42 protein-coding genes are annotated in these 43876 nt (G+C 62.0%); 35 read left to right on the forward strand and 7 right to left on the reverse strand.

All coding sequences use genetic code 11. From position 1 onward, the window contains the following. Positions 1–627, forward strand: a 627-nt coding sequence (locus tag VNJ47_10060; GenBank protein ID HXG29172.1) for a Sir2 family NAD-dependent protein deacetylase, incomplete at its 5' end; no start/stop codon positions are given. Positions 628–646: 19 nt separating this feature from the next. Next, on the forward strand, positions 647–1510 hold the full coding sequence (gene purU / locus VNJ47_10065) for a formyltetrahydrofolate deformylase (protein ID HXG29173.1): 864 nt from the start codon (positions 647–649) through the stop codon (positions 1508–1510). 143 nt (positions 1511–1653) lie between these two features. Here purU and arfB read toward each other — a convergent pair whose 3' ends face one another. After that, positions 1654–2067: an alternative ribosome rescue aminoacyl-tRNA hydrolase ArfB gene (gene arfB / locus VNJ47_10070; GenBank protein HXG29174.1), complete on the reverse strand. Its 414-nt coding sequence runs from the start codon at positions 2065–2067 to the stop codon at positions 1654–1656. After that, a complete protein-coding gene (locus tag VNJ47_10075) occupies positions 2064–2648 on the reverse strand; it encodes an ACP phosphodiesterase (GenBank protein ID HXG29175.1) in 585 nt (194 codons plus the stop codon). The genes arfB and VNJ47_10075 overlap by 4 nt, the downstream gene beginning before the upstream one ends. 116 nt (positions 2649–2764) lie before the next feature. On the opposite strand from VNJ47_10075, the gene VNJ47_10080 reads away from it, so the two are divergent. The 15 genes from VNJ47_10080 to VNJ47_10150 all read left to right on the forward strand — a co-directional run bounded on the left by VNJ47_10080 (position 2765) and on the right by VNJ47_10150 (position 19364). After that, a complete protein-coding gene (locus VNJ47_10080) occupies positions 2765–3736 on the forward strand; it encodes a beta-ketoacyl-ACP synthase III (GenBank protein HXG29176.1) in 972 nt (323 codons plus the stop codon). A gap of 25 nt (positions 3737–3761) precedes the next feature. Further along, positions 3762–4661, forward strand: a complete 900-nt coding sequence (gene prpB / locus VNJ47_10085; protein HXG29177.1) for a methylisocitrate lyase — start codon at positions 3762–3764, stop codon at positions 4659–4661. 63 nt (positions 4662–4724) lie between these two features. Further along, a complete protein-coding gene (gene prpC / locus VNJ47_10090) occupies positions 4725–5888 on the forward strand; it encodes a 2-methylcitrate synthase (GenBank protein HXG29178.1) in 1164 nt (387 codons plus the stop codon). A gap of 19 nt (positions 5889–5907) precedes the next feature. Next, positions 5908–8517 carry a Fe/S-dependent 2-methylisocitrate dehydratase AcnD gene (acnD, locus tag VNJ47_10095; protein HXG29179.1) on the forward strand — a complete coding sequence of 870 codons (2610 nt, stop codon included), beginning with the start codon at positions 5908–5910 and terminating at the stop codon, positions 8515–8517. A 123-nt stretch (positions 8518–8640) separates the two neighbouring features. Continuing rightward, the gene (prpF, locus tag VNJ47_10100; GenBank protein HXG29180.1) at positions 8641–9831 is read left to right on the forward strand and encodes a 2-methylaconitate cis-trans isomerase PrpF; all 1191 of its coding nucleotides are present in this window, start codon (positions 8641–8643) and stop codon (positions 9829–9831) included. 70 nt (positions 9832–9901) lie between these two features. Beyond that, positions 9902–10864 (forward strand): UDP-glucuronic acid decarboxylase family protein, encoded by a 963-nt coding sequence (locus VNJ47_10105; GenBank protein ID HXG29181.1) that lies wholly within the window; start codon positions 9902–9904, stop codon positions 10862–10864. Between the two features lie 60 nt (positions 10865–10924). Further along, complete coding sequence (locus VNJ47_10110) at positions 10925–12055, forward strand: TylF/MycF/NovP-related O-methyltransferase (GenBank protein HXG29182.1); 1131 nt, start codon at positions 10925–10927, stop codon at positions 12053–12055. A gap of 9 nt (positions 12056–12064) precedes the next feature. Then, complete coding sequence (locus VNJ47_10115; protein ID HXG29183.1) at positions 12065–13216, forward strand: hypothetical protein; 1152 nt, start codon at positions 12065–12067, stop codon at positions 13214–13216. 12 nt (positions 13217–13228) lie between these two features. Beyond that, positions 13229–14050 carry an ABC transporter permease gene (locus VNJ47_10120; GenBank protein HXG29184.1) on the forward strand — a complete coding sequence of 274 codons (822 nt, stop codon included), beginning with the start codon at positions 13229–13231 and terminating at the stop codon, positions 14048–14050. Positions 14051–14063: 13 nt separating this feature from the next. After that, complete coding sequence (locus VNJ47_10125) at positions 14064–15329, forward strand: ABC transporter ATP-binding protein (protein ID HXG29185.1); 1266 nt, start codon at positions 14064–14066, stop codon at positions 15327–15329. 18 nt (positions 15330–15347) lie between these two features. After that, on the forward strand, positions 15348–16088 hold the full coding sequence (locus VNJ47_10130) for a class I SAM-dependent methyltransferase (protein HXG29186.1): 741 nt from the start codon (positions 15348–15350) through the stop codon (positions 16086–16088). Further along, positions 16085–16828 carry an FkbM family methyltransferase gene (locus VNJ47_10135; GenBank protein ID HXG29187.1) on the forward strand — a complete coding sequence of 248 codons (744 nt, stop codon included), beginning with the start codon at positions 16085–16087 and terminating at the stop codon, positions 16826–16828. Before VNJ47_10130 ends, VNJ47_10135 begins: the two co-directional genes overlap by 4 nt. Further along, complete coding sequence (locus VNJ47_10140) at positions 16825–17541, forward strand: class I SAM-dependent methyltransferase (protein HXG29188.1); 717 nt, start codon at positions 16825–16827, stop codon at positions 17539–17541. The genes VNJ47_10135 and VNJ47_10140 overlap by 4 nt, the downstream gene beginning before the upstream one ends. 15 nt (positions 17542–17556) lie before the next feature. Then, entirely contained in the window at positions 17557–18492 is a 936-nt protein-coding gene (locus tag VNJ47_10145) for a hypothetical protein (protein HXG29189.1), read from the forward strand. A gap of 92 nt (positions 18493–18584) precedes the next feature. Further along, positions 18585–19364 carry a class I SAM-dependent methyltransferase gene (locus tag VNJ47_10150; GenBank protein HXG29190.1) on the forward strand — a complete coding sequence of 260 codons (780 nt, stop codon included), beginning with the start codon at positions 18585–18587 and terminating at the stop codon, positions 19362–19364. A gap of 28 nt (positions 19365–19392) precedes the next feature. Here the strand turns inward: VNJ47_10150 and VNJ47_10155 are convergent, their stop codons facing one another. Next, complete coding sequence (locus VNJ47_10155) at positions 19393–20139, reverse strand: class I SAM-dependent methyltransferase (GenBank protein ID HXG29191.1); 747 nt, start codon at positions 20137–20139, stop codon at positions 19393–19395. 180 nt (positions 20140–20319) lie between these two features. Between VNJ47_10155 and VNJ47_10160 the strand changes: the two genes are divergently transcribed. The 12 genes from VNJ47_10160 to VNJ47_10215 all read left to right on the forward strand — a co-directional run bounded on the left by VNJ47_10160 (position 20320) and on the right by VNJ47_10215 (position 31432). Further along, entirely contained in the window at positions 20320–21243 is a 924-nt protein-coding gene (locus tag VNJ47_10160) for a glycosyltransferase family 2 protein (GenBank protein ID HXG29192.1), read from the forward strand. After that, the gene (locus VNJ47_10165; GenBank protein ID HXG29193.1) at positions 21228–22034 is read left to right on the forward strand and encodes an FkbM family methyltransferase; all 807 of its coding nucleotides are present in this window, start codon (positions 21228–21230) and stop codon (positions 22032–22034) included. The genes VNJ47_10160 and VNJ47_10165 overlap by 16 nt, the downstream gene beginning before the upstream one ends. Positions 22035–22046: 12 nt before the next feature. Further along, complete coding sequence (locus tag VNJ47_10170) at positions 22047–23126, forward strand: glycosyltransferase family 8 protein (protein HXG29194.1); 1080 nt, start codon at positions 22047–22049, stop codon at positions 23124–23126. Positions 23127–23207: 81 nt separating this feature from the next. Beyond that, a complete protein-coding gene (locus tag VNJ47_10175; protein HXG29195.1) occupies positions 23208–24251 on the forward strand; it encodes a putative sugar O-methyltransferase in 1044 nt (347 codons plus the stop codon). Then, positions 24248–25204, forward strand: coding sequence for a glycosyltransferase family 8 protein (locus VNJ47_10180; GenBank protein ID HXG29196.1), 957 nt, complete (start codon positions 24248–24250; stop codon positions 25202–25204). Before VNJ47_10175 ends, VNJ47_10180 begins: the two co-directional genes overlap by 4 nt. Positions 25205–25253: 49 nt before the next feature. Continuing rightward, on the forward strand, positions 25254–26036 hold the full coding sequence (locus tag VNJ47_10185; protein ID HXG29197.1) for an FkbM family methyltransferase: 783 nt from the start codon (positions 25254–25256) through the stop codon (positions 26034–26036). A gap of 13 nt (positions 26037–26049) precedes the next feature. Next, entirely contained in the window at positions 26050–26979 is a 930-nt protein-coding gene (locus VNJ47_10190; GenBank protein ID HXG29198.1) for a glycosyltransferase family A protein, read from the forward strand. Beyond that, a complete protein-coding gene (locus tag VNJ47_10195) occupies positions 26976–27911 on the forward strand; it encodes a glycosyltransferase family 2 protein (GenBank protein HXG29199.1) in 936 nt (311 codons plus the stop codon). The genes VNJ47_10190 and VNJ47_10195 overlap by 4 nt, the downstream gene beginning before the upstream one ends. Then, complete coding sequence (locus tag VNJ47_10200; GenBank protein HXG29200.1) at positions 27908–28870, forward strand: glycosyltransferase family 2 protein; 963 nt, start codon at positions 27908–27910, stop codon at positions 28868–28870. The genes VNJ47_10195 and VNJ47_10200 overlap by 4 nt, the downstream gene beginning before the upstream one ends. A 36-nt stretch (positions 28871–28906) precedes the next feature. Beyond that, positions 28907–29833: a glycosyltransferase family 2 protein gene (locus tag VNJ47_10205; GenBank protein HXG29201.1), complete on the forward strand. Its 927-nt coding sequence runs from the start codon at positions 28907–28909 to the stop codon at positions 29831–29833. A gap of 73 nt (positions 29834–29906) precedes the next feature. Then, positions 29907–30350, forward strand: a complete 444-nt coding sequence (locus VNJ47_10210) for an adenylyltransferase/cytidyltransferase family protein (protein ID HXG29202.1) — start codon at positions 29907–29909, stop codon at positions 30348–30350. After that, the gene (locus VNJ47_10215) at positions 30347–31432 is read left to right on the forward strand and encodes an iron-containing alcohol dehydrogenase (protein ID HXG29203.1); all 1086 of its coding nucleotides are present in this window, start codon (positions 30347–30349) and stop codon (positions 31430–31432) included. The genes VNJ47_10210 and VNJ47_10215 overlap by 4 nt, the downstream gene beginning before the upstream one ends. A 20-nt stretch (positions 31433–31452) precedes the next feature. Here the strand turns inward: VNJ47_10215 and VNJ47_10220 are convergent, their stop codons facing one another. Genes VNJ47_10220 through VNJ47_10235 form a run of 4 tightly spaced genes read right to left on the reverse strand, consistent with a single transcriptional unit; the run spans position 31453 to position 35934 of the window. Further along, a complete protein-coding gene (locus tag VNJ47_10220; protein HXG29204.1) occupies positions 31453–32682 on the reverse strand; it encodes a glycosyltransferase family 4 protein in 1230 nt (409 codons plus the stop codon). Beyond that, entirely contained in the window at positions 32682–33788 is a 1107-nt protein-coding gene (locus VNJ47_10225; protein HXG29205.1) for a glycosyltransferase, read from the reverse strand. Before VNJ47_10225 ends, VNJ47_10220 begins: the two co-directional genes overlap by 1 nt. Before the next feature lie 8 nt (positions 33789–33796). Continuing rightward, positions 33797–35215 carry an O-antigen polymerase gene (locus VNJ47_10230; protein ID HXG29206.1) on the reverse strand — a complete coding sequence of 473 codons (1419 nt, stop codon included), beginning with the start codon at positions 35213–35215 and terminating at the stop codon, positions 33797–33799. Positions 35216–35244: 29 nt separating this feature from the next. After that, positions 35245–35934 carry a CDP-alcohol phosphatidyltransferase family protein gene (locus tag VNJ47_10235; protein ID HXG29207.1) on the reverse strand — a complete coding sequence of 230 codons (690 nt, stop codon included), beginning with the start codon at positions 35932–35934 and terminating at the stop codon, positions 35245–35247. A gap of 144 nt (positions 35935–36078) precedes the next feature. Between VNJ47_10235 and gmd the strand changes: the two genes are divergently transcribed. From gmd to VNJ47_10265, 6 genes are all read left to right on the forward strand, one after another. Then, positions 36079–37170: a GDP-mannose 4,6-dehydratase gene (gene gmd, locus VNJ47_10240; protein HXG29208.1), complete on the forward strand. Its 1092-nt coding sequence runs from the start codon at positions 36079–36081 to the stop codon at positions 37168–37170. Further along, a complete protein-coding gene (locus VNJ47_10245; GenBank protein ID HXG29209.1) occupies positions 37163–38119 on the forward strand; it encodes a GDP-L-fucose synthase in 957 nt (318 codons plus the stop codon). The genes gmd and VNJ47_10245 overlap by 8 nt, the downstream gene beginning before the upstream one ends. Further along, positions 38116–39540: an undecaprenyl-phosphate glucose phosphotransferase gene (locus VNJ47_10250; protein ID HXG29210.1), complete on the forward strand. Its 1425-nt coding sequence runs from the start codon at positions 38116–38118 to the stop codon at positions 39538–39540. Before VNJ47_10245 ends, VNJ47_10250 begins: the two co-directional genes overlap by 4 nt. A 62-nt stretch (positions 39541–39602) precedes the next feature. Then, a complete protein-coding gene (locus tag VNJ47_10255) occupies positions 39603–40835 on the forward strand; it encodes an outer membrane beta-barrel protein (protein HXG29211.1) in 1233 nt (410 codons plus the stop codon). 67 nt (positions 40836–40902) lie between these two features. Further along, complete coding sequence (locus VNJ47_10260) at positions 40903–41448, forward strand: polysaccharide biosynthesis/export family protein (GenBank protein HXG29212.1); 546 nt, start codon at positions 40903–40905, stop codon at positions 41446–41448. A 20-nt stretch (positions 41449–41468) separates the two neighbouring features. After that, positions 41469–43658 (forward strand): polysaccharide biosynthesis tyrosine autokinase, encoded by a 2190-nt coding sequence (locus VNJ47_10265; protein ID HXG29213.1) that lies wholly within the window; start codon positions 41469–41471, stop codon positions 43656–43658. The last annotated feature ends 218 nt before the right edge of the window (positions 43659–43876 follow it).

The raw sequence follows: 43876 nt of genomic DNA on the forward strand, positions 1-43876 counted from the left end.
GAGGCACAGCTGACCGAGGAGAAGCTGCCGATCGAGGTGGCGCTGTCCGGGCAGATGCTGCGGCGCGAGCCGCAGCTGACCTGGAAATACATCCACCAGATCGAGAGCGCCTGTCGCGGCGCGCGCCACAACGTCGCGCACCAGGTGATCGCGCAGATGCAGGAGCGCTTCGAGACCGTCTGCGTGCTGACTCAGAACATCGACGGCTTCCACCGCGACGCCTGCAGCCGCGAGCTGATCGAGATCCACGGCAATATTCACGAGCTGCACTGCGTGTGCTGCGACTACGAGGCCTGGGCCGACGACTACAGCGGGATCGAGCTGCCGCCGGCCTGTCCGCGCTGCGGCGAGCTGGTGCGGCCGCGGGTGGTGCTGTTCGGCGAGATGCTGCCGGAAGCCGCGCTGGCGCGGCTCGAGCGCCAGGCTCGGCGCGGCTTCGACGCCGTGCTCAGCATCGGCACGACCAGTGTGTTCCCCTATATCGCCGGGCCGGTGCACGAGGCGCGGCGCGCCGGCATCCCGACCATCGAGATCAATCCGGGCAAGAGCGAGGTGTCGGCCATCGTGGATTGTCGATTGCGCCAGCGGGCGGCAGTGGCACTGCCCCAGCTCTGGGCGCGGCTTTAACTGCACTCGAGCTGGGGCCTTGCGCGTGAATACGACCGCCCGTTTGCTGATCGCCTGCCCGGACCGCCCCGGCATCGTCGCCGCGGTTACCGGCTTTCTGTTCCAGCACGGCGCCAACATCACCGACCTCGACCAGCACTCGACCGATCCGAGCGGCGGGACCTTCTTCATGCGCCTGGAGTTCCAGACGCCGGGCCTGGATGTCAGCGCGGCCACGCTGGAGCAGGCGTTCGCCCGCGAGGTGGCGGCGCGCTTCGGCATGACCTGGACGCTCAACCTGGCGGCGCACCGCAAGACCATGGCCTTGTTCGTCTCGCGCCACGACCACGCCCTGCTCGAGATTCTGTGGCGCGCGGCCCGTGGCGAGCTGCCGGCCGAGATCACGGCGGTCATCTCCAACCACCCCGACCTGGGGGACGCCGTGCGCGGCTTCGGCGTGCCCTTCCATCATGTCCCGGTCGAGCCCGGCCGCAAGGCCACGGCGGAGGCGCAGGCGCTGGAACTGCTTGGCAACCGCACCGAGCTGGTCGTACTGGCGCGCTACATGCAGGTGCTGTCGGCCGGGTTCGTGGCGCGCTATCCGAACCGCATCATCAATATCCACCACTCCTTCCTGCCGGCCTTCGCTGGAGCCGACCCTTACCGGCAGGCCTATGACAAGGGCGTCAAGCTGATCGGCGCCACCGCCCACTACGTGACGGCGGAGCTGGACGAGGGTCCGATCATCGAGCAGGCCATCGCGCGGGTGACGCACCGCGACAGCGTCGAGGACCTCAAGCGCATGGGCCGCGACCTCGAACGCCAGGTGCTGGCGCGCGCGGTGCTCTGGCACCTGGAGGACCGGGTGATCGTGGACGGGCGCAAGACCATCGTCTTTGCCTGACCGAGTGTTTAGAACCCCTGATTAATTCTGTCACCCCGGCGAAAGACGGGGTCCAGAGCCTTGTAAAGCCGCTGGATTCCGGTCCAGGATCGAGTCCGGGGCGGGCTCTTCGCCGGAATGACGAGAGGAGATTAGAGCTTCTCTTAATCTTCCCAGCCGCCGCGCCGCCGTTCCTTCTTCTTCGCCTGCAGGCCTTTGTCGGTCAGCCGGCGCTGGCGTTGGGCGGCGCTCGGCCGGGTTTTTTTACGGCGCTTGGGCTGGATGGCTGCCTGCCGCAGCAGTTCGGCCAGGCGGGCACGGGCCTCGGCGCGGTTGAGCGCCTGGTCGCGGTGGTTGCGCGCGGTGATGACCAGCACGCCGTCGCGGCTCGCGCGCCGGCCGGCCAGCGCCAGCAGGCGCTGCTTGGTGGCATCGTCCAGGCTGGATGAGCTGCGCACGTCGAAGCGCAGTTGCACCGCGCTGGCGACCTTGTTGACGTTCTGGCCGCCGGGCCCGCCGCTGCGGATGAAGGATTCCTCGATCTCGTGCTCGGGCAGCCGAAGCGGTGGTGTGTTCATGCCGCCGACGCCTGTTGGGCAAAACGCAGCAGTTCCGGGAAGAAGCGAGCGAAATCCTGCGCCAGTTCGTCCTGCAGCGGCGCCAGTGCCTGCCAGCCGGTGGCCAGCGGGTTGGCGCGCGACAGCCGCCTGGACAGGCCGACCAGCGCCTGCTGGATGCCGGCCGGTTCGCGGTAGGACAGCAGTAGGTTGCGCGAGCGCAGATAGCTCAGGCGCAGCAGGAAACCCGGGTGCGCCAGCCGCAGGCCCTCGCGCTGCAGCTGCCGGTAAGCGGTTTGCGCGAAATCCTCCAGCGGGTGAGCGTGGTACCGCGGCCATTGCAGTGCCAGGCAGTGGTCGAAGTAAACGTCCAGCAGGATGCCGGCGTAGCGGCGGTAGGGCGGCTGCAGCCGCGCCTTGGCGGCGCGTACCACCGGATGCGCGTCGGTAAAGCTGTCCACGCGCCGGTGCAGGCGGATGCCCTGTTCGATCGCGGGCGGATAGCGCCCCTCCAGCGGCCCGCGCACGACGTCGCCCATGAGGCTGCCGGCCAGGGAAGTCCCCGTGCGCTCGGCCAGATACAGGTGGGCAAGATAGTTCATGAGCAGCGAGCGGGGCTGTCCTGCGGCGGTGCAAGAGACGCGCAAGTGTAGGGGGCATTACCCATCCAATCAGATGATAGCTGCGATTCGTTCGCAGCCGATATAATCGACGACTTATGCAACGCCGCATGGGCTATTCCCGGATCGTCGGCACCGGCAGCTACCTGCCGGCCAAGGTGTTGACCAACCAGGAGTTGGAGAGCCGGATCGATACCTCCGACGAATGGATTTTTTCCCGCACCGGCATCCGCAGCCGGCATGTCGCCGCCGAAGGCGAGCTGACCAGCGACCTGGCGCTGCAGGCCTCGCGCCGTGCGTTGGAGGCCGCCGGCGTCGGCCCGGACCAGATCGATCTGATCATCGTCGGCACCACCACCGAGGACATGGTGTTCCCGTCCACCGCCTGCCTGCTACAGGCCAAGCTGGGCGTGACGCAGGGCGCGGCCTTCGACGTGCAGGCGGTGTGCACCGGCTTCGTCTATGCGCTGGCCATCGCCGACAAGTTCGTCGCCTCGGGCCAGTCGAAGTGCGCGCTGGTGGTCGGCGCCGAGGTGTTCTCGGGCCTGCTGGACTGGAGCGACCGGCGCACCTGCGTGCTGTTCGGCGACGGCGCCGGCGCCGTGGTGCTCAAGCCTTCCGACGAGCCCGGCATCCTGTCCACGCACCTGCACGCGGAAGGCCAGCAGAGCCACATCCTCTGCGCCAAGGGCTTCTGGCATGACGGTCGCTTCCACGAGCACGCCAACGTGCAGATGGACGGGCAGGCGGTGTACAAGTTCGCCGTACGGGTGCTGGAGCAGGTGTGCGAGGAGGCGCTGAGCGCCAATGGCTACACCGGCAAGGAGCTCGACTGGCTGGTGCCGCATCAGGCCAACATCCGCATCATCCAGTCCACGGCCAGGAAACTGGGTCTGCCGCCGGAGCGGATCATCACCACGCTCGAGCACCAGGGCAATACTTCCGCCGCCTCGGTGCCACTGGCGCTGGACGTCGCGGTGCGCGACGGCCGCATCCGGCCCGGGCACCTGGTGCTGCTGGAGGCGGTCGGCGGCGGCATGACCTGGGGTGCGGCACTGTTGCGGTGGTGACAGGCATCCAGTAAGGACAGACCGAATGACGACTCAACGATCGAATCCATCCCCTGGCACGCGCTTCCGCGCGGCCCTCACCGCCGAGCAGCCGCTGCAGGTGGTGGGTGCGATCAATGCCAATCACGCGCTGCTGGCGCAGCGCGCCGGCTTCAGGGCAATCTACCTCTCCGGCGGTGGCGTGGCCGCGGGTTCCCTGGGCCTGCCCGACCTGGGCATCACCGGCCTCGACGACGTGCTGACCGACGTGCGCCGCATCACCGACGTCTGTGACCTGCCGCTGCTGGTGGACGTGGACACGGGCTTCGGCGCCAGCGCCTTCAACGTCGCGCGCACCACGCGGTCGCTGATCAAGGCCGGTGCCGCGGCCATGCACATCGAGGACCAGGTCGGCGCCAAGCGCTGCGGGCATCGCCCCAACAAGGAAATCGTGTCGAAGGAGGAGATGGTCGACCGCATCAAGGCAGCGGTGGATGCCCGCACGGACGACAGCTTCGTCATCATGGCGCGTACCGATGCGCTGGCGGTCGAGGGTCTGGAGCCGGCCATCGAGCGCGCCGTGGCCTGCGTCGAGGCCGGCGCCGACATGATCTTCCCGGAGGCGATGACCACGCTGGACATGTACCGGCAGTTCGCCGCGGCGGTGAAGGTGCCGATCCTGGCCAATATCACCGAGTTCGGCGCAACCCCGCTGTTCACGGTCGAGGAATTGCGCGGCGCCGGGGTAGGGCTGGTGCTGTACCCGCTGTCCGCCTTCCGGGCCATGAACAAGGCCGCGGAAAACGTGTATAAAGCGATTCGCCGCGACGGCACGCAGAAGAACGTGGTGGAGACCATGCAGACCCGCATGGAGCTTTACGACGTGATCGGCTACCACAGCTACGAGCAGAAACTCGACGAGTTGTTTGCGAAAGGCAAGAAATAGATACCCCGTCATTCCGGCGAAAGCCGGTATGACGAGCAGGAGATTACGAAGGGAGTTAAAACGATGACCGAAGCAGCCCAATCTACGACGCCGGGTTTCAAGCCGAAGAAGTCCGTGGCCCTGTCCGGCGTCGCCGCCGGCAATACCGCACTGTGCACGGTGGGCCGTACCGGCAACGACCTGCACTACCGCGGCTACGACATCCTCGACATCGCCGAGCAGTGCGAGTTCGAGGAGATCGCACACCTTTTGGTGCACGGCAAGCTGCCGACGGTGGCCGAGCTGGCTGCCTACAAGGCCAAGCTCAAGGCCCTGCGCGGCCTGCCGGCTAACGTCAAGGGCGTGCTTGAATGGCTGCCGGCCTCGGCTCACCCGATGGACGTGATGCGCTCAGGCGTTTCCGCGCTCGGCTGCGTGTTGCCGGAATCGGCCGACCACAACCATGCCGGTGCGCGCGACATCGCCGACCGCCTGCTGGCCTCGCTCGGCTCGATGCTGCTGTACTGGTATCACTTCTCGCACAACGGTCGGCGCATCGAGGTCGAGACCGACGACGATTCGATCGGCGGGCACTTCCTGCACCTGCTGCACGGCCGGCGTCCCCCGGAACTGTGGGTGCGGGCCATGCACACCAGCCTGATCCTCTACGCTGAGCACGAGTTCAACGCCTCGACCTTCACCTGCCGTGTGGTGGCGGGTACGGGGTCCGATATGTACTCCGCCATCTGCGGCGGCATCGGCGCGCTGCGCGGGCCCAAGCATGGCGGCGCCAACGAGGTGGCCTTCGAGATCCAGAAGCGCTATGACACCCCGGACGAGGCGGAAGCCGACATCCGCGCGCGCGTGGCCAATAAGGAAGTCATCATCGGCTTCGGCCACCCGGTCTATACCGTGTCCGACCCGCGCAACAAGGTGATCAAAGAGGTGGCGCGGAGGCTGTCGAAGGATCAGAATAATATGAAGATGTTCGACATCGCCGAGCGCCTCGAGACGGTGATGTGGGAGATCAAGAAGATGTTCCCGAACCTGGACTGGTTCAGCGCCGTCAGCTACCACATGATGGGCGTGCCCACCGCGATGTTCACGCCGCTGTTCGTGATGGCCCGAACCTCCGGCTGGAGCGCGCACATCATCGAACAGCGCATCGACAACAAGATCATCCGCCCGAGCGCCAACTACACCGGGCCGGAGAACCTCAAGTTCGTCCCGCTCCGGGAGCGCCGCTGAACCCGCACGTGGCTGCACCATGAACACCGCCCACCGCAAGCCCCTTCCCGGCACACGGCTGGACTACTACGACGCGCGCGAGGCGGTCGAGGCGATCCGGCCCGGCGCCTGGGACCGGCTGCCCTACACCGCGCGTGTGCATGCCGAGAACATCGTGCGCCGGGCCGAGCCTTCCATGATCCCCGCCTATCTGACGCAGCTGATCGAGCGCCGGCGCGACCTGGATTTTCCGTGGTTCCCTGCGCGCGTGGTGTGCCATGACATCCTCGGCCAGACCGCGCTGGTGGACCTGGCGGGGCTGCGTGACGCCATCGCGGAGCGGGGCGGGGATCCGGCCAAGGTAAACCCGGTGGTGCCGGTGCAGCTGATCGTGGACCACTCGCTGGCGGTGGAGCATGCGGGCTTCGAGAAGGACGCCTTCGCGAAGAACCGTGCGATCGAGGATCGCCGCAACGACGATCGCTTCCACTTCATCAACTGGACCAGGCAGGCTTTCAGGAACGTCGAGGTGATCCCGCCGGGCAATGGCATCATGCACCAGATCAACCTGGAGCGGATGAGCCCGGTGATCTATGTGCAGGATGGCGTGGCCTTCCCCGATACCTGTGTCGGCACCGACAGCCATACCCCCCACGTGGATGCACTGGGCGTGATTGCCATCGGGGTGGGCGGCCTGGAGGCCGAGAACGTGATGCTGGGGCGCGCCTCCTGGATGCGCTTGCCGGACATCGTCGGTGTCGAGCTGACCGGCCGGCCGCAGCCGGGCATCACCGCGACCGACATCGTGCTGGCACTGACCGAATTCCTGCGCAAGGAGCGGGTGGTCGGCGCCTACCTGGAATTCCACGGCGAGGGCGCCGCGGCGCTGACGCTCGGCGACCGCGCCACCATCTCCAACATGGCGCCGGAGTACGGCGCCACCGCGGCGATGTTCTTCATCGACTCGCAGACCATTGACTACCTCAAGCTCACCGGCCGCGATGAACAGCAGGTCAAACTGGTCGAGACCTATGCGAAGCACACCGGCCTGTGGGCCGATGCGCTGAAAACCGCCGAATACGAGCGGGTGCTGAAGTTCGATCTGTCCACGGTCGTGCGCAACATGGCCGGCCCGTCGAATCCGCACAAGCGCCTGCCCACCGCGGCGCTGGCCGAGCGCGGCATCGCCGGCAATCTCGACAAGGTGCGCGAGGAAGAGGCCAGGGGCCTGCTGCCGGACGGCGCGGTGATCATCGCCGCCATCACCAGTTGCACCAACACCAGCAATCCGCGCAACGTCATCGCCGCGGGCCTTTTGGCGCGCAATGCGAACCGGCTGGGCCTGGTGCGCAAGCCCTGGGTCAAGACCTCGCTCGCGCCCGGCTCCAAGGCCGTGCAGCTGTACCTGGAAGAGGCCGGGCTGCTGCCCGAGCTGGAGAAGCTCGGCTTTGGCATCGTCGCCTTCGCCTGCACCACCTGCAACGGCATGTCGGGCGCACTGGACCCGAAGATCCAGCAGGAAATCATCGAGCGGGATTTGTACGCGGTGGCCGTACTGTCCGGCAACCGCAACTTCGACGGCCGCATCCATCCCTACGCCAAGCAGGCCTTTCTCGCCAGCCCGCCCCTGGTGGTGGCCTACGCGATCGCCGGCACGATCCGCTTCGACATCGAGAAGGACGCGCTCGGCGTCGGGCCAGACGGCAAGCCGGTCACGCTCAAGGACCTGTGGCCGAGCGATGCCGAGATCGACGCCATCGTCGCCAGGAGCGTCAAGCCCGAATTCTTCCGCAAGGTCTATGAGCCGATGTTCAGCCTGAAGGCGGCCGGCGAGGCGAAGGTCAGTCCCCTGTATGCCTGGCGGCCGCAGAGCACCTACATCCGTCGTCCGCCCTACTGGGAGGGCGCGCTGGCCGGCGAACGCACGCTCAAGGGTATGCGCCCGCTGGCGGTGCTCGGCGACAACATCACCACCGACCATCTCTCCCCTTCCAATGCGATCCTGCCGGACAGCGCCGCCGGCGAGTACCTCGCGAAGATGGGCCTGCCGGAGGAGGACTTCAATTCCTACGCCACGCACCGCGGTGACCATCTCACCGCGCAGCGCGCGACCTTTGCCAACCCGAAGCTGGTCAACGAGATGGTCGTGGTCGACGGCAAGGTCCAGCAGGGCTCGCTGGCGCGTGTGGAGCCGGACGGCAAGATCATGCGCATGTGGGAAGCGATCGAGACCTACATGAACCGCAAACAGCCGCTGATCATCATCGCCGGCGCCGATTACGGCCAGGGCTCCTCGCGCGACTGGGCCGCCAAGGGCGTGCGCCTGGCCGGCGTGGAGGCGATCGTCGCCGAGGGCTTCGAGCGCATCCACCGCACCAACCTGATCGGCATGGGCGTGCTGCCGCTGGAGTTCAAGCCCGGCGTGAACCGCAAGACGCTCGGCATCGACGGCACCGAGACCTTCGACGTGATCGGCGAGCGCCGGCCGCGTGCCGACCTGACCCTGGTCATCCATCGCCGCAGCGGCGAGCGCGCCGAGGTGCCGGTGACCTGCCGCCTCGACTCCGACGAGGAGGTCTCGATCTACGAGGCCGGCGGCGTGCTGCAGCGTTTTGCGCAGGATTTCCTCGAATCGGCCAAAGCGGCCTGAGGTTATGCGTTCCCTCTCCGCGCGCGGGTGAGGGGGCCAGGGAGAGGGTGCTGCAAGAACCGAAACCCTCTCCATAGCCCTTCTCCCATAACTGGGATATGGGGAGCTTATAGAGATTCGTACATGACCCACCCCCCACAAATCAAAATTCCCGCCACTTACATGCGGGGCGGCACCAGCAAGGGTGTGTTCTTCCGTCTGCAGGACCTGCCCGAGCGCTGCCGGCAGCCGGGCGAAGCGCGGGACCGCCTCCTGCTGCGCGTCATCGGCAGCCCGGATCCGTACGGCAAGCAGATCGACGGCATGGGCGGCGCGACCTCGAGCACCAGCAAGACCGTCATCCTGTCGAAAAGCAGCCGGCCCGATCACGACGTGGACTACCTGTTCGGCCAGGTGTCCATCGACAAGGCCTTCGTGGACTGGAGCGGCAACTGCGGCAATCTCTCCGCCGCGGTCGGGCCGTTCGCCATCAGCCACGGTCTGGTGGATGCCGGCCGCGTGCCGAAGGACGGCGTGGCCGTCGTGCGCATCTGGCAGGCCAACATCGGCAAGACCATCGTCGCACACGTCCCGATGACCGGCGGCGAGGTGCAGGAAACCGGCGATTTCGAGCTGGACGGCGTGACCTTTCCCGCCGCCGAGGTGCAGCTGGAATTCCTCGACCCGGCCGACGAGGGGGAGGGCGAGGGCGGTGCCATGTTTCCCACCGGCAAGCTCGTGGACGAACTCGAAGTGCCGGGCCTGGGCCGGCTCAAGGCCACGTTGATCAACGCCGGCATCCCGACCATCTTCGTCAACGCCGAGGCAGTCGGTTACACGGGCACCGAATTGCAGGATGCCATCAATGGCGATACCAGGGCCCTGGCCCTGTTCGAGGCCATCCGGGCCCAGGGCGCGCTGCGCATGGGGTTGATCAAGGACCTCGGCGAGGCGGCGAAGCGCCAGCACACGCCGAAGGTCGCCTTCGTCGCGCCGCCGAAGGACTACATCGCCTCCAGCGGCAGGAAGATCGCCGCTGCCGACATCGACCTCAACGTGCGCGCGCTGTCCATGGGCAAGCTGCACCACGCGATGATGGGCACGGCCGCCGTGGCCATCGGCACGGCCGCGGCCATCCCCGGCACGCTGGTGAACCTGGCGGCGGGCGGCGGCGAACGCAATGCCGTGCGCTTCGGCCATCCCTCCGGCACGCTGCGGGTGGGCGCGGAGGCCCGGCAGGTCAATGGCCAATGGGTCGTGACCAAGGCCATCATGTCACGCTCGGCGCGCGTGCTGATGGAGGGTTGGGTGCGGGTGCCCCAGGACGCTTTCTGAGTTTTGGAAGTCACAGTGCGCTAGGATGCGCGTTTGGCGGACTTTGCCGGCATAAACAGGGATCACGGGCATGAAGTTTCACAGCTACAAGCGCGTCATGGTGACCGGCGGCGCCGGCTTTCTGGGCTCGCATCTTTGCGACCGGCTGATCGAGCAGGGTCACGACGTGCTGTGCGTGGACAACCTGTACTGCGGCAGCAAGGACAACATTCGCCACCTGCTGAGCCATCCGCGCTTCGAGTTCCTGCGCCACGACGTCAACTTCCCGCTGTTCGTCGAGGTGGACGAGATCTACAACCTGGCCTGTCCGGCCTCGCCGATCCACTACCAGCGCGACCCGGTGCAGACCACCAAGACCAGCGTGCACGGCGCCATCAACATGCTGGGCCTGGCCAAGCGCGTGAAGGCCAAGATCCTGCAGGCCTCGACCAGCGAGGTGTACGGCGATCCCAAGGTGCACCCGCAGCCGGAAGGCTACTGGGGCAACGTGAATCCCATCGGCATCCGCGCCTGCTACGACGAGGGCAAGCGCTGCGCCGAGACGCTGTTCTTCGACTACTACCGTCAGCACCGGCTGCGTATCAAGGTCGCGCGCATCTTCAACACCTACGGGCCGCGCATGCATCCGAACGACGGCCGCGTGGTGTCGAACTTCATCATGCAGGCGCTCAAGGGCGAGCCGATCACCCTCTACGGCGACGGCAGCCAGACGCGCGCTTTCTGCTACGTGGACGACCTGGTGGACGGTCTGATGCGGCTGATGAACTCGGACGACGAGGTCATAGGGCCGGTCAACCTGGGTAACCCGGGCGAGTTCACCATCAAGGAGCTGGCCGAGCGCGTCAGCCGGCTGACACGTTCGAAGTCGGAGCTCGTCTACAAGCCCCTGCCCAGCGATGACCCCACCCAGCGCCAGCCGGACATCGCACTGGCCAGGTCCCGGCTGGGCTGGGAGCCGAAGGTCGATCTCGAAACGGGCTTGGCCAGGACCATCGAGTATTTTCGCGGCTGGTTGCGGGAACACGCGGAGTGATGCCCGTCGCACCCATGGCGGACCGATCGGCTGCCGGATCCTGGTGAAGGCGCACGTGTCGTGAGGAATGCGCTCCAGCGCCTGCGCCGGCATCTGCGCCAGGGCACGCTCGGCGATGTGCTGCTGAGCCGTGCCGGCATCATGCCGCTGCACGCCCGCGTGCGCTGGCATGGCGCAGGCGATATCGGACAGGCGGCGCGTGCGCTGGCCAAGTGGGCGCGGATCCTGTGCGCACAGGACGGCGAGGGCGCGTGGGTGCTGAGCGTCGGTGACGGGGGCGACTACCACCGGCAGCTGAATCTGCGCCTGCGGCGGCATGGGGTGCGTCACGAAGCCATCGGCCTGGAGCAGATCGAGGCCTGGACGCCGGGACCGGACGGCAAGCCCGCTGCGGTGCTTTGCGCCTACCCGGACAGCCGCCGCCTGACCCGCGCCGCGCGCACCGTGGCCGCCCATCCTGCCTTCGCCGGCGTCCCCTTCGAGTACGCCGCCGGGCTCGATCCGGAGCGCCGGCTGTTCGCGGCGCGCGATGAATATGCCGACACCTTCTTCGTGTCCCCGGTGCTGCTCGACGATCCCACCCCGTATGCGCTGTACGAAGAATCGCTGAAGCACTTCGAGCAGAAATGCGGCCTGCGCGATTTCCTCGACTTGTACCAGCTGCTCAGGACCGTGGTCGAGAACGACGTGCCCGGCGACATCGCCGAGTTCGGCTCCTACCGCGGGCATAGCGGCTGGCTGATTGCACAGACGCTGCAGGCCCTGGGTTCGCGCAAGCACCTGTACCTGTTCGACACGTTCGAGAACTTCCCGGCCGAAAACCTGGGCCTCGACTACTTCTGGAGCCGCACGCATGCGGTGGATTTCGCGGAGGTGCAGCGCAAGTTCGAGGGGCTGCGCGAGCGCGTCAGCCTGGTCAAGGGCGATTTCACCCGCACGCTGACGGAATCCGGCCTCGGCACCGTCGCGCTGGCCTATGTGGATTGCGACTCCTACCGTGCCACGCGCTTCCTCATCGAGCAGCTGCTGCCGGAGCGGCTGTCGCCGCGCGGGGTGCTGGTCTGCGAGGACTACGGCCACCCCGCGCTGCTGGGCAATCGCGCGGCCGTGCACGACAGCCTGGACGGCCAGCGCGGTTACCTGCGCTACTTCTCCCAGTTCAGCGGCCTGTACGTGGTCGTCAAGTATTGAGGCGCAGCGATGGCCCGCAGGACCGATATCGTCGTCACCACCATCTTCGAGCCGGCCTGGCTGCCGGGCTACCTGGATAACCTGCGTCGGCATGGGCATGAGGCGTCAGTGACGCTGCGCATCATCTGTGATCGCAAGACGCCGGCATCGGTGTATGCGGCGGCCGAGCAGGCGCGCGCGGCCGGTTTCCGGATCGACTGTCCGACGCTGGATGAGCAGGCGGACTACCTGCGCAAGCTGGGCCTGCCGGGGGATTTCATCCCCTGGAACACGGACAACCGGCGCAACATCGGCTTCCTGCGCGCCTGGGAGAGCGGGGCGGAGGTGCTGATCTCGATCGACGACGACAATTATTGCCGGTCGGATTCCGATTTCGTCGGTGAGCACCAGGTGGTCGGCCGCAAGGCCGGCGCGCTTGCCGGGCAGCGGCTGGCGACGGGCGAGGCCTGGTTCAACATCTGCGCGCTGCTACAAGGCGGCCATCGGGACCCGATCTACCCGCGCGGATTCCCGTATCGTGTGCGGCAACAGGCATCGACCGCTGCGCTATCCGCCAGCGCCGATGGCGTGGCGGAGCGGCGGATCGCGATCAACGCGGGCCTGTGGCTGGATGACCCGGACGTGGACGCCATCACCCGTCTTGCACAGCGGCCCCGGATCACGGCGGCCGACGCCGCCGGCGTGCTGCTGGCACCCGAGACCTGGTCGCCGATCAATACCCAGAACACGGCGCTGCTGCGCGCGGCCGTGCCCGCCTACTACTATGTGCGCATGGGCTATCCGCTGCAGGGCTTGAAGATCGACCGCTTCGGCGACATCCTGTCCGGCTACTTCGTGCAGGCCTGCGCCAAGCACCTGGGCGACCTGGTGCGCGTGGGCGGGCCGGTGGCCGATCACCGCCGTACCCCGCACAACCTGCTCAAGGACCTCTACCATGAGCTCGCCGGCATCGCGCTGATCGAGGACCTGCTGCCCTGGCTGCAGGAAGAGAAGCTCGAAGGTGACGACTACCCGGCTGTCTATGCATCGCTGGCGGACGCGCTCGACGCGCAGGCGGAGCGCTTCCGGGGCTTCGTGTGGGACGAGGGCGGCCGTGAATTCCTGCGCGAGACGGCGGGCTGCATGCGCGCCTGGCTCGGCATCATTGCCAAACTGGGTTAGTCGGATATAGGCATGGGGATCGACCAAATCGTCATCGACGCAGCACGGCCACGCAAGAGCCTGGACCTGCGCGAGCTGTGGCGCTATCGGGATTTATTGTATGTCCTGGTGCGGCGCGACGTTGCGGTTCGCTACCGGCAGACGGCACTCGGCGTGCTGTGGGCCATCCTGCAGCCGCTGGCTACCATGCTGATCTTCACCCTCATTTTCGGCCGCCTCGCACGGATGCCCTCCGACGGGCTGCCTTATTCGCTGTTCGCATTTGCAGGCTTGCTGCCCTGGATTTTCTTCGCCAGCACGCTCAACGCCGTTGGCAATTCAGTCGTCAATTCCAGCAACCTCGTGACCAAGGTTTATTTCCCGCGCCTGATCATACCGCTGGCTGCGATCGGCGCACCGTGTCTGGACTTGTTCATCTCGACCCTGTTCATGTGCGCGCTGATGGCGATCCACGGCTTTTGGCCCGCCTGGAGCGCGTTGTGGCTACCCGTGCTGTTTCTGGCGGTGGTCGTGACGGCCGTAGGCACGGGCAGCCTCATCGCGGCACTCAATGTCTCCTACCGCGATTTTCGCCACTTGCTGCAGCCGCTGATCACGCTCTGGCTGTTTGCTACGCCGGTCATCTACCCGCCTGCTATCGTGCCGGAAGACTGGCGCTGGCTGCTGTTCCTCAACCCGATGGCCGGGATCGTCACTGCCATCCGCGCGGCCTGGTTCGGGCTACCCTTCGATCTGACAGGGCTGGGACTCTCGCTGGCGGTGAGCGTATGCCTGCTGATTATCGGTCTCTCGTATTTCCGCTCGGTAGAGCGCCGCTTCGCGGACATCATCTAGGCCAGGCATGTCGATGAGCTATGCGATCGAAGCCTCGGGGATTGGCAAGCGCTATGTGGTGAGCCGGCAGCGGGTGGGGACACGCACGCTGGTAGAAGAGCTTGCCGGTTTGCCCCGCAGGCTCGTGCGGCGCGTATTCGGTGCGGGTACGGAGACTGAGCAGGTGGATTTCTGGGCCTTGCGCGGGGTCGATTTTACCGTGAGCCAGGGCGAGGCCGTAGGCATCATCGGCCGCAACGGCGCCGGCAAGAGCACGTTGCTCAAGATCCTCTCACGTGTTACGGAACCGACCGAGGGTCGGGTGGTTCTGCGCGGTCGCGTAGCCAGCCTGCTGGAGGTCGGCACGGGCTTTCATCCCGAGCTGTCCGGGCGCGAGAACATCTATTTGAATGGCGCCATCCTTGGCATGCGCCGGCACGAAATTGCCGCCCGGCTGGAGCAGATCGTAGATTTTGCCGGCGTCGCAGGCTTCATCGATGAGCCCATCAAGCATTACTCCAGCGGCATGTACACGCGCCTTGCCTTTGCCGTCGCGGCCTTCCTGGAGTCCGAGATCCTGATCGTGGACGAAGTGCTGGCGGTGGGCGACCACGCTTTCCAGGAAAAATGCCTTGGCACCATGCGCGATGCCGCGACCAGCGGCAGGACTGTTCTGTTCGTGAGCCACAATATGGCGGCCATTGCCCAGATCACCACCCGCACGCTACTGCTGGACCAGGGGCGGGTGGCATTCAACGGGCCCACGCGCGAGGCGACCGAGCACTATATCGGCGTAAAGCAGCGCGCATCCATGACTGGCCGCGTGCCGACCGACAGGATCAGCTGTGGCCGGCGCTGGCGTCGCGACGATCATCTGTATATCCGCGAGATAGGCTTTGCGGACGGACAGCTGGATGAAATCCCTGTGGGTGGCAGCGTACGGCTGCAGGTGCTGATCACCGCGGCAGGCGGCTATGAAGGGCTGCGCCTAGCGTATACGCTCAACAGCAGCGATGGCACGCCGCTATTGACTGGGCTTACCTCATACTTCTCGGTAGAAGCGGGTGAACAGTTGTACGAGCTCACCATCGACAGGATAAACCTGATCCCGGGCGAGTATGATTTCAGCCTCATTCTGGGTACCGGGGGCTGGGCCGACCCGAAGCGGGAATGCGATGTTTATATCGGCTTTGGACGGCTCAGGGTGTCGCCTTTGATGCCAGACGGCGGTTTGTTCGGAGACTGGCACAGCGCCTGGGGCATGAGCACGCATTATGATTCACGGCTGCGGCGCATCTGAGCGCATATGGGCCAGGAGATGAGCCACAGCACCATGCAATACAGCGACTACGTCAATGGCGTTTCGTTCAGGTTCTGCCAGCCGAGCAGCAACCCCTGGCTTTTCAACCAACTGTCACGAGTAGCGCGCCGGCTGGGTTACTCACTGGAGATGCTGAACACTCTTTTGCCGGAAGATCCGGATGGCATGCACGAGCGGCTGGAGGATCTGTGCCGCATTCCGCGGATGTCCACCTATGCGATCGGCGCCATGATCAACGCTGGCGTGGCCCGTATGCCAGTCGATCAGGCTTTCGTCAATGTGGGTGTCTGGAATGGGTTCACCTTTCTCGCCGGCATGATGCGGAATGCCGACAAGACCTGTATCGGCGTGGACAACTTCTCGGAGTTCGGCGGTCCACGCGAGGCGTTCCAGGCGCGATTTAGACACTACAAGAGCCCCAATCACTTTTTCTACGACATGGATTATCGCGAGTACTTCGCCAAGGTCCATAAACAGCCGATCGGCTTCTATATCTATGACGGCGAACACAGCTACGAGAACCAGCTGGAGGGCCTGAAAGTGGCAGAGCCACATTTCGCGCCGGGCTGTATCGTGCTGGTGGACGATACCAACCTGAAAGCGCCGCGCTGGGCTGTGCAGGATTTCCTCGATGCACGTCCGAATCAGTATCGGGTGCTGCTGGATCGCCGGACGCATGGCAACCTGCATCCCACGCTGTGGAACGGCGTGATTGTGCTTCAGAAGACCGGTATATGAATCTGAAGAAGGGGATCAACGCCGTTCTGGGCCGCTTCGGCTACCGCATCCAGCGTATGGGTGCCGAACCTGCGGTCTTCGGGGTGGATCCGATGCGTGACATGCGCGTGCTGAGTACTGCGGGCGACCAGCCGGTGATTTTCGACGTAGGCGCGAACGTCGGCCAGTCAATCGATAACTTCCGGCGACACTTTCGCTCGCCGGTTATCCACTCCTTCGAACCGAGCCCAAAAGCCTTCGCCGAACTGCAATCGCATGCCGCAAGTATCCCGGGAGTAACGCTCAATAACCTCGCGTTGGGTGCGCGGCCTGGCGAAGCGAGTTTTTTCGAGAGCGAGGCAGGGACGCCCATGAGTTCGCTGCTGCAACCTGGTACGGAGTGCTGGGGCGGAGGCGGTGTGCGCGAGACATTGCAGGTGCGGGTTTCAAGTGTGGACGAATATTGTCGTCAGCGCGGGATTGGACAGATTGACATCCTGAAGATCGATACCCAGGGTTACGATTTCGAGGTGATCAAGGGTGCGAAGGCGATGATCCGGAACCGCGCCATTCACCTGATTCACATGGAGATCATTTTCTGTGACATGTACAAGGGACTGCCGCGCATGGATGAGATCTACGCGTTCCTTGCCGATCGCGGCTATGAACTGGTGACGTTCTATCCATTCTGTTACTGGGGTAACAAGGCTTCGTGGACCGAAGGATTGTTCATGCATCCGGAATATCGGCGGATGGCGTGACCGTCGCAGGCAGTCCGTCGCTGCTCAGACGCGCCGGTCGCCGGTTGCGCCGGCTGCTGTTGTGGTTCGATCCTTTCCGTTATGTGCTGGGTACTCTGCGGCAGTCGATCGCCGCACAACTCGCTGGCATGGCGCTGCCGCGCAGTCCGCGCGTGCTGGATTACGGCTGTGGTGGACAGCCGTATCGCTCCTTGCTGCCCGATGGTTGCGAATACGTGGGAGCAGACATTGCTGGCAACGAAAGGGCACAGATTGTCATCAACGCAGATGGAACTCTGCCGGTCGCGGAGGCCAGCTACGATCTGGTGCTATCCACGCAGGTCCTGGAGCACGTTGACGACCCGTCCGTGTATTTGGAGGAATGCCGCCGCATCCTTAGGCCAGGCGGGCGGCTGCTACTGACCACACACGGCTTGATGTTCTACCACCCCTATCCTCAGGATCTCTGGCGCTGGACCGCTGACGGCCTGCGCCTGGCCGTCCAGCGCGCTGGTCTGCAGGTGGTTGGCGTGGAAGGTGTGGTCGGCCTGATTCCTGCGTCGGTGTGGCTGGTAATGTTCGAGTATCAGGCCTGTTTGCCTTGGGGATTGCGGCACCTGTTTGTTCTCAGCTGTAACCTCCTTATGCTGCTTTCTGACCGCATGACCTCGGACGGCTCGCGCCTGCGCAACGCCTGCGTTTACAACCTCGTTGCGCAACGGGGCGCAGACTGAAAGCGGCCCGCTTCTATGACTCGCCTCGACCTCTCCGTGTGCGATACGCCGATTGTGCTGCTGATTTTCAATCGGCCGCGCCCCACGGCGCGGGTATTCGCAGAGATTGCCAAGGTTCGCCCACGAAAGCTGCTGGTGGTAGCGGATGGCCCGCGTCCTGGGCGGTCTGGCGAAGATCGGCTCTGTGCTGAAACCCGTGCCGTCATTGAGCGCGTTGACTGGCCCTGCGACGTCCAGACCCATTATTCGGACATCAATCTCGGCTGCCGACAGAGGATCACCAGTGGGCTCGACTGGGTTTTCTCGCGCGTAGACCGGGCCATCATACTTGAGGACGACTGCCTGCCGGACCCTAGTTTCTTCCGGTTCTGCACAGAGTTGCTGGAGCGCTACCGCGACGACGAGCGTGTCCACATGATACGTGGCGGTAATTTTTTAGAAGGACGCAGGCCGGTTGATACGAGCTATTACTTTTCCCGTTGGTTCCACATCTGGGGCTGGGCAACCTGGGCGAGGGCCTGGCACCACAACGACGTCAGCATGGCCGACTGGCCGCGGCTGCGCGATAGCGGCTGGCTGGAGAGCTTCCTGCCCACCCCGGCCATGTGCGCCCGCGCGAGAGAAATTTTCGATGATTCATACGCGGGTCGCCTGGATACCTGGGAGTATTACTGGGTGTACTCGAGCTGGCTTCGCAAGGCGCTGGCGATCAGCCCAGCTACCAACCTGGTGACCAATATCGGTTTTGGTGAAGATGCTACGCATTTGCGTAACAGTCGCCATCCGCACTCCGAGCTTCCGGTGACGCCGATGGCATTCCCGCTGCGGCATCCAGAGATGGTCTGCGTCAGCAAGGAAGCAGACTTGATCGAGTGGCAGCTGTTGAACCCATCGCAGCACCGGCGCAAACTCGTGGAACGGCTGTTGCGCAGATTGCGGGTATGTCCATGAATGCACGGATTCGACGGCTCCACCACCGCGCGTGACCGCTTACCTGTTTGTACGGCCGGAATGATCTGAGTATTCGGACAGGGAGAATCGTCATGTTGCCAGGCAGTGTTGAAAAGATTCTTGGCATGTTGAAGCCCGACGACCTCGTGCTCGACGTCGGTGGCTGGGCATGCCCGTTCAACCGCGCACAGTACATCTTGGATGCGGAACCTTACGAGACTCGAGGCTGGTACAAGGTCTATGGCGGGCCGGCAAGCCAGGGCGGCGACAAAGAGTGGTTTACCAAGGAAACCTGGATCCAGCGGGATATTTGCGAGCATACCCCGTGGCCCTTCAGCAACAAGCAGTTCGACTTTGCCATCTGCTCGGGAACTCTCGAGGACATTCGAGACCCGTTGTGGGTCTGCTCCGAGCTGATACGGGTGGCCAAGCGCGGTTATATCGAGGTACCAACCCGGCAGTGGGAATCGAGCCGCGGCATTGAATATCCGAACCTGGCAGGCATGTCACATCACCGCTGGCTGATCGAGATCGAGGGTAACCAGATCCAATTTCTCCAGAAGTATCACGCGATCAACGCGCACTGGCGATTTTCTTTCCCGAGGTCGTTTGGACGCACGTTGATTGGTGAACGAGCCATGCAGTGCCTATGGTGGGAGGGCTCTTTTAGTTATGTTGAGACCTCGATAAATGGCACCGGCAATACGGAAGAGATTCTTGCAGAGTATGTTCAGCGTATACGCCCCTATCCACGATGGCTACTGGCAGCTGACCGTTACGCCAGAAAAGTCCGAAGCTTGCCGCTCAGGATCGTGCGGAAGTTGCGCGCCAAAGCCAATTACTCGAAGTATGGATTCGCCGATCCTGCCTGAGGTTCTACTGCTGAAACGTCTGGCTATATCAATGCGCTGACATGATGCGCTCTGCAACTACCACACAATTGTCGTTCGTACCGTGCCTGGCGCGATGGTAGATCGAGCTTACTTTCCAACCCGGGAAGGTTTCGATCATCGACGCGATAGCACTGCCAGAAAGTAGCCACCACCATTCGTAGTCCCACGCCGGCCTCAAACCAAAGGGTTTGTGCACCGGGCTGCCCCAGAAGGGCATCAACTTTGATCTTTCCAATTCACTAAGGCCGGGTAGAAAGATCGCGGTGTTAGAGATGCCGGGCAGGTCGGGAAGGGTCTTGCTGCCGATGATGGCGTACTTGTCCGCGATGCTCAGGAGCTTGCCGATGACGCCGAAGGGGTCCGGGGTGTGGTACAAGAGGCCCGTACACCAGACGACATCGTGTTTGCCAACTGTTGCGGCCAAGTCAATCGTGTCGATATTGCCCTGCACGAACCTGACCGAGGAATTTTTCTGTTGCCGGGTCTGCAGGAACTCTGGCGTTGGGTCCATGGCATCGAAAGCGGTGACTTTTGTTGCCCCCTTGCTTTCTGCGTAATAGGCCACGGAGCCATGCATGGTCCACATGCAGCAGATATCCGCAAAGCTGTTACCCGGTGCATAGGTTCTGATGAGGTGGCCAAACAGTGTGTCGTCAGGATTTGTCGGTGATGTCGGTGTATAGCCGTGGAAGTCGCGCCGATTGAAGCGGCGTACGAAGCGCATGATGACGTAGACGGCATTTCTGATCAGCATGGGCAGCAAACCGCGGGCGGGCTTGTTATACCGGTGGATAGCCGTTATGAAGTGCTTCATTGATCGGGTTGGGAAAGAGAGAACGATCCGCAGTATATGATAAGTTGGGACAAAAAACCCAAATATCGTTCCGACCACGAACTTGAACCTATTACCCCCTGTCCGCGACCCCCTGTCCCCATGCTGCTAAGCATCATCGTGCCGAGCTTCAACCAGGCGCGCTTCATCCCTGCGACGCTGGATTCGATTCTTGCGCAGGACTACCGTCCGGTAGAGGTCATTGTCGTCGATGGCGGTTCCACTGATGCCACGGTGGATATCCTCAGGGAGTATGCCGCCCGTTATCCCGAACTGCGCTGGCTGTCGGAACCGGATAACGGCCCGGCCGACGCGGTCAACAAAGGACTCGCGCTCGCGCGTGGCGAAATCGCCGCGATCCAGAGTTCCGATGACATCTACTACCCTGGTGCATTCTCGGCTGTGATGCGTGAGTACGCGGCGCACCCGGACTGTGGCTTTCTGATCGGCCATTACTGCGGAATAGATCTGGAGGGTCGGGTCCTTTATACCGAGCGCCTGCCGGAATTCTCCTGGGAAGCCTACTTCGGCCTGGCGCTGTGCATCCCGCAAAGTTCGATATTCTTCCGTATGTCGGTGGCACGAGAAGTCGGCGGCTGGAACAGTGCCTACTATGGTTGCGATCTGGATTACTGGCTGCGTCTGCTGCTGCGTACGCGTGCCATCCGGCTCGATCGTGTCCTGTCCGGCTGGCGCCTGTATCCGGGGGCGCGCACACACAGTGGGCAGCAGCGCAAGATATGGGATGGTTACTGGCGGATGATAGATGACAACCGAGATCTGAGGTTGGCACCGGCCCGGGTACAGCGCCTCGCGCGAGCCAGTCGCCATATCCTGGCGCTGCGTTTCCATCCGACCGGCAACCGCTGGTCGATCCGCTGGCACCTGTTGTTGGGCCTGCTGCAGCACCCAAGCTTCTGGCGCTATCACCGGCTGCCGGATCTGGCACGCTTCCTGCCAGGCTACCATCTGGCCCGCACCATCTATCACCGGCTCAGGCAGCTGTGTTCATGCTCAACTACCTGAGGCGCACACTGCCTCGTGATGCCCTGCCGCGCCTGTGGTGGCGGCGCGTACGGTACTGGTACACGACACGCAGGCTGACAGGGCCGAAGCTCCTGCGCGCTTTCGCTAACGCCTACCCGGAAGCCTTTTTCGTACAGATTGGCTCCAATGACGGTGAGCAACTCGATCCTTTACGGCGGGTGATTCTGGCTGGGCGCTGGCGTGGGCTGATGGTTGAGCCGGTGCCATATGTCTACGAGCGCTTGCTGCGCAACTGTGGGCCCTATCGAGATCGCATCCGCTGCGTGAACGCTGCGATCGCTGACCACGATGGTGAGCTGCCTTTCTTTCACCTGCGTCCAGTCGAGGATTACCGCCGCGAAGGTCTGCCATTCTGGTATGACCAGCTGGGTTCCTTCAGGAAGTCCGTAGTGCTCAAGCATGCCGACGTCATTCCCGACATCGAGCATAGGTTGGTCGAGGTCCGTGTACCTTGCCTGAGCTTCGATACACTGTGCCGACAGCATGGTGCCGACCGCGTGGATTTGCTGCATACGGACACGGAGGGTTATGACTTCGAATTGCTCAAGGGCATCGACCTGGACCGTTACCGGCCCCGCCTGCTGATCTATGAGCATTACCATTTCACGCCGGAGGACCGCGCTGCTTGCCAGGCTTACCTGGCAGGCCACGGCTACGAGGTCATAGAAGAGGGGATGGATAGCTGGTGCCTGCGGGTGAGCGACGCCGGAGTTCGCGATGCGCGATTGCTTGCGCTGTGGCGCAAGCTGCAACGGCGTGCAGTGAGCTAAGGGCAGCTGCGCGTGCTGGAAGCCGTTGCTCGCAGTCTGAGGGCGCTGGCCTGGTGGTTCGGTCCCTTTGATCCCGTTCCGCCGCCCGCACCTGTTCCAGCGGCGACCGTATCGCGCACACAGATTAGCAGCGACATCCTGCACCTGGCCTGTGCCGCCGATGCCAACTATGCACCACACTGTGCGGCGATGCTCAATTCAGTGTTGGATCATGCCGGAGGCTTGGCGGTGACCGTGCATTTCATGCATGCACGGCATCTTGACCGCGATGTGCTGGAACGTCTGGCGGTGATGATCAGCACCAAGGGCGGTTGGTTTCACCCCGTCCATGTCCCGGACGAATCGGTCGCCGGGCTTCATGCCAGTGAGCGCATCACACGCGTCGCATGGTACCGGTCATTGTTGCCGCAGCTGCTTCCGGATATCGAGCGGGTGCTTTACCTGGACTGCGATGTTCTGGCAGTGGATTGTCTGCGCCCGCTGTGGGAGACGGACCTGGAGGGCTGCTACGCGGCTGCCGTGCGCAACGTTTTCCAGCCCGCCCTGGCGAAGCGCCATCTGGCCCTCGGCCTGCCTCCGGACCAGCCCTATTTCAACAGCGGTGTGCTGCTGATGAATCTGGCACTGATGCGACGGGATCGTTGTACGGAGAAAATTTTGACGCATGCCCGCCAGCATGGCGCCAAGCTGATCTGGGTAGACCAGGATTCGGTCAACTATGTCCTGGGAACCCGGTGCCGCCTGCTGCACCCGCGCTGGAACTGCCAGAACAGCCTGTTCTACTGGCGGCATGCAGGTGAGGCTTTTGCCCCCGGCGAGGTAGAAGAAGCTACCCGAAGACCGGCCATACTTCATTTCGAGGGGCCGGGCCTGGCCAAGCCCTGGAACCCGCTATGCAAGCATCCCTGGCGCGCCCACTATCACTTCAACCTGGCGCAAACCCCCTGGGCATGCCAGGCGGAGGCCGAGATTGACTGGGGCAGCCGCCTGTTGAGACTATTGCCAATGAGAGTGGCGCCAGTGCTGCTTGACTGGGCATGGCGACTGCGCCGCCGTTTAGGCCGGGCCTTCAGGCGCCACCGATTGCGCTGACGACCACAAACTGCACTACCACAAACCCGCCCCATGGCATTTCCGGCCGCCGGTGACCGACCCGACAGGCAGTAATCCGACATGAATATCTCCGCCCTGAGTAAACAGGCCGTGCGCGTCGCCCTGGCCCGTGTCGGTCTCAGCATACGGCGCATCGCTCACGAGGAAAAACTCTACGTGCTCGCCGGCCACGATCCGGCCGTTCCCCTGCCGGCGGGTACAGAGACAGTGCTGCGTTACGACAATCCGCGGCTGCTGGAGCTCGAGCGGCGTTACCGCGCGGTGGACTCGCCGGTGTGCCAGCACACGCAGTGGCGTGCAGAGCTGCGCCCGCAGGCCATGGACTTGCGATATTTCCGTGGCGATAACGCTTACATGTGGCAATACCGCCGCACACGGGATTTCACGCGGCTCCGGTATTACCTCTATGCGCGATACATCCGCGAGCTTGATCAGCGTCAACTGCTCGGCAGGAAGCTGACCGAAGATGGCCTGTTCGGATGTTTCACCTTCAGTTTCGATGAAATGCCGACTGTAAGCCGTGACTTGCTGGATTCAATCAATGAACTCTATTTCCTGGACCGCCACTGGAACCTGTTCGGCCGTAGAGGTGCCCGGCTGCTGGACATCGGCGCCGGTTACGGGCGACTGGCCCACCGGATGCTCTCTGCAACGGACAGTGTCGAGCGCTACTGGTGTATAGACGCGATCCCGCGTTCTACCTTCCTGTGCGAATACTATCTGGGTTACCGCGGTTGCCTGACCAGCAACGGTGGCCGGGCTGTCGTCGTGCCGCTGGACGAAATGGAAACATCGCTCCAACCAGGGGGGGCTGACCTGGCAGTGAACATCCACAGCTTCAGTGAAATGAGTTATGCCGCTGTGGAGGGCTGGATCCGCTGGCTCGAGAGGCTCAAGGTGCCGTACCTGATGGTCATCCCCAACGAACCCGACATGCTGAGTAAAGAGGCCGATGACACGCGCCGGAGTTACCGCCCGATCATCGAGCGTGCGGGTTACCGCCTGATTGCGCAGGAGCCCACCATCCGGGACAGCGACGTACGCAAGCTGTTCGGGGTTGCCGACTTCATGTTCCTCTTCGCACGTGAGGCGGGCCCGGCATGATCGAGATCGCCTGTTCGGCAGACGCACCTTATCTGCCGCATGTATCGGTGATGCTGCACTCGGTGCTGACGCGCACTCCAACGCGGCCCTTGCGCGTCTGGCTGACCCATGACACGGAACTCCCGGAGGAGGGGCGGCAGCGGCTGCAGGCCGTGGTCGAAGGGCAGGGCGCTACGATCGAGTATGTGACGGTGCCGCCCGCCCTGATGGCCGGGTTCTCCACAAAAAAATTCCATGCAGCGTGCTGGCATCGCATCCTGCTGCCTGACCTGTTGCCCCAGGTCGACAGAATCCTCTATCTTGATTGCGATATCATCGTGGCCGACGATCTGACCCCGTTGTGGGAGACGCCGCTGGCGGGCGCGCTCTTCGGCGCAGTGTGCAACCCGCTGTTTCCGCTGATGCGCAACTGGCCCAAGCAGGACCTTGGGCTTGATGACCCGCTGGATTACCTGAACTCGGGCGTTCTCCTGTTGGACCTCCGCGCCTTGCGTCGCGTCGGCCTTGGTGATCAGTTGCGTGATTATTCGCTTCGTCATCCGGACCGACTGCTGCCGGAGCAGGATGCGCTATCCGATCTCATGCGCGGACGCTGGTTGAAGCTGCACCCACGCTGGAACCTGCAAACCACTTTCTACGACCTGCCAGCCTGGCTGCTGCCGTTTCCGAGGCAAATCGTGCGTGAAGCGCTGGCGCGGCCTGCGGTCATCCATTACAACGGGCCGTTCAAGCCCTGGCAGTACCTGTGTAAGCATCCTCTGCGCGGGTTGTACTTCGATCATCTCCAGCAGACGCCCTGGCCGCGACAGCCACTGGAGCGGTCGAGTCTGCCTTATCGTCTGATCAAGCCGCTGCCAGTGACCCTTCAGTACCGCGTTTTTGAGTTGCGTAAACTGTGGCGGCGCCTGCGCAGCCTGTTCGGCCGGCTGGCCAGCGCGTTTCGTCCGGCATAGTCATGGCGTGGCATGCCGGATGATGGGCGCCTGGTCTCTCCGTGAATCCTTGCGCGCCTGGATCGCTGCGCGGCCAGCACTATGGCGCTGGTACCGGCAGATACGACGCCGTCTGCTCGGCGAAGCACCCTGGCCGCCAAGTCCGATCCGACAGGTGCTGCAGAGCCTGGCTGACGAGAAGGCTGCGATTCGCTTCGTGCAGATCGGATCGAACGATGCCAGCACAGGTGACCCGATCATCGAGTTTGTGCAGTCCTATGGCTGGCAGGGCGTCCTGGTCGAGCCAGTGCCATATGTATTCGAGCGCCTGCGCCGTCGGTTCGCTGCCAATCCCCGCCTGAAGCTCGAAAACCTCGCCATCGGTAGCCATACGGGGCAAAGGCCATTCTTCTGCCTGGAGCCACTCGAGCGGCCGCCCTCGCGTTACTACGACCAGCTCGGGTCATTTTCGCGCGCCCATATCGAGAAACATGAGCGCTATCTGCCGGGAGTCAGCGCGCATATCCGCGAAATCCAGGTATCCTGCACGACGCTCACGGAGCTGTTGAAGAAACACGATTTCCGACAACTCGATCTCCTGCAGGTGGATGCCGAAGGCGCGGATTTCGAAGTGCTGTCGAGTCTGGATTTCGACTACTGCACGCCTTTGCTGGTGCTGTTCGAATACGGCCACCTGATCAGGACAGAGCGCGAGCAGTGCGTCCTGTTCCTTCAGGCGCGCGGTTATCGCTTGCTATACGAGGGGCGGGATTGTCTGGCGATGCACCGCGAGGCAGGAAAGCACTGGCCACGGACCGCCCTGGCCTTCGAATCGCTATCACCGGATGTCTGACTCGCAGCCACACATGCCTGAGCCGCTCATCAGCGTGGTTCTGCCGACACATAACCGTGCGGCGCTCTTGCGGCGGTCGCTGGCCAGTGTCCTGGCACAGACCCATCGCAACCTCGAGCTGATCGTCGTAAACGACGCTTCTACGGATGAAACAATAGCCACGCTTGACGCCGTGCGCGATCCGCGCCTGCGTGTCATCACACGCAGGCAGAGTAGCGGTGCAGCGGCGGCACGCAATGCGGGAATCGCAGTTGCCTGCGGCCAGTACGTTGCCTTTCAGGACGATGACGATATCTGGCTGGCGCAGAAGCTGGAGAGACAGCTGTATGCGCTGCGAAGTCGCCCGGATGCCGAGTGGTGCATTGGCTGCCACATCCGGCTGGAGCCGCTTGCTGTCCGTTACATCGGTGGCGAGTGGTTCATCCGGCAGTTCGATTACCGTGAAGGTGCCGGTGTAAGACGCCCGGACTGGAGCCTGATCGCGACGCCTGGCTGGCTGCTGCAACGAGCGGCGCTGGAGGCGGTTGGAGGGTTCGACGAGCGCATCCGGTCGTACGACGACTGGGAACTCGGACTGCGGCTGTTCCGGCGCGCCGCGCCGGTGATCGTGGACGAACCTTTGTGGTGGCAGGACCGATGGTCCGGTAGCGGCCTTATCCGCCAGTCGAGGTCCCGTGCACAGGACCTGCGCATCATCATGGAACGGCACGGGCAGTTCTGGGCCACGCGACCGGACGTCCGCGCACGCCACTGGCGGATGAGCGGACGAATCCTCAGTCTGGAAGACCCGGCGCCTGCCGGTCGCGCGGAGCTGAAGCAGGCATTGCGTGAGCAGCCATTCAGCGTATCGTCATGGTTGGCGCTGGCTGCGTCCTATCTGGGGCGCGAATGGAATCGCCGGCTCACATCACTGTTCCGTGCCCTGCGAGGCGCATTGCCATGAGCGACTCCAGTCCCTGGCAACCCCTGGTTAGTGTCGTGCTGGCGACACGTAACCGCGCCCGCCTGCTGCCGCGTGCAGCGAACAGCGTGCTGCGACAGTCCTATGCTCACCTCGAGTTGATCATTGTGGATGATGGTTCGAGTGACGATACGGCCGAGGTTGTGGTGACATTGCACGACCCGCGTGTGCATTACCTTCACCAAGAAGAAAGCCATGGCGTCTCTGCGGCGCGTAATGCCGGTATTCGTGCAGCACGTGGCGAGCTGGTTGCGTTCCAGGACGATGACGACGAATGGCTTGAGAAAAAACTGGAGAAGCAGGTCGCCGCCCTGGCACGGGACGGCACAGGCTTGAACCTCTGCGGGCATCTGGCCTGCTATGCAGACAGGGTGGTCTACGTCGGTGGCCCCCGCTACTTTGCCAACATTCAGCCCAAGTCTGGTTACGGAAATCTGGCGCTGATCGCCACGCCGGGCTGGCTGGTTCGCCGTGAGCTGCTGTTTGCTGCCGGCCTGTTCGATGAGCGCATCCATACCCTCGAGGACTGGGAACTCGCGCTACGGCTGTCAGAGCACTGCAGCTTCAGCCACCTGGACGAGCCGCTTTACCGCAAGGATCGCCACGGTGACGAACGTCTGTCGAAGGACCATAAGCGCATAGCGGAGGCGCTGCAACTCATCATGGAGCGACATACGAACAAATGGGCGGATCGTCCGCCGATACAGGCCCGGCATCATGTCCTGCTCGGCAGGATGCGCTTGGCCATGGGCGATGCCGCTGCAGCACGCAGTTCGTTCTGGTGTGCTCTGCGTTGTACGCCACTCTCTATCAGAGCCTGGCTGCTGCTGTCCTTAGCTTGCCTGGGCCATGTGGGTGTGCAATTGCTGCAATGGCACAGCCAGCGCCGCACGGCCAGGAGCGGAGCATCATGACCGCACAGCCACTGGTAAGCGTGATCCTGCCGACACATAACCGCGCGACAATGCTTGGGCGCGCCATCCGCAGTGTGTTGGCACAGACTTATCGCAATCTGGAGCTGCTGGTCGTGGACGATAACTCCACGGATGACACCGAGAGTGTCGTACGCCGGATTCAAGATCCCAGACTGCGGTATATGCGCCTGTCAGAAAACCGTCGCGCGGCTGCGGCCCGAAACATCGGCATCCGCGAAGCGCGAGGGGATCTGATAGCGTTCCAGGATGATGACGATGTGTGGCTCATCGAGAAGCTGGCTCGGCAAGTGCCGGCGCTGATGGATGCCGGTCCGGAAGTCGGTCTCAATCTGTGCGGCAAGATCCGTCTTTTCCCCGACCGCGCCGAATATGTTGGGGGCAGCAAAGCATTCGCACGCCTGGATTTCGAGCGTGGCGGCCCATTGGATGGCTTCATGCTGATCTCGACACCCGGGTGGCTGGTACGGCGTGAGGCGTTGCTGCAGGCAGGTCTGTTCGACGAAGACATGCGAGCATGGGATGACTGGGAGCTTGCCTTGCGGCTGACGCGGATATGCCGCTTCAATCACATCGATTACCCCTTGTATCTGCAGAACCGGATCGAGGGCAGCAGCATGTGGAAGAATGAGCGTGCCTTCTCGAACGACCTTCAGATTATCCTGCACAAGAACCCTGGATTGTGGCAGCAGCATCGGCAAGTACTCTCCCGGAACTATTACTACATGGGGCGCAGCGAGCTGACGTATCACGATTCCAGCCGTGGGCGTCGCTGGCTGTGCCAGGCCCTGCGCTATCAGCCATGGAACTTTAAGGCGGCAGTAATGCTGCTAGTCTCGCTGGGAGGTGCGCCGGCGGCGCGCCGGTTACTGCAGCATGGACGATCCCTGAAAATGCGACTGGCTATGGTCATCGCGCCCTTGCGCCGGTTAGTGACTTGAGCACTGTAATGCACCCAATATCATCCGTACCTGGTCATGCAACCCCCAACCGTTAGTGTCATCCTGCCCACTTATAATCGCGCCTCGACGCTGAGACGCGCGATCACCAGCGTGCTCTCACAGGACACTACAGCTCCACTGGAGCTCATCGTGGTGGACGACAACTCCACTGACGGAACTGCGGATGTCGTGGCAGCGATCCAGGATGAACGCCTGCACTATATCCGCCGGACGACGAATGGCGGTGCATCGGCGGCACGCAACGCAGGGATCATGGCCGCGCGTGGCCGCTATATCGCTTTTATTGATAGTGACGATGAATGGTTGCCATTCAAGCTCGAGAAACAGCTGGCGGCTCTTGATGCCGCCGGTACGGACATCGGGATGGTCGTGTGCGGCTTAATTCGCTGGGACAAGCGCCAGGCTGTTTATCTGCCGCCGCCAGACCGCCGGCGGCAGCGCGAGCGCAATCTCAAGCGGGAGATTATCCGGCAGAATTTTGCGCTAACCTCATGTTGGCTGGTACGTCGCGAGTTTTTCGATCGCGTGGGGCCTTTCGATGAGCAACTCAAATGCCTGGTTGACTGGGAATGGCTGCTGCGGTTTTGCTTGCGTTACGATCTTTGTCTGATTGAAGAACCCCTGTTGATGGTGTATGCCAGCCCTGACAGCATCTCGAGCAGGGAACTGGATTACATCGAGTCTCTTGAGAAGATGCTGTATAAGCATGCCAGTGCGCTTGTACATGACCGCCGCAGCTTGTCGAACCTGCACTATGTGCTCGGTAAGAAGTACTGCCTCTATCGCAGCATGCGCGAGGGCCGCCTGCATTTGCTGCAGGCAATACGACTTTATCCGCTGGATTTGCGGGTGATCGCTGCCTTGCTGCTCTCGTTGCTTGGCATGCGGCTATTTACCCTGGTCTGGCGCTCGGTCAGGCATTCGAAGGGGTTTGTTGCATGAAACTCGCCGGCATTCATTTGACGGCTCTCTTCAGCATATGCCCATGCCGGTAGATGCGGGAGGAGACAACTGAATGATCCCTGTGGCTGCCGATTTGCGTCCGGTGCTCGTAGTGGGTGTGTTCGACTTATTCCACCGTGGCCACGTGGAGTTGCTGCGGCGCGCCCGTGAATTGGGCAGTTGCCTGCACGTTGTTGTCAACGGCGACCACCTGACTTCGGCGTACAAGCGTAGGCCGGTCATGACGGAGGATGATCGTCTGGCCATCGTATCGGCCTGCCGCTATGTCGATCGGGCAGAAGTAAGTAACGACTACGATATCAAGCCTTATGTGGAGCGACACGGGATTCGCGTCATTGTTCATGGTGATGACTGGGAAAGAGCCAGCTATCTGCACCAGATCCGAGTAACTGAAGATTATCTGAGAGCGCGCGACATGGAGCTGGTATTTCTTCCGTACTATCGGGGCGAGAGCACCTCCGACCTTCGGCGACGGATACGGGAAGAGAGGCCATGAACAGCCCGGCTGACGACAAGCGTCGTCTGCTGCATGTGCCGGCCCGATTCGATATTTATTCGAGCCTGGATGAAACTTGCGTAGCCTTGAGCAAGGCGATCGAACGTCACTGTGCAAGGGATCCCCGCGCTGTTCTCTTCTCAGGTGACAGTCATACGGCAGATGCTGCACGCATCGTCGCTTCCGAGCTCAGTAAGACAGGGCTGAACTGCTATCAGCATCGCGTGAGCGATAGCACGCTGGCTGAAGTGCGCGAAGCTGTCAGTTCCCTGCGGGGTAACGCGGACATTCTGGTTGCGGTCGGTGGTGGATCGGTCATCGATGTGGCAAAGCTGGCCGCTCATGAGTTGGGACAACCGCTGATCATCATTCCCACTGCCTTGTCGAGTGACTGCATCGGCTCGCCGGTTGCCGTCATCAAGGATGATAATGGACACAGGCAAAGTTTACCGTCGGTCATACCCAATCAAGTTCTGGTGGATACCAGTATTACCCTTACAGCGCCGCAGGAAATGGCGCTGGCGGGCGTATGCGATGTTTTGTCGAATGCCTCCGCTGTTCTGGACGCCGGCGAGGCGCAACAACAGGTCGGGTATGTGCCCGATAATTTTTCCATCACGCTGTCTGAAAGTGCATACCGACTCGTACTGCCGGTTAACTGGGATTATTTCAACACTGCCGCAGGCCATCGTGTTCTGTGCAAGTCACTCATCCTTTCCGGACTTGCCATGGGGTTCTCGGGAGACTCGGTACCGTGCAGCGGGGCAGAGCATGCCATCAGCCATGCCTTGGACCGCTTGAATCCACGAAGGCGGCTACATGGATTACAGGTTGGCATGACGACACGCTACTGCCATCATTTGCGTCGACTGCTGAACAAAAAGGAATTGCCTTCGGCTGTGGTACAGGCATTGGACAGTCTGGACCTGTTGACACCCGAAGCCATGGGCATAACCCAAGATGTCTTTCTGCGGGCAGTCCGGTTGGGCACTGCCATACGTCCGGGGCGCTACACTGTGCTCAACCAGCTTCCTGAAGAACCCGCGCTACTCGAGGAAGCCTACCGCCTCGCCTTCACTTAAACTCCTGCAGACATTAACGTTCATTGGCCAGCCAGGCAGCCGGCATACACGGTCTCAATCTGCTGGAGGCAGTGCTCGGGCCGATACTCACTGCAGGACCAGAAGCGATGGTATGCCTCCTGGCCAAGCCGGATCGTATAGTCCTTGTCGGATTGCATTCGGCGCATGATTTCCGCCAGCTTTGCAGCATCTCCAGCCTCAACCCAAGCTCCGGTACGCTCTGGTTCGACATACCGCGCACCTGCTGAATGACTCGATACAATCGCGGGCACCCCAAGGGCAGCTGCCTCCAAGATCGTCAGTTGCTGGGTCTCGTATGCCAGCGTCGGCGCGGCCAGTGCCAATGCTCTACGCATGGCGTGATGAAGCTTGTCGCTGGGTAGCCAGCCGGACAGGCTGGCCTGCGGGTAGTGTGCACGTATCCAACTTGCCAACTCTCCGTCGCCAAGCAGGACCGGGGCGATGCCAGCAATGCGGCAGGCTTCCAGATAAGTCATTACACCTTTCTCGCGTGCCAGTCGACCGACGAAAACGATTGATTGTCTCTGGTCGGCAGACAGTGGAGGGTGCTGTTCTACTGCGATCGCGCTGGGTACAACATGAATCTGGCTGCCTTCCGGCAAATAAGGTTCGATCAACTCACGGCTGAAATCGGATACGCATATGAAATGGCGCATCCGGCGGGGCATGCCGCCAGCGTACTGCTGAACAAATTGCCGCAGAGTACGCCACAACTTGTGTGAGTAGTGTCGTGCGTCACAGTGACAGCTGATACAGGCCAGGCTGAGGGGCTTGAGCGGACATGCGCGGGACTGCTGATAGTTGAAAAATCCACCGTTGGGACACGCGACGAAGTAGTCGTGCAGTGTGCATACAGAAGCCAAGCCGCTGTCTGCGATCGCAGCGACTGTGCTGGCAGATAGCGCTTTGGTCCAGCTATGCAGATGAACGACGGTGTGCCTGGGCTGCTGGCGCAGTAGTTCAGTGAGTTGCTGGGCCGCCTTGCGATTCCATAATCCCTGTATCCCGGCTGCGGCTCTTGATGAAGCACCGAGCAGATCCGTCTGGTTGCAGCTGAAGTAGTGGACGCCGTCCTTGGCTTGTGGCGCATGTGCAGGCACGGCTGAGAACAGGATAACCTCGTGCCCGCGAGCGGCTAGTCCCCGGGCCTGAGCCAGGGCAACCGATGAAGCGCCGCCCACTGGCAGTGCATAGTCGTTGACGACGACGACTCGCAGCCTATCCGGCATCACATGACCTTTTGGTGCTGCTCCAGCGCTGCAGCATATAACGCGAGAGTTTCACGGTGCATGCGTTCGACGGTGAAGTGCTCCAGGTAGCGTCGATATCCGTTGTCGCCGAACTTTGCCAGTTCTGCGCGATCGGTGTGTAGCAGGATATCGGTCAGGCTTTGAGGATCGTTCAGGTGGAAAATCCTGCCGGCGACGCCGTCTTGTACAATTTCGGGTAGCGCGCCGCGATCGCTGGCAATCACGGCCAGCCGGTTACGCATGGCTTCTAGCACCACCAGTCCAAATCCTTCCCAACGCGAGGGCACGAGTAGCGCATCGAATCTGCAGTAATAGGCATCCACGTGCTCGGCATTGATCCATCCGAGATAATGCACATTGGGCAGCGGCTGATGGCTTGTTTTGTCCTTGTCCAATATCCTGGCGCCTGCGACATACAGCGAGAAACGATCGGTAGGCAGGTGGCGAAAGGCATCCAGAAGTATATCGAGCCCTTTCTGCCGGTCATGCCGTCCAATAAAGAAAAGATTGAGTTTTGCGGGATCCAAAACGAGATCAATGGGCTGTGTCGTTTCTTTGCGTGGCGATATGCCGTAGCGAATAACCCGGCAATGTCCGGAAGGAAGCCCAGCACGCAATGCTGCCGCACGCTCGTAATTCGATATGCTGCAAATCCCGTCGCAGGCATATGCGAGCCAACGCTCAACAATAGCGACTAGACGGTTCACCCAGCCTTTGGATTCGCGCAGGAACGCCCAGCCATGCGCGCAATAAACGATCGCGGGGCGTTGACGTTTCAGCATGCCCCAGATGCGGACGATTGCACCAGCCAAGGTGCTATGGGCATGCACAATTTCTGGCCGCATGGCGGCGTTGGCGGCATGCAACGCCAGCAATAAACGGAACAGTGATGTCAGATTTCTACCATTACGACGATAAGGGATAAGTTTGCAGCGGATGTCTTTGGCGAGAAAGCGCAGATGCGATTCCGGCGCAAGCAGATACACATTGGCTTCACCCCAGGTCTGAGTCTGAAGTCTCAGCGTTTCATTTAGATATGTCGCGATGCCCCCAGGGAGGGACTCGGCAACATGCAGGACGCGCATGATTCCTTTCAGCCAGAGCGCCCGAGGCCCAGAGCAGATTGGTACGAGGACTGCTCAGTAGCGCGCTTGCCCGTAGGCCTCCGCCAGTTCACGAGCAGCAGCAGGACCAACATGGGACATGAAAGATAGGCGATGCCGCTGAGCAGGTCCCCCCGCAACAGATAGATTTGATAGCCCGCCCAGAAGCCCACAATCCAGAGGGGGGCACTCAACACGTCCGGGTGCTTGACATGCTGCTCGAAGGCGCGGTCGAGATAGCCGGTGAAAAGGCCGTACAGGAAGAAAATGCAGACTACGCCCATCAAGCTGAATGCCAGATAAGCTTCCATCCACAAGGGTGCCGCTACATTGGTGAAACGCAGACCGAAATGCCGCGCTACATGGTGACCGCTCCCAACATGTTTGGTTGGGTACCAGCGTCGCGGATACCAGAAAAAGATCGAGTCGAACACGTTTTTTCCGTACATTATGCCCTTTTGCCGAACGTAGACCACCGAATTCAGCAACTGCTGGTAGGCATCATAATCGCCACGATATAACGCATCGCGCGAGTTCGACCACTCGTGGGACAGGTTGTCCAGGAAATTGTCGGTAGCACCGGCCTTGCGGAATGCATCTAGCGCCGGGAAAGCGAGTATGAGGCCAGTGCTGAGCAAGCCGATATATAGCGCAGGCTTGATGCGCGTCCAGCGCAGCAGGATGAAGAGATAGGTCAGCACGATAGCCCCCAGCCAGAAGCGCTGCAAGGCTGGTGGGTAATTGGCGATGAGATTCACGGGGAGCAGCAGCACCAGTGCCAGCATCAGCCACCGTCGGTATGCCAGACTGACCCTGCGCCAGTGGCGGATGAGGATATACGCCAGTGCCATCAGGGCAATAATCGGTGGGCCGCGTAACAGTGACTGCAGCAGTAAAGCTTGGGATTTTTCGTAACGGGTGAAAAGGAAACGATTGATGTCGCCTCGGCTGCCCATCAGGACATCGGGTCCGCCCAGCACGATGATCAGAACCGTACTGGTCGCGATGGCAACGAACGACAGGATGAGCGTCGTCCGGATCGAAAATTCGAGAGGCCGTGTGTTTGCACGCGCGCGGCTCAGGTATGGCAGCAGGAAGCGGCCGAGTTCGTAGAACAGCACCCCGCACCACAGAATCAGCGTACCAGTCAGGGCAGCGTCCGCGTCATGGACATAAGGGCGTGGGAAGCGGTTGGCCAGTGTCTGTAGCAGCGGTGCCAGCGCGCACCAGATGAACACGAACAGCCAGAATGTGATGCTGACAGGGTGTGGAAGGCCGCGAAAGGCAATCCAGGTCAGCCGCAGAGAGCTGTAGATCAAGAGTCCGGCGAGGAGGTAGGCCGGCGCGGAAAAATGAGGGTATTCGATCCTGGCAAGCTGCGGAAGAACAAGGATGGCAATCAGCAGCAAGGTTCCACCCGCCGCGAGTAGTGAGCGGTTCAAGCGGCCCTCGTGGCTTTGATGCGCAAGCCGGCTTGGACAACGGCCACCAGCAGGTATAGCAGCCCACACAAAGCAATGTAGGCGAGCAGGAGCGGCCGCAGCGGGAGCAGCAGGCAGATACTGAGCAGGAATAGGGGCGTGTCGGTTAGCTCCTTGACCATTTGCTTGGCCTGGGCACGCCATTGTCGTAGTCCATGCGGACGGTACTCGCCGGATTTGAGTACGGAGACGGTGTGCAGCCCGACACTCAGCCCGATGCCCAGCAGGAACAGCGCGATCACGGCCGGTATATCAAGTTCTGCCTGTCTGGCCACATTGGTAGCCAGTGCCAGGAGGATGCCGATGTTACGGATATGGTCGGCAGTGACGTCCAGCCACGCGCCGTAGGCACTGCAGCGCTGCGTACCACGTGCAAGCTGCCCGTCTGCGCAGTCCAGCCCGAAACCGATCTGATACAGCGCCAAGGCAAACAGCAAAAATCCGTCGTAGCCCGAGGACCAGGCCAAACAGGCATTGGCTGCCAGCATGGTCAGCAGACCGGCAAGGGTGACCTGATTGGGGCTCAAGCCTGCGCGCAGGGCCAGATAGGCGAGCGCGGCGCCTAGCCGATGACTGAAGACGCGCGCGCAGAAATACTGCCCAGGCGGGGCGAATTTCTGGGACCAGAAATCGTAGAAGGTGAGCAAAAGACGTTCTCTCCGCGTGAGCCGGATTGTGTCTCCGGCTGTGCGCTTCCTCTGATGCTGCGACCGGTGCCGGCAGCAGCCGTAAAAACGCTAATATACCCTTCCCTGAGCGTCAGGGTACAAGTCAGGTTGAGGGCGAAGATAGTGACGAGAAAGCGCGCGTTGATCACCGGCATTACGGGACAGGACGGGGCTTACCTGGCTGAGTTCCTGCTGGGCAAAGGATACACCGTCCACGGCATCAAGCGCCGCAGCTCGTCCTTCAACACCGAGCGCATCGATCATCTGTACCAGGATCCGCACGCGCCGGGCCGGCGGATGATCCTGCACTACGGCGACATGACCGACGCCACCAACCTGATCCGCGTGGTGCAGGAAGTGCAGCCGGACGAGATCTACAACCTGGCTGCACAGAGCCATGTCGCGGTGTCCTTTGAGACGCCCGAGTACACCGCGAATGCCGACGCCCTGGGTACGCTGCGGCTGCTGGAGGCGATCCGTATCCTGGACATGGGCAAGCGCACGCGTTTCTACCAGGCCTCTACCTCCGAGCTGTATGGCCTCGTGCAGGAGACTCCGCAGCGCGAAACCACGCCGTTTTATCCGCGCTCGCCGTATGCCGCGGCCAAGCTCTATGCCTATTGGATCACGGTCAACTATCGCGAGGCCTACGGTTTCTTCGCCTGTAACGGTATCCTGTTCAATCACGAGTCGCCGATCCGCGGTGAAACCTTCGTCACGCGCAAGATCACGCGTGGCCTGGCGCGGATCAAGACCGGGATCGAAGAGCGCCTGTATCTGGGCAACCTGGATGCGCGCCGGGACTGGGGCCATGCCCGCGATTTCGTCGAGGCGCAATGGCTGATCCTGCAGCAGGATCGCCCCGAGGACTACGTCATCGCCACCGGCACGCAGCACTCGGTGCGGGAGTTCGTGATGGCGGCGGCCGCGGAGCTGGGCATGTACATCGAATGGCGCGGTCACGGTTTGGAGGAGGTTGGCGTGGATACTGGGACCGGCAAAACGATCGTGGCAGTCGATAAGCGCTACTTCCGCCCGACCGAGGTTGACACGCTGCTGGGCGATGCCAGCAAGGCGCGCAAACAGCTGGGCTGGTCGCCGAAGGTCGGCTTTACCGAGCTGGTCCGCGAGATGGTGCAGGAGGACCTGCAGATCGCTGAACGCGACAAGCTGGTGAAGGACCAGGGCTATCGCACCTTCCGGCACCATGAATAAAACCGACCGGATATACGTGGCCGGCCACCGCGGCCTGGTCGGGGCGGCGATTCTCCGGCAGCTGGCGGCGCAAGGGTACATCGACCTTGTGCTGCGCGAGCGTCAAGAACTGGATCTGACCAGCCAGGCGGCCGTAGACGAATTCTTCCGCCAGACGCGACCGGCTTATGTGTTCCTGGCCGCTGCAAAGGTCGGGGGCATCGCGGCCAACAGCCGTTATCCTGCGGACTTCATCCGTGACAACCTGCAGATCCAGACCAACGTCATCGACGCGGCCTGGCGCCATGGTGCGCGCAAGCTGGTGTTCCTGGGCTCGTCCTGCATTTACCCGCGCGAGGCCCCACAGCCGATGCGCGAGGACGCGCTGCTGAGTGGCCCGCTGGAGCCGACCAATGAGTGGTACGCCGTGGCCAAGATCGCCGGCATCAAGATGTGCCAGGCCTATCGCCGTCAGTACGGATTCAACGCGATCTGCCTCATGCCGACCAACCTGTACGGACCCGGCGACAACTTCGATCTGCAGAACTCGCATGTGCTGCCCGCCCTGATCCGCAAGTTTCATGAAGCCAGACTGCAGGGGCAGGCGAGCGTGACCGTCTGGGGCAGTGGCCAGCCGCGGCGTGAATTCCTGCACGTGGACGACCTGGCCGATGCCGCCCTGTTTCTTGCCCGGCATTACGACGATGAGGCGATCATCAACGTCGGTACGGGCGAGGACCTGACCATCACCGAGCTGGCGCAGCAGGTCGCGAGAGTGGTCGGTTTCACGGGCGACATCGTTTATGACCGCAGCAGGCCGGACGGGACGCCGCGCAAGCTGCTCGACGTCAGGCGCCTGCATGCATTGGGCTGGCGTCACCGCATCCCGCTCGAGGCGGGAATCCGGCAAACCTACGACTGGTATCGGGAGCATGCCAAGGATGGCAGTGTGCGGCTGGCATCGGGATGAGACCGCGGCGTCAAGCCGACATCCTGGCACTGTCGCTCTGGCTGCTGCCGGTGATGGACATGCTCATCGTGATCTGGGCTGCGATCGTGTCCAGTTTGGCGATGGACCAGCTGCGTGATCCGGACCTGTGGCCGTGGTCAACGCACTACCGCGCCGGCGTGCTATTTGGCGCCATCCTGACTCCGCTGGTTTTTCACCGGTTCGGCCTGTACCGCTCGCATCGCGGCGAGAGCCTGGCCGTGGAACTGATCCAGGTGACCGGCGCCTGGCTCGTGGTGCTCGGTATCCTCGCGGTCATGGCCATTGCCACCAAAACCAGCGTGATTTATTCCCGCCTGTGGATGGGCGGATGGCTGCTGGTCGGCTGTGTCCTGTTCTGGATTTTCCGCATTGCTCTGCGGCTGACGGTTGCGCAGCTGCGTGCCCGAGGCTGGGACACGCGCGACATCGTCATGATCGGTTCAGGGGTGGAAGCGGCGCGTGTGGTGCGCCGGCTCAAGGGCCTGCGCGGTGCAGGCTATCGCATCGTGGGCTATTTCTCCGTTCCGGGCACGCCGGATCCGCTGTTTGCCAGTTTCCGCTGTCTGGGTGACATCGAGCACATCGTGCCGGTTCTGGAGCGGTTGCCGCATGCGCCGGACCAGGCCTGGATTGCGCTACCGGCAGAGCGTCCCGATCTGGTTAGGCTTGCGGCCACGCAGCTCGGCCAGACGACCCTCGACTGCCGCCTGGTCCCGGACACGCGCGAGTTCAACATCCTGAATTATGCCGTCAGCCAGGTGGCGGGCCTGCCCGTCATCAACCTGAGCTACAGCCCGATGACCGGTATCAACCGGATCATCAAGGCGATCGAGGACCGTGTGCTGGCGCTGCTGATCCTGAGCCTGGTGGCGCCGCTCATGCTACTGATCGCGCTGGCTATCAAGCTGGATTCACCGGGACCGGTGCTGTTCCGGCAGAAACGCCATGGCTGGAACGGTGAAGAGATCACCGTGCTCAAGTTCCGCACCATGGTGATGCACCGCGAAAAGGACGGCCATGTGACCCAGGCCAAGCGTGGCGATCCACGCGTTACCCGCTTGGGCCATTTGCTGCGGCGCACAAGTCTGGACGAGCTGCCGCAATTCTTCAATGTTCTGGCAGGTACCATGTCAGTGGTCGGGCCGCGTCCGCATGCGGTCGAGCACAATGAAATGTACAAGAAGCTGGTCAGCGGCTATGTGCTGCGCCACAAGGTCAAGCCCGGCATTACCGGCTGGGCCCAGGTCAATGGCTACCGGGGCGAAACGGAATCCCTGGAGATGATGAGAAGGCGCATCGAATACGATCTTTACTACATCGAACACTGGTCAATATGGCTCGATTTGACTATAGTGGCCCTGACTTGTATCCGGGGCTTCGTGTCCAGCCGTGCATATTAGATTGGCCGGGACCTCGGATGAGAGGGAGAAGCGGAGCGCGTTATTGGCTTAAGGACCTGTGCATGAAACAGCCAGGCAGGACAGGTGGCACACCAAGACTCGCAACATTCGCGTGCTGCGCCTTGTTTGCCGCAATTGCCGGAGCAGCCATCGCCGAAGACCAGGAAGGCGCGCTGGGCATGAAGGTGGGTGCTGGCAGCCGCCTCTTGCTGTCGCTTGGCGTAGGCACGCGTTACGCCAGTAACTACTACTACCAGGAGAGCGACGAGGAATCCGCCGTGGGACTCGTTGTGAGGCCTTCTGCGCTGTTGCTGACGGATCGCGGAGCGTTGCGTTATCAGTTCTCTGCCACCGCAGAGGCTGGTGCGTTCAACCTCGAAGGTGACGCGGATGATTATCTTGATGGCGGCCTCGGCGCCAAGTTCGACTGGAAGCCGCTGACACGCCATTACTTCAGCGGCGGCGCCAGCTGGATCAGCGATCACGACCCGTTTGGCACGCGCCGCACCGAGGCGGCTGGGCTGCTGGATCGCAAGCTGGATCGCTGGGAGCAGACGGCCGGCAATTTCCTCTACCGTTTCGGCGCGCCGGAAGCGAAGATGAATCTGGAGGGCGAGTTATCCGCGTACGACCGTGAGTACACCACCAACCGCGATTCGACTCAGTTCCTGGATTTTGACTCTGTTGCTCTTCGTGGCACCGCGTACTACAAGATCAGCTCCAAGACCAGTCTGCTGGCAGAGGTGATCGGCGCCGACATCGATTACGACAAGATCGCAGTGGGTTCGGCCTCACGCTCTGGCGAAATGACGCGTTACCGGGTGGGTGCGCGCTGGCTGGCTACGGGCAAGACCACGGGTGACGTACGACTCGGCCGCGTGGAGCGTGACTTCGATTCTCCGGTGCAGGACAGCTACGATGAGTTCGACTGGCAAGTCGTAGTCAGTTGGGAACCAAGAACACGGGATCGGCTCAGTCTGACGACAGGCCGCGAGCCTGAGGAGAGCTATCTGAATGCAGCCAGCCTGATCGATCATCGCTACTACCGCCTACGCTGGGAGCATGACTGGACAACCATGCTCAAATCCCGGCTGACTTATTCATTCGGTGACCTCGACTATCGCGGCATTACCCGCCATGACGAGGTGCAGGAATGGTCACTGGATCTCGAGTACAAACCTGCACGGCGCTGGGCTCTGTTCGGTGAGATTGCATTGCAGGAGCGGGACTCCAATGTGGCGCTCCGTGACTATGACAATACGGTTATTTCTGCAGGTATTCGTCTAACCTATTAGCCATCAGTTGTCACGGGTTTAATCAGTGCTGCACCATCTCGTGAGAGTCTTTGTCTCGCTATGTTTGATGATCGTAGCGAGCGCAATGCATATCGCCCCCGCCGCTCCGCCGGGGACCGCACCGGTGGCAGCAAACGCAGTTTCCAGCGAGGAGCGTGATTACCGCCTCGGGGTCGGCGATGTCATCCGTATCGACGTGCACAACGAGCCGGACCTGACGTTGGAGGTGCAGCTGCCTACTACCGGGACTTTCGACTATCCCTTCCTGGGTACGATACGGGCAGTCGGATTGACGGTGGCGCAATTACAGAACCGTCTCACGGAGGGGCTCTCTGGGGACTACCTGATCAACCCCGCAGTGAATGTCCGCGTGACGCAGTACCGGCCCTTCTATGTACGCGGCCAAGTGCGTAATTCCGGCGGGTTCCCCTACATCCTGGGACTGACCGTGGAAAAGGCCATCACCGTGGCCGGCGGCTTCACCGATCGCGCCTCTCTGAAGAACATCTACTTGATCAAGGAAAACGCCACGCAGGAAAGCAGGGTCAAGGTAGGCCTTGATTCGCCTGTAGCGCCCGGCGACACCATCATCGTTGAAGAGAGCCTGTTCTAGGCATCGGAGTCGTGACATCCATGGATAAGCAGACGATGGCCCCGATGCCTACTCCACAGGAGGAGCCACTGATCGATTTGCGCGAGCTATTGCGCATTCTGAATCATTACAAGTGGGGTATTGCCAGCATTACCTTTGTTGCCGCACTGATTTCTGTGATGGCGGTGTATTCGATTACCCCTACCTACCAAGCGACGGTAACGATCCTGATCGAAGCCAAGGGCAACGTGCCTGTGGCTCAGGTACAAGATGTCTATGACCCCGGTTATGGGCGGATGGAGTATTACGGCACGCAGTTCACGATCATCAAATCGCGCGAATTGGCACGACGAGTCGTCGAAAGACTCGATCTGACTAAACAACCAGAGTTTGCCATGCCGGAGCCTGGTATGGTCGAAAAGCTGGACTGGCGCAAGTTTCTTCCCTTTCTTCCACAGACCCAAGACTTGGCGGAACAATCCGAGAGCGAGCGCGCCGCGGCGCACAAGGAATGGGTGATAGCAGAGTTCGGTCGTCGTCTTACCGTCGAGCCCATCTACAGCTCGCAGCTGATGAAGGTCAGCTTCGAATCCGAAGATCCAGAGCTGGCTGCGTTGGTAGCGAATACCTTGGCTGAGCTGTTCATCGAGAGTTCCCTCGAAGCACGACTGGCAGCGGCACAAAAAGCCAGTAGCTGGCTGACTCAGAAGCTGGAAGGTCTGCGCGAAGACCTGCAGAAGGCGGAGCAGGCACTGCAAGCGTTTCGTGAACAGGAACAGCTCGTGAACGTCGGTGGTGAGCGCGGTTTGGTCGAGGAAGAGCTCACCGACAACGCGCGCCGGCTGCGCGAGGCGCGCAAGAAGACTGCAGAACTGGCCAGCGCTTACTGGAAAATCCAGCAGGCTGGGGATGATCCTGGCAAGCTCGAAGACGTCAGTACGCTGCTGCAAGATGACGTAGTTAGACGCGCAAAAGAAAGCGTGCTACAGGCCTCCGAGACGGTGAAGCAGTTGGAGTCCCGTTATGGGCCGAAGCATCCACAGATGATCGCTGCGCGCGCACGACTGGATGCCGCCACCTCGGCGTATCGCACACAGCTGATCACAGCGGCCAAAGGGGTCAAGGCCGAGTACGAGATCGCACGTGAAAGTGAGCGTCTGCTTACCCAATTTGAGACAGGTGCACGTGGCACGATCCGCGGGCTGGACCGCAAGCAGTACCAGTTGCGCGCGCTGGAACGTGACGTTGAAACCAATCGCCAGCTCTATGACATGTTCCTGGCGCGGTTCAAGGAAACGGATCTGACTGGACAGTACGAGGTGCTCAACGCGCGCGTGGTCGATCCGGCGGTCCCACCACAGCGCCCCTTCAAACCCAAGAAACGCAAGATTGTGTTCCTGTCGACGCTGGCCGGCTTGTTGCTGGGTCTGCTGCTGGCGGGCCTGAGTGCCTTGCTCAGCGACATGGTGCGCTCGGGCGAAGAGCTGGAATCCCTGACCGGAACCCCCGTGCTGGGCGTACTGCCGCTGCTCGGTGCCGGTGCGCGCAAGGATCTGCCGAATCAGATGCTGCACGCACCCCGCAGCGGGTTTGCGGAAGGCATACGCAGCATCCGAACCGGCGTGCTGTTATCGGACCTTGACGTCAAGAAAAAACGCCTGGTGGTGACGTCGTCGGCACCTGAAGAAGGCAAGACCACAATTGCCATCAATCTGGCAGTCGCGCTGGGTCAGATCGAGAAGGTTCTACTGCTGGAGGGCGATCTGCGCAGGCCGTCGATCGCGGCAAAATGCGGTATCAAGGACAAATCGCCGGGCATGATCGAATGGCTGTCCAATGCCAAGCCGCTGGAAGAGTGCATCTACCGCCATGCCGAGGCCAACATCGATATCCTGCCGGTCGGCAAGGTCCCGCCCAATCCTGCCGAAATTCTGGCCTCGGGGCGTTTTCACAAGCTGGTCGAGCTTCTGATGGACCGCTATGACCGGATCATCATCGATTCGGCGCCCTGTCACGCGGTCAGCGATACCGTACTGCTGGCCCAGAACAGTGACGGCATGATCTTCGTGGTGCAAGCGGATGTCACCGGCAAGCGCCTGATCCGCAGTGCGATCAAGCATCTGCGACATGCACGTGTACCCATCGTCGGGTCGGTTGTGAACCAGATCGATCTCAAGCGGCATGGTCACTACTACGCCAGCTACTACTACAACTACGGCTACTACGCCTGAGCGGTTGCGTGAGCAGGCGGTCGCCTATGATCCCTGTTACTCGCTCCCGTTCCCTCTCCGGCTTGGGGTTCGCCGGTCTGCTCCTGATGGCCTCACTGGCAATGGTGGCTCTTGACGGCCGCTGGCTGCTGGCTGAGGGTTACATCCGCTACGCGATAGAGTACCTGCGCAACGGAAGCCATGGACAGGATGGCCTCGTGGCGGCGGAGTGGGCCGTT

It is taken from the genome of Nevskiales bacterium, assembly GCA_035574475.1.
Lineage (GTDB): Bacteria > Pseudomonadota > Gammaproteobacteria > Nevskiales > DATLYR01 > DATLYR01.

Coding starts and splice junctions, on each gene's coding strand:
- arfB (HXG29174.1), bottom strand. CDS start 2,067: ATGAACACACCACCGCTTCGGCTGCCCGAGCACGAGATCGAGGAATCC.
- VNJ47_10075 (HXG29175.1), bottom strand. CDS start 2,648: ATGAACTATCTTGCCCACCTGTATCTGGCCGAGCGCACGGGGACTTCC.
- VNJ47_10080 (HXG29176.1), top strand. CDS start 2,765: ATGCAACGCCGCATGGGCTATTCCCGGATCGTCGGCACCGGCAGCTAC.
- prpB (HXG29177.1), top strand. CDS start 3,762: ATGACGACTCAACGATCGAATCCATCCCCTGGCACGCGCTTCCGCGCG.
- prpC (HXG29178.1), top strand. CDS start 4,725: ATGACCGAAGCAGCCCAATCTACGACGCCGGGTTTCAAGCCGAAGAAG.
- acnD (HXG29179.1), top strand. CDS start 5,908: ATGAACACCGCCCACCGCAAGCCCCTTCCCGGCACACGGCTGGACTAC.
- prpF (HXG29180.1), top strand. CDS start 8,641: ATGACCCACCCCCCACAAATCAAAATTCCCGCCACTTACATGCGGGGC.
- VNJ47_10105 (HXG29181.1), top strand. CDS start 9,902: ATGAAGTTTCACAGCTACAAGCGCGTCATGGTGACCGGCGGCGCCGGC.
- VNJ47_10115 (HXG29183.1), top strand. CDS start 12,065: ATGGCCCGCAGGACCGATATCGTCGTCACCACCATCTTCGAGCCGGCC.
- VNJ47_10120 (HXG29184.1), top strand. CDS start 13,229: ATGGGGATCGACCAAATCGTCATCGACGCAGCACGGCCACGCAAGAGC.
- VNJ47_10125 (HXG29185.1), top strand. CDS start 14,064: ATGAGCTATGCGATCGAAGCCTCGGGGATTGGCAAGCGCTATGTGGTG.
- VNJ47_10130 (HXG29186.1), top strand. CDS start 15,348: ATGAGCCACAGCACCATGCAATACAGCGACTACGTCAATGGCGTTTCG.
- VNJ47_10135 (HXG29187.1), top strand. CDS start 16,085: ATGAATCTGAAGAAGGGGATCAACGCCGTTCTGGGCCGCTTCGGCTAC.
- VNJ47_10145 (HXG29189.1), top strand. CDS start 17,557: ATGACTCGCCTCGACCTCTCCGTGTGCGATACGCCGATTGTGCTGCTG.
- VNJ47_10150 (HXG29190.1), top strand. CDS start 18,585: ATGTTGCCAGGCAGTGTTGAAAAGATTCTTGGCATGTTGAAGCCCGAC.
- VNJ47_10155 (HXG29191.1), bottom strand. CDS start 20,139: ATGCTGATCAGAAATGCCGTCTACGTCATCATGCGCTTCGTACGCCGC.
- VNJ47_10160 (HXG29192.1), top strand. CDS start 20,320: ATGCTGCTAAGCATCATCGTGCCGAGCTTCAACCAGGCGCGCTTCATC.
- VNJ47_10165 (HXG29193.1), top strand. CDS start 21,228: ATGCTCAACTACCTGAGGCGCACACTGCCTCGTGATGCCCTGCCGCGC.
- VNJ47_10175 (HXG29195.1), top strand. CDS start 23,208: ATGAATATCTCCGCCCTGAGTAAACAGGCCGTGCGCGTCGCCCTGGCC.
- VNJ47_10180 (HXG29196.1), top strand. CDS start 24,248: ATGATCGAGATCGCCTGTTCGGCAGACGCACCTTATCTGCCGCATGTA.
- VNJ47_10190 (HXG29198.1), top strand. CDS start 26,050: ATGCCTGAGCCGCTCATCAGCGTGGTTCTGCCGACACATAACCGTGCG.
- VNJ47_10195 (HXG29199.1), top strand. CDS start 26,976: ATGAGCGACTCCAGTCCCTGGCAACCCCTGGTTAGTGTCGTGCTGGCG.
- VNJ47_10200 (HXG29200.1), top strand. CDS start 27,908: ATGACCGCACAGCCACTGGTAAGCGTGATCCTGCCGACACATAACCGC.
- VNJ47_10205 (HXG29201.1), top strand. CDS start 28,907: ATGCAACCCCCAACCGTTAGTGTCATCCTGCCCACTTATAATCGCGCC.
- VNJ47_10210 (HXG29202.1), top strand. CDS start 29,907: ATGATCCCTGTGGCTGCCGATTTGCGTCCGGTGCTCGTAGTGGGTGTG.
- VNJ47_10215 (HXG29203.1), top strand. CDS start 30,347: ATGAACAGCCCGGCTGACGACAAGCGTCGTCTGCTGCATGTGCCGGCC.
- VNJ47_10220 (HXG29204.1), bottom strand. CDS start 32,682: ATGCCGGATAGGCTGCGAGTCGTCGTCGTCAACGACTATGCACTGCCA.
- VNJ47_10225 (HXG29205.1), bottom strand. CDS start 33,788: ATGCGCGTCCTGCATGTTGCCGAGTCCCTCCCTGGGGGCATCGCGACA.
- VNJ47_10245 (HXG29209.1), top strand. CDS start 37,163: ATGAATAAAACCGACCGGATATACGTGGCCGGCCACCGCGGCCTGGTC.
- VNJ47_10250 (HXG29210.1), top strand. CDS start 38,116: ATGAGACCGCGGCGTCAAGCCGACATCCTGGCACTGTCGCTCTGGCTG.
- VNJ47_10255 (HXG29211.1), top strand. CDS start 39,603: ATGAAACAGCCAGGCAGGACAGGTGGCACACCAAGACTCGCAACATTC.
- VNJ47_10260 (HXG29212.1), top strand. CDS start 40,903: ATGATCGTAGCGAGCGCAATGCATATCGCCCCCGCCGCTCCGCCGGGG.
- VNJ47_10265 (HXG29213.1), top strand. CDS start 41,469: ATGGATAAGCAGACGATGGCCCCGATGCCTACTCCACAGGAGGAGCCA.